This is a genomic window from Neobacillus sp. plas4 (assembly GCF_057221695.1).
In genome coordinates this window covers 4,008,144-4,064,846 of sequence record NZ_CM170152.1, presented here as the reverse complement: position 1 = coordinate 4,064,846, position 56,703 = coordinate 4,008,144, and the positions used below count along the sequence as shown (strand labels likewise).

63 protein-coding genes and 2 other annotated features (2 of these 65 running past the window's edge) are annotated in these 56,703 nt (G+C 37.3%); of the genes, 37 read left to right on the top strand and 26 right to left on the bottom strand.

What is annotated here, in order from left to right:
• Positions 1-12, top strand: partial view of a CobW family GTP-binding protein gene (locus AC2TFD_RS20380; protein WP_335515413.1) — the 3' portion only. The gene continues 918 nt to the left of window position 1, outside the view; the window shows 12 of its 930 coding nt (coding positions 919-930); its start codon lies off the left edge, out of view; the stop codon is at positions 10-12.
• 75 nt (positions 13-87) lie between these two features.
• Positions 88-906 (top strand): hypothetical protein, encoded by an 819-nt coding sequence (locus tag AC2TFD_RS20375; protein WP_335515416.1) that lies wholly within the window; start codon positions 88-90, stop codon positions 904-906.
• 37 nt (positions 907-943) lie between these two features.
• Here the strand turns inward: AC2TFD_RS20375 and AC2TFD_RS20370 are convergent, their stop codons facing one another.
• Complete coding sequence (locus AC2TFD_RS20370) at positions 944-1,186, bottom strand: DNA alkylation repair protein (RefSeq protein WP_335515418.1); 243 nt, start codon at positions 1,184-1,186, stop codon at positions 944-946.
• An 87-nt stretch (positions 1,187-1,273) separates the two neighbouring features.
• On the opposite strand from AC2TFD_RS20370, the gene AC2TFD_RS20365 reads away from it, so the two are divergent.
• Positions 1,274-1,741, top strand: coding sequence for a FixH family protein (locus AC2TFD_RS20365; protein ID WP_335515421.1), 468 nt, complete (start codon positions 1,274-1,276; stop codon positions 1,739-1,741).
• 33 nt (positions 1,742-1,774) lie between these two features.
• On the opposite strand, the gene AC2TFD_RS20360 is transcribed toward AC2TFD_RS20365, so the two are convergent.
• Positions 1,775-2,239, bottom strand: a complete 465-nt coding sequence (locus tag AC2TFD_RS20360; protein ID WP_335515424.1) for an Hsp20/alpha crystallin family protein — start codon at positions 2,237-2,239, stop codon at positions 1,775-1,777.
• A gap of 160 nt (positions 2,240-2,399) precedes the next feature.
• On the opposite strand from AC2TFD_RS20360, the gene AC2TFD_RS20355 reads away from it, so the two are divergent.
• Positions 2,400-3,200 (top strand): SDR family oxidoreductase, encoded by an 801-nt coding sequence (locus AC2TFD_RS20355; RefSeq protein WP_335569742.1) that lies wholly within the window; start codon positions 2,400-2,402, stop codon positions 3,198-3,200.
• Between the two features lie 101 nt (positions 3,201-3,301).
• Positions 3,302-3,460: a hypothetical protein gene (locus tag AC2TFD_RS20350; protein ID WP_484673844.1), complete on the top strand. Its 159-nt coding sequence runs from the start codon at positions 3,302-3,304 to the stop codon at positions 3,458-3,460.
• 49 nt (positions 3,461-3,509) lie between these two features.
• On the opposite strand, the gene AC2TFD_RS20345 is transcribed toward AC2TFD_RS20350, so the two are convergent.
• Both AC2TFD_RS20345 and AC2TFD_RS20340 read right to left on the bottom strand, forming a co-directional pair.
• Entirely contained in the window at positions 3,510-4,070 is a 561-nt protein-coding gene (locus AC2TFD_RS20345) for a GNAT family N-acetyltransferase (protein WP_335515433.1), read from the bottom strand.
• A gap of 307 nt (positions 4,071-4,377) precedes the next feature.
• On the bottom strand, positions 4,378-5,505 hold the full coding sequence (locus AC2TFD_RS20340; RefSeq protein WP_335515436.1) for an amidohydrolase: 1,128 nt from the start codon (positions 5,503-5,505) through the stop codon (positions 4,378-4,380).
• Positions 5,506-5,675: 170 nt separating this feature from the next.
• Here AC2TFD_RS20340 and AC2TFD_RS20335 point away from each other — a divergent pair, with 170 nt between their 5' ends.
• From AC2TFD_RS20335 to dapF, 6 genes are all read left to right on the top strand, one after another.
• The gene (locus AC2TFD_RS20335; protein WP_484673843.1) at positions 5,676-5,999 is read left to right on the top strand and encodes a DUF4870 domain-containing protein; all 324 of its coding nucleotides are present in this window, start codon (positions 5,676-5,678) and stop codon (positions 5,997-5,999) included.
• 107 nt (positions 6,000-6,106) lie between these two features.
• Positions 6,107-6,307 carry a PLD nuclease N-terminal domain-containing protein gene (locus AC2TFD_RS20330; RefSeq protein ID WP_335514892.1) on the top strand — a complete coding sequence of 67 codons (201 nt, stop codon included), beginning with the start codon at positions 6,107-6,109 and terminating at the stop codon, positions 6,305-6,307.
• A complete protein-coding gene (locus tag AC2TFD_RS20325; RefSeq protein ID WP_484673842.1) occupies positions 6,307-7,215 on the top strand; it encodes an ABC transporter ATP-binding protein in 909 nt (302 codons plus the stop codon). The genes AC2TFD_RS20330 and AC2TFD_RS20325 overlap by 1 nt, the downstream gene beginning before the upstream one ends.
• Positions 7,212-7,991: an ABC transporter permease gene (locus AC2TFD_RS20320; RefSeq protein WP_335569744.1), complete on the top strand. Its 780-nt coding sequence runs from the start codon at positions 7,212-7,214 to the stop codon at positions 7,989-7,991. The genes AC2TFD_RS20325 and AC2TFD_RS20320 overlap by 4 nt, the downstream gene beginning before the upstream one ends.
• A 133-nt stretch (positions 7,992-8,124) precedes the next feature.
• Positions 8,125-8,910 (top strand): hypothetical protein, encoded by a 786-nt coding sequence (locus AC2TFD_RS20315; protein ID WP_484673841.1) that lies wholly within the window; start codon positions 8,125-8,127, stop codon positions 8,908-8,910.
• A 75-nt stretch (positions 8,911-8,985) separates the two neighbouring features.
• Positions 8,986-9,966, top strand: a complete 981-nt coding sequence (dapF, locus tag AC2TFD_RS20310; RefSeq protein ID WP_484673840.1) for a diaminopimelate epimerase — start codon at positions 8,986-8,988, stop codon at positions 9,964-9,966.
• A 111-nt stretch (positions 9,967-10,077) separates the two neighbouring features.
• On the opposite strand, the gene AC2TFD_RS20305 is transcribed toward dapF, so the two are convergent.
• Positions 10,078-11,910, bottom strand: a complete 1,833-nt coding sequence (locus tag AC2TFD_RS20305) for a DNA ligase D (RefSeq protein WP_484673839.1) — start codon at positions 11,908-11,910, stop codon at positions 10,078-10,080.
• A gap of 108 nt (positions 11,911-12,018) precedes the next feature.
• Here AC2TFD_RS20305 and ku point away from each other — a divergent pair, with 108 nt between their 5' ends.
• From ku to AC2TFD_RS20285, 4 genes are all read left to right on the top strand, one after another.
• Entirely contained in the window at positions 12,019-12,918 is a 900-nt protein-coding gene (ku, locus tag AC2TFD_RS20300; RefSeq protein ID WP_484673838.1) for a non-homologous end joining protein Ku, read from the top strand.
• A gap of 130 nt (positions 12,919-13,048) precedes the next feature.
• Positions 13,049-14,011, top strand: coding sequence for a nucleoside hydrolase (locus AC2TFD_RS20295; RefSeq protein ID WP_484673837.1), 963 nt, complete (start codon positions 13,049-13,051; stop codon positions 14,009-14,011).
• A 238-nt stretch (positions 14,012-14,249) separates the two neighbouring features.
• Positions 14,250-14,450 (top strand): cold-shock protein CspD, encoded by a 201-nt coding sequence (gene cspD / locus AC2TFD_RS20290; RefSeq protein ID WP_283861127.1) that lies wholly within the window; start codon positions 14,250-14,252, stop codon positions 14,448-14,450.
• 168 nt (positions 14,451-14,618) lie between these two features.
• On the top strand, positions 14,619-14,822 hold the full coding sequence (locus AC2TFD_RS20285; RefSeq protein ID WP_335514865.1) for a cold-shock protein: 204 nt from the start codon (positions 14,619-14,621) through the stop codon (positions 14,820-14,822).
• 36 nt (positions 14,823-14,858) lie between these two features.
• On the opposite strand, the gene AC2TFD_RS20280 is transcribed toward AC2TFD_RS20285, so the two are convergent.
• Positions 14,859-15,152, bottom strand: a complete 294-nt coding sequence (locus AC2TFD_RS20280; RefSeq protein WP_335514894.1) for a DUF6509 family protein — start codon at positions 15,150-15,152, stop codon at positions 14,859-14,861.
• A 331-nt stretch (positions 15,153-15,483) separates the two neighbouring features.
• On the opposite strand from AC2TFD_RS20280, the gene AC2TFD_RS20275 reads away from it, so the two are divergent.
• From AC2TFD_RS20275 to AC2TFD_RS20260, 4 genes are all read left to right on the top strand, one after another.
• Positions 15,484-17,877 carry a DMSO/selenate family reductase complex A subunit gene (locus AC2TFD_RS20275; protein WP_484673836.1) on the top strand — a complete coding sequence of 798 codons (2,394 nt, stop codon included), beginning with the start codon at positions 15,484-15,486 and terminating at the stop codon, positions 17,875-17,877.
• Between the two features lie 12 nt (positions 17,878-17,889).
• Complete coding sequence (locus AC2TFD_RS20270) at positions 17,890-18,471, top strand: DMSO/selenate family reductase complex B subunit (protein WP_335569747.1); 582 nt, start codon at positions 17,890-17,892, stop codon at positions 18,469-18,471.
• Between the two features lie 28 nt (positions 18,472-18,499).
• Positions 18,500-19,402: a 4Fe-4S binding protein gene (locus AC2TFD_RS20265; protein WP_335569748.1), complete on the top strand. Its 903-nt coding sequence runs from the start codon at positions 18,500-18,502 to the stop codon at positions 19,400-19,402.
• 67 nt (positions 19,403-19,469) lie between these two features.
• On the top strand, positions 19,470-19,595 hold the full coding sequence (locus tag AC2TFD_RS20260) for a hypothetical protein (protein WP_335515848.1): 126 nt from the start codon (positions 19,470-19,472) through the stop codon (positions 19,593-19,595).
• Between the two features lie 45 nt (positions 19,596-19,640).
• On the opposite strand, the gene bcbE is transcribed toward AC2TFD_RS20260, so the two are convergent.
• Positions 19,641-20,924 carry a bacillibactin exporter BcbE gene (gene bcbE, locus AC2TFD_RS20255; RefSeq protein WP_335569749.1) on the bottom strand — a complete coding sequence of 428 codons (1,284 nt, stop codon included), beginning with the start codon at positions 20,922-20,924 and terminating at the stop codon, positions 19,641-19,643.
• A gap of 179 nt (positions 20,925-21,103) precedes the next feature.
• Positions 21,104-21,353 (top strand) — a binding site (T-box leader).
• Positions 21,354-21,388: 35 nt separating this feature from the next.
• Positions 21,389-21,634 (top strand) — a binding site (T-box leader).
• Between the two features lie 67 nt (positions 21,635-21,701).
• Between bcbE and trpE the strand changes: the two genes are divergently transcribed.
• From trpE to mnmH, 8 genes are all read left to right on the top strand, one after another.
• Positions 21,702-23,072, top strand: a complete 1,371-nt coding sequence (gene trpE / locus AC2TFD_RS20250; protein WP_484673835.1) for an anthranilate synthase component I — start codon at positions 21,702-21,704, stop codon at positions 23,070-23,072.
• Positions 23,072-23,683, top strand: a complete 612-nt coding sequence (locus AC2TFD_RS20245; protein ID WP_335569751.1) for an anthranilate synthase component II — start codon at positions 23,072-23,074, stop codon at positions 23,681-23,683. The genes trpE and AC2TFD_RS20245 overlap by 1 nt, the downstream gene beginning before the upstream one ends.
• Positions 23,655-24,680 carry an anthranilate phosphoribosyltransferase gene (gene trpD / locus AC2TFD_RS20240; protein WP_335569752.1) on the top strand — a complete coding sequence of 342 codons (1,026 nt, stop codon included), beginning with the start codon at positions 23,655-23,657 and terminating at the stop codon, positions 24,678-24,680. The genes AC2TFD_RS20245 and trpD overlap by 29 nt, the downstream gene beginning before the upstream one ends.
• Entirely contained in the window at positions 24,681-25,466 is a 786-nt protein-coding gene (trpC, locus tag AC2TFD_RS20235) for an indole-3-glycerol phosphate synthase TrpC (protein WP_335569753.1), read from the top strand.
• Entirely contained in the window at positions 25,466-26,113 is a 648-nt protein-coding gene (locus AC2TFD_RS20230; protein WP_484673834.1) for a phosphoribosylanthranilate isomerase, read from the top strand. The genes trpC and AC2TFD_RS20230 overlap by 1 nt, the downstream gene beginning before the upstream one ends.
• Positions 26,088-27,290 (top strand): tryptophan synthase subunit beta, encoded by a 1,203-nt coding sequence (trpB, locus tag AC2TFD_RS20225; RefSeq protein WP_484673833.1) that lies wholly within the window; start codon positions 26,088-26,090, stop codon positions 27,288-27,290. The genes AC2TFD_RS20230 and trpB overlap by 26 nt, the downstream gene beginning before the upstream one ends.
• On the top strand, positions 27,290-28,075 hold the full coding sequence (gene trpA / locus AC2TFD_RS20220) for a tryptophan synthase subunit alpha (RefSeq protein WP_484673832.1): 786 nt from the start codon (positions 27,290-27,292) through the stop codon (positions 28,073-28,075). Before trpB ends, trpA begins: the two co-directional genes overlap by 1 nt.
• Positions 28,076-28,321: 246 nt before the next feature.
• Positions 28,322-29,401 carry a tRNA 2-selenouridine(34) synthase MnmH gene (gene mnmH / locus AC2TFD_RS20215; RefSeq protein WP_335569757.1) on the top strand — a complete coding sequence of 360 codons (1,080 nt, stop codon included), beginning with the start codon at positions 28,322-28,324 and terminating at the stop codon, positions 29,399-29,401.
• A gap of 466 nt (positions 29,402-29,867) precedes the next feature.
• Here mnmH and sda read toward each other — a convergent pair whose 3' ends face one another.
• Entirely contained in the window at positions 29,868-29,993 is a 126-nt protein-coding gene (gene sda / locus AC2TFD_RS20210) for a sporulation histidine kinase inhibitor Sda (RefSeq protein WP_420489045.1), read from the bottom strand.
• A 217-nt stretch (positions 29,994-30,210) separates the two neighbouring features.
• On the opposite strand from sda, the gene AC2TFD_RS20205 reads away from it, so the two are divergent.
• The gene (locus AC2TFD_RS20205) at positions 30,211-30,417 is read left to right on the top strand and encodes a DUF6501 family protein (protein WP_335512343.1); all 207 of its coding nucleotides are present in this window, start codon (positions 30,211-30,213) and stop codon (positions 30,415-30,417) included.
• Positions 30,418-30,470: 53 nt separating this feature from the next.
• Complete coding sequence (locus AC2TFD_RS20200; protein ID WP_335569758.1) at positions 30,471-31,061, top strand: GNAT family N-acetyltransferase; 591 nt, start codon at positions 30,471-30,473, stop codon at positions 31,059-31,061.
• 35 nt (positions 31,062-31,096) lie between these two features.
• Here AC2TFD_RS20200 and yidC read toward each other — a convergent pair whose 3' ends face one another.
• From yidC to AC2TFD_RS20175, 5 genes are all read right to left on the bottom strand, one after another.
• Entirely contained in the window at positions 31,097-31,882 is a 786-nt protein-coding gene (yidC, locus tag AC2TFD_RS20195) for a membrane protein insertase YidC (protein ID WP_335569759.1), read from the bottom strand.
• Positions 31,883-31,900: 18 nt separating this feature from the next.
• Positions 31,901-32,089: a hypothetical protein gene (locus AC2TFD_RS20190; RefSeq protein ID WP_335512346.1), complete on the bottom strand. Its 189-nt coding sequence runs from the start codon at positions 32,087-32,089 to the stop codon at positions 31,901-31,903.
• A gap of 259 nt (positions 32,090-32,348) precedes the next feature.
• A complete protein-coding gene (gene pflA / locus AC2TFD_RS20185; RefSeq protein WP_335569760.1) occupies positions 32,349-33,101 on the bottom strand; it encodes a pyruvate formate-lyase-activating protein in 753 nt (250 codons plus the stop codon).
• A 61-nt stretch (positions 33,102-33,162) separates the two neighbouring features.
• The gene (pflB, locus tag AC2TFD_RS20180; RefSeq protein ID WP_484673831.1) at positions 33,163-35,388 is read right to left on the bottom strand and encodes a formate C-acetyltransferase; all 2,226 of its coding nucleotides are present in this window, start codon (positions 35,386-35,388) and stop codon (positions 33,163-33,165) included.
• Between the two features lie 327 nt (positions 35,389-35,715).
• A complete protein-coding gene (locus AC2TFD_RS20175) occupies positions 35,716-36,168 on the bottom strand; it encodes a cupredoxin domain-containing protein (protein ID WP_335518896.1) in 453 nt (150 codons plus the stop codon).
• Positions 36,169-36,328: 160 nt separating this feature from the next.
• Between AC2TFD_RS20175 and AC2TFD_RS20170 the strand changes: the two genes are divergently transcribed.
• Positions 36,329-37,252: a lysylphosphatidylglycerol synthase domain-containing protein gene (locus AC2TFD_RS20170; RefSeq protein WP_335518892.1), complete on the top strand. Its 924-nt coding sequence runs from the start codon at positions 36,329-36,331 to the stop codon at positions 37,250-37,252.
• A gap of 97 nt (positions 37,253-37,349) precedes the next feature.
• The gene (locus AC2TFD_RS20165) at positions 37,350-38,492 is read left to right on the top strand and encodes a D-alanyl-D-alanine carboxypeptidase family protein (protein WP_484673830.1); all 1,143 of its coding nucleotides are present in this window, start codon (positions 37,350-37,352) and stop codon (positions 38,490-38,492) included.
• 26 nt (positions 38,493-38,518) lie between these two features.
• Here AC2TFD_RS20165 and modB read toward each other — a convergent pair whose 3' ends face one another.
• The 3 genes from modB to AC2TFD_RS20150 all read right to left on the bottom strand — a co-directional run bounded on the left by modB (position 38,519) and on the right by AC2TFD_RS20150 (position 40,359).
• Positions 38,519-39,187, bottom strand: a complete 669-nt coding sequence (gene modB, locus AC2TFD_RS20160) for a molybdate ABC transporter permease subunit (protein WP_484673829.1) — start codon at positions 39,185-39,187, stop codon at positions 38,519-38,521.
• 2 nt (positions 39,188-39,189) lie between these two features.
• Positions 39,190-39,975 carry a molybdate ABC transporter substrate-binding protein gene (modA, locus tag AC2TFD_RS20155; protein WP_484673828.1) on the bottom strand — a complete coding sequence of 262 codons (786 nt, stop codon included), beginning with the start codon at positions 39,973-39,975 and terminating at the stop codon, positions 39,190-39,192.
• Between the two features lie 141 nt (positions 39,976-40,116).
• Positions 40,117-40,359 carry a YkuS family protein gene (locus AC2TFD_RS20150; protein WP_335518882.1) on the bottom strand — a complete coding sequence of 81 codons (243 nt, stop codon included), beginning with the start codon at positions 40,357-40,359 and terminating at the stop codon, positions 40,117-40,119.
• 99 nt (positions 40,360-40,458) lie between these two features.
• Between AC2TFD_RS20150 and AC2TFD_RS20145 the strand changes: the two genes are divergently transcribed.
• Complete coding sequence (locus AC2TFD_RS20145) at positions 40,459-40,590, top strand: YuzL family protein (RefSeq protein WP_335569764.1); 132 nt, start codon at positions 40,459-40,461, stop codon at positions 40,588-40,590.
• 34 nt (positions 40,591-40,624) lie between these two features.
• Here the strand turns inward: AC2TFD_RS20145 and AC2TFD_RS20140 are convergent, their stop codons facing one another.
• From AC2TFD_RS20140 to AC2TFD_RS20130, 3 genes are all read right to left on the bottom strand, one after another.
• The gene (locus tag AC2TFD_RS20140; protein WP_335569765.1) at positions 40,625-42,247 is read right to left on the bottom strand and encodes an ABC-F family ATP-binding cassette domain-containing protein; all 1,623 of its coding nucleotides are present in this window, start codon (positions 42,245-42,247) and stop codon (positions 40,625-40,627) included.
• Positions 42,248-42,651: 404 nt separating this feature from the next.
• Complete coding sequence (locus tag AC2TFD_RS20135; RefSeq protein WP_335519853.1) at positions 42,652-43,251, bottom strand: SCO family protein; 600 nt, start codon at positions 43,249-43,251, stop codon at positions 42,652-42,654.
• 89 nt (positions 43,252-43,340) lie between these two features.
• Positions 43,341-44,042: a Crp/Fnr family transcriptional regulator gene (locus AC2TFD_RS20130; protein WP_484673827.1), complete on the bottom strand. Its 702-nt coding sequence runs from the start codon at positions 44,040-44,042 to the stop codon at positions 43,341-43,343.
• A gap of 474 nt (positions 44,043-44,516) precedes the next feature.
• On the opposite strand from AC2TFD_RS20130, the gene AC2TFD_RS20125 reads away from it, so the two are divergent.
• A complete protein-coding gene (locus AC2TFD_RS20125) occupies positions 44,517-46,445 on the top strand; it encodes an endonuclease MutS2 (RefSeq protein ID WP_484673826.1) in 1,929 nt (642 codons plus the stop codon).
• A gap of 25 nt (positions 46,446-46,470) precedes the next feature.
• On the opposite strand, the gene AC2TFD_RS20120 is transcribed toward AC2TFD_RS20125, so the two are convergent.
• A complete protein-coding gene (locus AC2TFD_RS20120) occupies positions 46,471-46,605 on the bottom strand; it encodes a hypothetical protein (RefSeq protein WP_335519862.1) in 135 nt (44 codons plus the stop codon).
• A 99-nt stretch (positions 46,606-46,704) separates the two neighbouring features.
• On the opposite strand from AC2TFD_RS20120, the gene AC2TFD_RS20115 reads away from it, so the two are divergent.
• Positions 46,705-46,890 (top strand): cold-inducible protein YdjO-related protein, encoded by a 186-nt coding sequence (locus tag AC2TFD_RS20115; RefSeq protein ID WP_335519871.1) that lies wholly within the window; start codon positions 46,705-46,707, stop codon positions 46,888-46,890.
• Between the two features lie 43 nt (positions 46,891-46,933).
• Here AC2TFD_RS20115 and AC2TFD_RS20110 read toward each other — a convergent pair whose 3' ends face one another.
• From AC2TFD_RS20110 to yhfH (AC2TFD_RS20095), 4 genes are all read right to left on the bottom strand, one after another.
• Complete coding sequence (locus AC2TFD_RS20110; RefSeq protein WP_335519873.1) at positions 46,934-47,185, bottom strand: transcriptional regulator SplA domain-containing protein; 252 nt, start codon at positions 47,183-47,185, stop codon at positions 46,934-46,936.
• 19 nt (positions 47,186-47,204) lie between these two features.
• Positions 47,205-47,375 carry a hypothetical protein gene (locus AC2TFD_RS20105; RefSeq protein WP_335519865.1) on the bottom strand — a complete coding sequence of 57 codons (171 nt, stop codon included), beginning with the start codon at positions 47,373-47,375 and terminating at the stop codon, positions 47,205-47,207.
• A 142-nt stretch (positions 47,376-47,517) separates the two neighbouring features.
• On the bottom strand, positions 47,518-47,652 hold the full coding sequence (gene yhfH / locus AC2TFD_RS20100) for a protein YhfH (protein ID WP_335569769.1): 135 nt from the start codon (positions 47,650-47,652) through the stop codon (positions 47,518-47,520).
• A 79-nt stretch (positions 47,653-47,731) separates the two neighbouring features.
• Positions 47,732-47,866, bottom strand: a complete 135-nt coding sequence (gene yhfH, locus AC2TFD_RS20095; RefSeq protein WP_335569770.1) for a protein YhfH — start codon at positions 47,864-47,866, stop codon at positions 47,732-47,734.
• A gap of 294 nt (positions 47,867-48,160) precedes the next feature.
• On the opposite strand from yhfH (AC2TFD_RS20095), the gene AC2TFD_RS20090 reads away from it, so the two are divergent.
• Together AC2TFD_RS20090 and fdhF are read left to right on the top strand one after the other, a co-directional pair.
• Positions 48,161-50,317, top strand: a complete 2,157-nt coding sequence (locus AC2TFD_RS20090) for a PAS domain S-box protein (protein WP_335569771.1) — start codon at positions 48,161-48,163, stop codon at positions 50,315-50,317.
• Between the two features lie 138 nt (positions 50,318-50,455).
• The gene (gene fdhF / locus AC2TFD_RS20085; RefSeq protein ID WP_484673825.1) at positions 50,456-52,513 is read left to right on the top strand and encodes a formate dehydrogenase subunit alpha; all 2,058 of its coding nucleotides are present in this window, start codon (positions 50,456-50,458) and stop codon (positions 52,511-52,513) included.
• Positions 52,514-53,217: 704 nt separating this feature from the next.
• Here the strand turns inward: fdhF and AC2TFD_RS20080 are convergent.
• Together AC2TFD_RS20080 and AC2TFD_RS20075 are read right to left on the bottom strand one after the other, a co-directional pair.
• Positions 53,218-54,519, bottom strand: coding sequence for an MFS transporter (locus AC2TFD_RS20080; RefSeq protein WP_335512893.1), 1,302 nt, complete (start codon positions 54,517-54,519; stop codon positions 53,218-53,220).
• Between the two features lie 212 nt (positions 54,520-54,731).
• Positions 54,732-56,234, bottom strand: coding sequence for a nitrate/nitrite transporter (locus AC2TFD_RS20075; protein ID WP_484673824.1), 1,503 nt, complete (start codon positions 56,232-56,234; stop codon positions 54,732-54,734).
• 275 nt (positions 56,235-56,509) lie between these two features.
• Between AC2TFD_RS20075 and AC2TFD_RS20070 the strand changes: the two genes are divergently transcribed.
• Positions 56,510-56,703: the 5' end (the start) of an acyl-CoA dehydrogenase family protein gene (locus AC2TFD_RS20070; RefSeq protein WP_335569773.1), read on the top strand. 955 nt of this gene lie beyond the right edge of the window; only the first 194 of its 1,149 coding nucleotides appear in the window; it begins with the start codon at positions 56,510-56,512; the stop codon falls past the right edge of the window.

Here is a 56,703-nt window from a genome sequence, read left to right as displayed (position 1 = left end):
TTCAAAAATTAAAAAGAAAATGAATGAACATTTCTTCTTCAGGTAACTCTTTAAATGTAGTTATTTTACATGTTAAAGGGGGATTAGATGAAGAAGAAAGCAGTTTTATTCATGGTTATTCTATTCCTCCTAATAGGACAGAGGATTCAAGCTGCAGCCAATATTAGCTACAAAATTGTAATGATGCCATGGGAAGAAGTAAATACTGTTTTGCCCAAGTATTCAAAGTTTACGGTACTTGATATTGAAACTGGGAAAAGGTTCAAAGTCCAAAGGCGTGCGGGCAGTCATCATGCTGATGTACAGCCACTGACGACAAAAGATACCAAAATTATGAAAAAAATCTACGGTGATAAGTGGAGCTGGAAACGAAGAGCCATTGTCGTAATTAATAAAGACCAATGGATTGCCGCCTCGATGCACGGTATGCCGCATGGAGGAGGGGCATTAAAGAATAATTTTCCTGGACATTTTTGTATCCATTTTTACGGAAGCACTACCCATCGAACAAATTCTATGGACCTTTCCCATATGCTCATGATTTATAAGGCTTCAGGAAGGCTGGAAGAATATCTGAGCAAAACATCTCCCTATGAAACAGTAGAAGCCTATATTGCTGGTTTAAAGCAGCAGGATGCCTATATTTCATCAAACATATCCTTACAAAAGAAAAACTGGAAACCAATCTTAGGGAAAATTGAAAATGTAAGAATTACCCGGATGCCGATTTTACCAGCTGAAGATTTAACCGAGGAAATAAGTATAGAGGTGCCCATTGAGATTGATTGGTTTATTAAAAATAGAGGGCGACAAAGTTATAGGGGGAAAATCCATTTAGTCCGTTTTTCTACTATGGATGCGTGGAAGGTTGACTCTGACTTGTTTTTAAAAGAAAATGACCTTTAAAAAGGAAAAAACACCTTAACGAAAAGGTGTTTTTCTTCTATGCCTGTTCTCCAAATTTAATAAAGGTTCTTTCATCTTCAATCAAACCGCAAACACCACATTGAATACGATAATCTGGTCCATTATATGGCATATGAAACGGTTCTAAGTCAGTTTCGCCATATTCTTTAACCACTTCACCTGATTGTGGATCAAGTTTTACTGATTGGGAAACTTGTTGAATGACATTAAAACGGCTTCGATTTGTTTTGCAATTTGGGCATTTATATGGGGTTGTCATAGGTTACTCCTTTCAAGGTAGTGTTAAAATCTATTTTTTGCAATAATGTTGGAAAGTATGTAACAATGCAAGTGAGGAGGGTCGAACATGAAAAAGTTCATATTCGTAAGTTTATCTATTTTATTATTATTGGTGCTCAGTGCCTGCAATAATAATAGCAAGAACAATGACAACAAGGGGGACGAATTACCTGAGTTTGTGGAGGTAGAATTGAGGATAAGCCCTGAGACGGGACAAGTCAATGAACCCATTAGTATTGAAGCGAAGGTAACACAAGGGGAAGAAAATGTAGAAGATGCAGATAAGGTAACCTTTGAAATTTGGCGTTCCAAGGACGAAAAACATGAAAAAATCGATGTTAGCCACGTCGAAAACGGAATCTATCGTTTAGAGAAGTCATTTCAGCAAGAGGGTACTTACTATATTATCGCTCATGTAACTGCAAGAGACATGCACAACATGCCTAAAAAAGAATTCATCGTGGGTACCGCAAGTGAACCAGAGGATCCAAAGGACGCGAAGGATTCAATGGAAATGGACATGGAAGGGCATTAAACAAAATGGACAGCCAGGTGAGTCGGCTGTCTTTTATTGTTCTGTCACATCGATTTGAGAATATTGGACGTCATATGATTTTATTAATTTGATTTCAAGGACGCCATCTTTATATTTGGCAGATGACCCCTTCTTTTTGACTATAGCTGGCAGGGTGATAGAATGCTTATTATCTTGCTCCGGAATATGTTCGATCAACAACTGATTCGCTGTATGATAAATCCGAAGTTCCTTAAGCATTGCCTCATCTTTAATTGGTATTCTAACAAATACCGTATCATGTGTTTCAAAGGCAGTTGCATTCAATGAATTTGCCTGCTGAGTAGGTTGGGAGCGAGAATTCATTAAGTCTTGAGGAATTATGCTGCCTAGTCCTGATTGCGATGACATTACATTTCCCATTATGTCTTTAATATATTTGTCAATTTCTTCAGGATTTATATGTTGCAGCTTATTCTTCATATCTTTATTAAAAGGGAATAAATTCCACGGGAACATAACTTCTCCACCTTTCAGCAAACTCTCTGGGCATTTATACCACATTCTATGCAAAAATGGTTCGAAACGTTATAAATAACCAAAAAACTAATACAATTACATATATAGCCAAGCATTTCTAACATATAGTAAAGAAAACCTTATAGAGAGGTAATGACCCTTGAAGAAAAAAACGGCTTTCATTACTGGAGGAGCAACTGGATTAGGGAGAAAAACTGCTTATCAGCTTGCAGAAAAAGGTTTTCAGCTGGCGATTAACTATCGAAATAGCAGCACCGAGGCGATTCTTTTATCGAAAGAGCTTGAAGAAAAATTTGGAAATAAAATAATTTGTATACAAGGAGATGTGGCAAATGCGATTGATTGTTCACACATTGTGGAAAAAGTAATTTCTGAATTTACCTCCATTGATGTGGTGATTCATAATGCAGGACCCTATGTACATGAAAGAAAAAAATTAACCGACTATACGCTAGAGGAATGGAATTATTTAATCAATGGGAATCTGAATGCAGTCTTTTATTTATCGAAAGCAATTATTCCTCTAATGCGAAAAAAACAATGGGGCAGGATTATAACAATGGGTTTTGAACGAGTGGAAACCGCACCTGGCTGGATTTATCGTTCTGCCTTTGCTGCAGCGAAAACAGGGCTGGCCTCATTGACGAGAACCATTGCAATGGAAGAAGCTGTAAATGGAATTACCGCAAATATGGTTTGTCCTGGAGATATCATATCTCACTGGAAAGAGAAAGGAATTGAGGAAGCCATCCTTAATGACAATGTGCCAGTTGGCAGACAGGGTACAGGAGAGGATATTTCCAGGGTCATTTCGTTTTTAATTGATGGAAAATCGGACTTTATTACCGGCAGTATCATTCCTGTTACTGGGGGTGCGGATGTTCTTGGTAAGGCACTCCTTCAAGAAAGGCTGTCTCAGCGAGCGGAGGATAGAAGATAAACGTACCTTTTATAATTTTTCGAACTATTTGATTTCGAAGAATGAATTATGTTCCTTTTGTGGATAATAGTTGTAACACATCTATGAAAGGAGCAAAGAAGATGAGTTTTAATATGAACCGAATTAATCCAAACCAAACTCAAGTATTTTTTCATGATGGTCGTTTTGAAACATTAACAAATGAGGAACTAGATGAATTTTTGCTCCATATGGGTATAAATGAGGTTAATTCAGCAATGGAACAAGATATAACGGATTAATACTATTTTCTTTAAAACAAAAAAGCAAGCGGCTTTAAGCCGCTTGCTTTTATGCTTCTAAAAGATGAGAAGGTTCTTCTTGCGGAGCACCGTTTCTCAAGAGATAGAAGGAGTATTGGTCTTTAGGTATTTCATATAAATCATACACTTCGCCATTTGCATTCAACTGCTCGTAAAGTGATTTTCTAGTTTCATTAGCCTTCACAACATAAGGAAGTTTTTCCGCAGCTTTTATGGAACGAATATTTACTTTACGAATCCTCATAAAGATTGTTTCGATTCCCATATTGTAGAATACTTCTTGAAAAAATGCATCTTTAGCAGGGCTGTTGTAGCCTTTTCCATGATATGGCTTTCCTAGCCATGTACCTAAAAATCCCGCATTATCTTCAATATCAAAAAGGTTAATTGTTCCGATTGGGGCACCCCATTCATCGAGAATCGTCCGTGAAATACATTCACCACGCTCTTCGGCTTCAATCGTTTGTTTCGTCATAAATATGAATTCTTCATAGGAAGTACATTTTTGACGCACAAAAGGGAAGACATCTGGGTGCGACATTAATTCAAATAATACTTGGCTGTCATGAAGATCTCGTTTCTTAAGCATTGAATTTCCCTCCATTGGGCAATCCGATCCCATGTTTAAAGAAGCGGCCCACCCTCGAAATTTTTTATTCAGATAAACTAAAAAATTTCGGGGTGGGAATCGAACCCACTAGAACCAGGTATAACTGGTGGCGCACCATTTGCCTTCCCTATATCATTTTGTCTGTTGCGAATGAATGTGATTTACCCCCCAGATTTTTAGGCCAATTTCGGTTTCACTTAGAGTATCATACAAGAAAATATCCAAAAAATAAATAGGTTTTTTACCGTTTTTTTTTGATTATTTATTTCCAAATTTCAACAAATTTCTACTCTTCTGAGAAAACGATTTCTCCGCCAATCATTGTCCATTTTGGTTTTGCTAAATAATGAAAAGGATGGTGGCTCCATAGCACTAAATCAGCCTCTTTCCCTGGTTCAATGCTTCCGATTTTGTGTTCTAGTTTAAGGTTCCTAGCAGGTAGAATAGTGATTCCTTCTAGTGCTTTTTTCTCCGATAAACCTTCGCGGACAGCTATACCCGCACATATATTCAAATATTGAATAGGGGTATATGGATGATCGGTTGTAATCGAAACTTCGACACCGTGATTTGTGAGCTCTTGATACGTTTTCCACGTTTTATTTTTTAATTCAATTTTTGACCTTCTAGTTAAAGTCGGGCCAACGGATACCTTTAAATTCTTACCAGCTAATTCGCTGGCAATTAAATGTCCTTCTGTACAGTGTTCAATTCTTAAATCAAGATTAAATTCTTCTGCAAGCCGTAAGGCAGTAATAATATCGTCAGCTCGGTGAGCGTGAATTCTGACTGGAATTTCTCTTCTTAAAGCCATTACAAGTGGAGCAACCCTAAGATCCTCAGGAGTATCTGTATGAAAGGCTTTATAAAATGCTTCCCTCAGCATTCCCATAATCCCCATTCTTGTAATCGAGTCATTATTGCCCTGACTGTGAATTCTTTTCGGATTTTCCCCTAACGCAACCTTCAAGCCGGCAATTTCCTGGATAATCATTTTTTTTACATTTTTACCCGTTGTTTTAATAACGGAAGTGGTTCCGCCAATTACATTCGCACTTCCAGGCATTACATGTGCGGTTGTAATTCCGCTTTTAATCGCATCAGAAAAAGCAGGGTCTAGTGGATAAACACCATCAATGGCTCTGATATGCGGTGTCATGGCTTCGGCTGTCTCATTGGCATCATTCCCAGCCCATCCAGTCCCTTCGTCATAAAGTCCTAGGTGTGTATGGACATCTATAAATCCCGGTAAAAGATATTGATTGTTACAGTCGATAATTTTGACAGTTGTGTCGACCTCAAGATTTTTTCCTATATTTATTATTTTCCCATTTTCAATTATGACCTCACCGTTTTGAATAGGTCCTGATGTGATGGGATAAACAATGGCGTTTTTTAAAAGTATTTTCATGATAATTAAACCTTTCTGCACACTTAAAATAGTATTTTTACTATTTTATCAATTGAATAGTTGATGTGACAGTGGAAAATAAATGTTTTATAAAAAATGATGAAACCTTTTAACCTTGTCGGCGTAAGTATTAGGGGGAGACAGAAAAAATTTTTCCTATGGGGGAATAGTAAATGATAAAAAGTGAAGAAAGAATGCTTGCGGCCATTCTCTATGTGGTTAGTCTTTTTTTTCCAATCATTGGACCACTTGTTATTTGGTTATTAAAGAAGGATGAGTCATCATTTATCAATTATCATGGAAAAGAATATTTTAACTTTTTCATTTCTTACACAGTATATTCTGTAATAAGCGGTATCTTAGTCTTCCTTATTGTAGGTATTTTCCTATTATGGATTTTGGGTATTATGGCCTTAGTATTTACAATCATCGCAGCAGTTAAGGCATATGAAGGAAATGAATATCGATTTCCATTAGTTTTTAGAGTCATTAAATAAATAGTTCGGCCATTTGACCCAGCAAAAAAGTTTTTGCTGGGTTTTTGAACGTTTTTATCGTTCAAACGTCATATCATTGTATAAAGTGAAAACAAGGGGGAATTAGAATGGAATTCTTAGAAGGAATTAACTGGGGATTGATAGCGCCTTTATTAATTATCCAACTTATCTTACTGATTGTATCACTCGTAGATTTATCCCGAATTGAAAAGACCAATGGTCCGAAGCTGCTTTGGGTATTTATCATTATTTTTGTAAATATTGTTGGACCCATCCTTTATTTTGTAATCGGAAGGAGAAATAATTAATGTCTCTCATCCAAATTCAAGGATTAAAAAAGAGTTTTCAAGGTACAGAAGTGATAAAGGGGTTAGACTTTAAACTGGAAAAGGGCAAATGTATTGCCCTTTTAGGGCCAAATGGTGCGGGAAAGACGACAACACTGCGCATGCTTTCAGGTTTAATGAAACCCACTAAAGGATCGATCGTGTTTAAGGAGGCTAAAAAAGACGGAGATATTCGCCATTTAATTGGCTATCTTCCGCAATTTCCTGTTTTTTATGACTGGATGTCTGGTTATGAATTTCTCCAATATGTTGGACATCTTGCTGGTTTATCTAGAAAGGAGGCAAAGGAACGATCTTTAGAGCTACTGGAGCTTGTGGGTATTAGCGATGCTAAAAATCGCAGAGTTGGTAAATACTCAGGAGGTATGAAACAAAGACTCGGAATTGCACAGGCAATTATTCACCGTCCGCAGCTCGTTATGCTTGATGAACCGGTCTCTGCATTAGACCCATTTGGCAGAAGGGAGGTACTCGAACTTCTAGAGGGACTGAAAAAGGAGACCACCATTCTTTTTTCCACTCATATTCTCAATGATGCAGAAGAAGTGTGTGATGAAATATTATTTTTACATAATGGCCAAATAGTTGAATCCGGAACCATGGCAGACTTGCGTGAACGGCACCAACAAGCAAAGATAGACTTGGTTTTTCGTAAGAAATCAGAGGAGATGGAGAACGTACTTAAAAATCATTACTTAACACAATCTGTATTAGCAGACGGAAATAAAATTAGTGTGTTTGTTAAGGATGTTGAGGGTGCAAGAAGAGAATTTTTGAAGTTAGTTTCCGATAAGGATTGGAACCTCGATAAGTTTGAAATTAGCAGTATGACCCTAGAAGATGTATTTATGAAGGTGGTGGGGAAATGAGGCAATGGTCAACGCTTTTTCAAAAAGAGATGCTTGAAATGTGGAGGAATTTTAAATGGATTTGGGTTCCTATCACCTTCATTCTATTGGGGGTATCAGAGCCATTAACAAATTATTATATGGAGCCCCTTCTTAATGCCTTAGGCGGACTTCCGGAAGGAGCAGTCTTTGATATTCCGACCCCAAGCGCCGGTGCAGTGTTAGCCTCAGGGTTAAGCCAATACTCGACAATTGGCGTTCTAATTATTGTCCTAAGCACTATGGGAGTCATCGCTGGAGAAAGGAAAAGTGGAGTTGCCGCGATGATTCTAGTGAAACCTGTCTCCTATCTTTCTTATATAACAGCAAAATGGGCAGGGGGTATTTTATTAGTATGGATATCATTATTTATCGGTTATCTAGCAACTTGGTATTATACTGGTCAATTATTCGATTGGATCCCTTTCGGTGAGTTTTTCCAATCCTATCTTTTGTACGCTATATGGCTGTCCGTTGTGTTAACGGTTACGGTTTTCTTTAGCGCGTCGCTTATGGCACCAGGGATGGCGGGCTTTATATCGCTGGCACTTGCCCTCGTGGTCAGTATCATTAGCGGTGCACTTGTTCATTTGTTGGAATGGAGTCCATCGCAGTTAACTGGTTACGCCAGCGCTTTATTGACAGCGGGAGAACTTCCAGATGATACACTTCCAGCAAGTTTAGTGGGAATTTTGATAATAGCTATTCTCTTATGGTTAAGTGTCTTAATTTTTAAGAAAAAAGAGCTCGCCTCTTGATGTGCTTTTGAATATAGAAAAGTGAAGAAGTCATGAGAATGGCTTCTTTTTTTTACTAGAAAAAACTCCTATCATTTTTTTAGACCTCGTTTAATAGAATTAAAACAAGAGGAGCAGATAAGGAGTTTTCAAAATGAAAATAAATGAATTTTACCGTGGTACAGCCAATATTAATCTGAATGGAAGCATTGTCGCACTCGTTCCCGCCATGCTATTAGCTGTAGGGAATTTATATTATTTTCAGAACAAACAAATCATGTTCTTGACGATACCTTTTGTTGTTTACAGCTTTATTAGTTTTCAACTCTATCTTTTTAGAATGAAACAATCTATTTCAATCGGGTACAATATGTCGAAAACTCATTGTTATCATCAAAATATATTTGATGCTAGACACCTCCTAGTTGTTTTCATGAACCACCAAGATCCGAGCCTACACCTCTTCTTTCCGGATGGACACCAAGCAGGAATGATAAAGAAATATCGAAGTAAGGGATTTCATTTATTAAAAAGACCTAGAGTTTATGCATTCTATGATAGCCATGGTCAAGCTTTTGGATATTATAATATAAAACAGCAAAAATCCTTAAAGATTGAGGTCTATGATCGAACTAAAAGATATGTTGGTTATTATGAAATTGATAAGGCAGCATGGTTGAAAAAAAAGAAAGAAATCATTGACGAGACCGGTCATTACCTTGGTTCAGTTGAAGGTTCAACTATCTTTATGGATGAACGTGTCATGAATCAGTCACAGGAGCAGGTCGCACGTCTGAGAAGGGGATGGATGCCCATAGAATGGAGCGGGAGATTTCCGGAGCCAAATACACCAGTCCTTTCGCTTTCCAAAAGCTTATCGGAAAAGGACAAGCTTTTGAGGATGTCTTTTTTGATCAATGAATATTTTATCGAGAGGTAACCAAAGTGTCATTCTCATTTATTATTTGATAGAATAAATAAAATATATTTTTATTTATTCCGGGGGTATTCGTAGATGCGAATTGATTTAATAAAAGGTCATGGTTCAGGAAATGATTTTCTCTTAATAGATGAAATAACCAATGCTTATTCTTTTTCAGAAAGTGAAAGGGCAGAGCTTGCTCGACTGTTATGTGATCGAAATTCAGACTTAGGTGCAGATGGTATTCTATTCATTATGGAAAGTGATCAAGCTGTTGGGAGAATGAGGATATTTAATGCAGATGGTTCTGAGGCGTCAATGTGCGGCAACGGTCTTCGCCTAGTGGCAAGATATGTTTGTGAAATGCGAGGAATCCAGGAAGCTATTATCGAAACCATGAAGGCTGATTTAAAGGTAAGCAAACAAGACGATATTTTTCCTACCGTGACAACTTATCAAGTGGAAATTTCACCTGTATCGTTTCATTTGGAAGACTTGCCATTGAATCTAAATCAACCGAACTTATTAAATGAAAAAATTCCAGAGCTTTCACAGGAATTAAAATTCTCTGCTCTAGCGGTACCGAATCCACATTTAATTTCAATTGTGGAAGCAGAACATTTGAAGTCTGATATTCAAAAACAGATTAGTGAAAAAGTAAATAATCAGAATGACTTACTGCCGGACGGTGTAAACGTCAGCTTTGTGAAAGCTTTGAATCCTGGCAGCATTTATGTCAATACATTTGAACGCGGTGTAGGCTTCACAAATGCTTGTGGAACGGCGATGTCGGCATCTTCCTTAGTAACATGTCTCCAAGGATTAAATGACGTGGATGACATCATCAATGTTTATAATAACGGAGGTAAGGTTCAATGTGTGGTTCATGAAAGCGAAGAAAATTACTCCATCGACTTGATTGGAAACGCTACTTACTTGTACCAAGCACAGGTTGACGTTGACCTTAAGAGTGGACATTTCACAGTGAGTTTAAAAGAAGACATGTCTGAACAAGAGACCTACGAAAAATTACAGGCAGAGGCCCAAGCTTTTCTAAGGAAAGCCGGATTGTAAATGTTTACGGTCACTCTACAATTGTATAGTGACCGTAATTGGCACGGAAAAAGGATACCATCACTATAGAAAAAGTTTTCGAAATTATATCCAAGTTACTAAGGCGAATAATTATTTATTCGCCTTTAACACGTCCAAGACTGGTACAAAGTTTTGAATCGATTTGGTTTGAAAGTAATTTTTAAAAGGATCCCCTTGTTTCCGAATCCGGCTTAGGGCATTTTCCATAGTAAAATCTATCGGATTTAGTTTCTCATCCACTTCTTCCCAATAAAGTGGGGTGGCAACCCCGGCATGGTCATTTCCCCTCATTGAATACGGTGCGACAATTGTTTTTCCTTCACTATGCTGGACATAGTCAACATATAGTCTATTTCCACGGTTTTTCTTCATTCGCTCAATGGTAAATGAATCAGGATCCTTCGAAATTAAATAATCAGCAATAAAGCTGGTAAATAAACGTGTATCATCAAATGAAAATGTGTCTTCAGGCAAAGGCAGATAAATTTGCAATCCCTTATTACCGGATGTCTTGATAAATCCAATCAGATTTAATTGGTCAAGAACCTCTTTGATTAACAATGCTGCTTTTACCGCCATTTGAAACGCGTCTTTAGAGGGGGGGTCTAAATCAAAGACAATTTCACTTGCACCCTTACTCTGAATGGTTTGAAATGGTATATGGTATTCAATGGCCAGCTGATTGCCGAGCCATATCAAGGTTTTTAAATTGTTACAAACAATATAATCAATTCCTTCGGATTGGAAAGTATTCACAAAATCAGGTGCATAATCTGGGCAGTTTTTTTGATAAAAAGGTTCGCCAAACATCCCATGCGGATATCGAATCACGGTTAAGATACGGTTTTCTAAAAATGGCAGCATATAGGGAGAGATTTCCCTTAAGTACAGAATAAAATCAGCTTTTTGGATATCACGGTTTTTCCAAAGCGGCTTATCGGGATGGGTAATATCCAAGTCCTCAGGTAAGTTTTTTTGCTTAAAAATGAATTGATCATATGTACATTCATCCGGTTTACTATCAAAGCGGAAACGGTGAAAATGAGGTTCCCGCAGCTGATTATCATATAGCTCTAAATATTTTACTTCAATACAAATAGCAGGCTCAACATAAATGAATTGATTGTCTTCACTCACCATATTTTGCTGAATGGTACTTTGAAGTGCCTGCTTTTCATCCGGTTTAAAGCCAAACAGCACTTGTCCAATCCCATATATTTTCCCTTCTCTATAGACACCTAAATAAAAGTATCCATTTGATTTTTCGTACGCAGTAATAAAACAGCTGACATATTTCCAGTTTTTATATTTTAACCACTGTAACGATCGCTTTCCTTCCTCCCAAAGGCTGCTTTTATGCTTAGCGATAATACCCTCACCATCATGTAAAACAACATTTTCCCATATTTCTGAAAAATTTTGATAAGCCTTTACTGGTTGAAGCAGATAATTATTATAAGGGTCTGCTTCAATGGGCAGACCAATATCGGTAAATAGTTTAAGCAACATTTCTTTTCGTTTTTCAAAGGATTTAGAAAGCAGGGATTTCCCCTCCAAAACCAGGAGATCAAAGACCATTAGTCTGCAAGGAGATTTTACTGCTTGTTCGGTAATTTTCTTTGCGGCCTTAAGTCTGCCGCGTACCTGAATACTTGAAAAGTTCGCTTTATAGGGATTCTCCAGCCAAACTAATTCGCCATCAAGTTGGAGAGGAAGAAAGGGTTGAAATTGTTCCTCAAAAGAACTTAGAAATTCAGCTATTTCAGGGAACTGTGGCAGCAAAGGCTTATCATTTCTACTGGTTAACGTAATCCCGTTGTGATCCCAATTTAAAATTGCTCGAAAACCATCGTATTTAACCTCGTACAGCCAATCAGGATTCGGTGTCAGATCAAACGTTAGCGTTGGCAGCATCGGCTTCATTTTTTTGTTTCCTTTCTTTTTCTTTATATTGTCCTTTACCAAATGTTTTTAGGAATGTAATTGAAAAAGAAAGCAAAAATAATAACAAAAAGATTGGAGAATACCCAAATGCATACGATGTGGAAAGGCAGTATTAGTTTTGGATTGGTAAATATCCCGATAAAGCTTCATACTGCTACAGAAGACAAAGACATAAAACTACGGACCTTGCATAATAAATGTCATGCACCGATTAAATACGAAAAAATATGCACAGCATGTGAACAGGAAGTTAAACCAGAGGACATTGTCAAGGCGTATGAATATACAAAAGGAAAATTTGTTGTCCTCGATCATGAAGATTTGGAAAAGTTAAGGAAAGAAAACGAAGAGAAGGCAGTAGAAATCATTGATTTCGTCAAAATAGAGGAAATCGATCCCATTTATTTTGACCGCAGTTATTATATGTCGCCAAATGAAGGCGGAGGTAAAGCATATTCCCTGCTGAGAAAGGCATTACAGGAGTCTCAGAAGGTTGGGATTGCAAAAATTATTATTCGATCAAAAGAGCAAATGGCCGTTATCCGTGTTTATGAAAATACATTGGTGATGGAAACCATTCATTTCCCTGACGAGGTTCGCCGTGCTGGGGATGTACCCAATGTCCCAGCAGATGATAAGGTAACTGAGAAAGAATTATCTACGGCTATTATGCTGATTGATCAGTTAACATCTGAATTTGAACCTGAAAAATATACCGATGAATATCGAACTGCATTATTAGAGTTAATTGAATCCAAACGACAAGGCCAAGAAACTGTTACACCTGTTGCAAGAGAGACACCATCGAATGTTACTGATTTAATGGCCGCCCTTCAGGCATCTATTGACCGTACAAAGCCAAGTATGGAAACAACGGTAAAAAAAGGAACTGCTTTAAGGAAAGAACCTGCATTAAAAACAACAACAGCAAAAAAACCTGCAGCACCAAGAAAAAAAGCTGCACCAAGAGTGAAAAAAGAAGCATAACTAACAACAACCGATTCGATTTAATCGAGTCGGTTTATTTGAGTATTAAGCATCGATAGTACTTACAAACTAATCCTTAGCATAAAATTATGGGAGAATACAAAATTTGTAAAGGTACGGGGGAGAGACAATGGCTTATCATGTGCTTTTGTTTGCGGATCCTGGAATAGATGATTCCTTTGCTATTATGTATGCATTAATGAACCCAGATATTGATCTTGTTGGTATTGTAAGTGGATACGGAAACACACCGAGAGAGAAATCTGTAAAAAATACTGCCTACTTATTAAGCCTAGCAGGGAGAGAGGATATTCCAATCATAGCAGGAGCTGCTGGCCCCTTATCAGGTGAACCTGTTCAGTATTATCCGGAAATTCATGGACCAGAGGGATTGGGTCCAATTAAGCCGCCAGATACATTGCAAAATGTAAAGGTACATGATTTTACGAAAATATTAGAAATCGTTAATGAATATGCAGGCAGACTTATTATTGTGAATATTGGCAGATTAACAGAACTGGCACTCGTGTTTATCGTATTTGGGGATGACGCTTTAAAAGATGTCACTGCTTTTTATATTATGGGTGGCGCTTTTTTAGTTCCAGGTAATATTTCAGCAGAGGCTGAAGCGAACTTCTTTTCCGATCCAATTGCAGCCAAAATCGTCATGGAGAAAGCTTACAATGTTTTTTTATATCCATTAAATATTACGAATAAAGCCATTATCACGTCGGAAGTGATGAATTATCTTGGTGAAAATAGTCCGACCCCCTTTAGGCCATTATTGAAACCTGCCTTTGATTATTATTTTAAGGCCTACCAAAAAAATATCCCGGGGCTTCAGGGTGCGCCATTACATGATGTTGTTCCTTTAATGGCTATTACGAATCCTGAATTGTTTAAGTATATTCCTAAAAGAGTAAGAGTGGAGGAGTTTGGAAATTCCAAAGGAAAAAGTATTGCAGATTTTCGCCCGAAGCCAGCTGAAGAACCTTCGGAAACCTTAGATTTTATTGGGATGGAAGCAGATTTTCAGAAATTTGTTTCCAATTTCATGGAAATTTTTTTACAAGGTAATTTTGAAAAAAAATAATGTAATAATATATATAGTTGACTGCTAGTATGCTATACTGTAAATTTAATTGACTTTTAGAGAAATAAAGGTTATGATTAAGGTACGCTTTTAAGTTCGTTTAAAATAGGTTTTAAGTTTAAGTAGTCGTAACTGCACATAACGTTGGTGATGTCTATTACCTGGAAGTGCATTGCGGCTTTTTGATTTTTTAAATGGTTATAAACTTAAAGTGAACAAATCTTTGGGGGTACTACTCATGAATAACGGTAAAGTAAAATGGTTTAATGCAGAAAAAGGTTTTGGATTTATCGAAGCTGAAGGCGGTCAAGATGTATTCGTACACTTCTCTGCTATCCAATCAGAAGGTTTCAAATCTTTAGAAGAAGGTCAATCTGTTTCTTTCGAAATCGTTGAAGGCGCTCGTGGACCACAAGCTGCTAACGTTGTTAAAGCTTAATTTGAAAAATAAAATGGTGGTGCAAGGAAAAGGCATCACCTTTTTATCTTTATAAATGGCTGTTTTCGTAATTTAAGAAAAGAGCTTAATAAAAAGATGATTTTTTTCCTCACATCTTGATCAAGGTGTCAAGAAACAGTTTTGCAAATCGTACAAGGGGTGATCATTTTGGCGTTTGGTAGAAGAAATGATGAAGAAATTAAGCTAGAAGAAACTAAAATTTGGAAATGTAATTCAGAAAGCTGTAAATGCTGGATTCGTGACAATTTTAAGAGCACTGAAGTGCCCCTCTGTCCAATATGCAAAAGTGAAATGAGTCTTACCACAAAAGAATTAGCGGTAATTCATAATCATAGTAAAAACTTTATGTAATAAATAAGAAAAGCAGGGGGATTCCCCTGCTTTTTCTTATATATCAATGTTTTCATTACAATAATTAAACACTAACAATTCTTCATCTTCTTCCAGTTCAAAGTCTAAGACCTTGTCGGTTCCTCTTTCATAAAGATGATAGTTAGAAATTTTTGAACCATTATCATCCACTACAAAAAGTACCCTTATACCAATTCCTTTATCAGTATAGAGTTCATCCTCTTCGTCTACCTCAATGTCTATAAAAAATTCAAAGCGGTCACCGCTTAATAAACCAAATGGATCTACAAGTTTTTCAACTGTATGGCCAGTAATGTTCAATGAAATCATCCTCTTCAAAATATTTTCCTTTTATATTATATACATATTTCGAGCATTACTAGAAATAAATGACACGATTCAGCTATAAATGTTATCAAATTATGGATAATACATATGAAATAAATGTGAACGATCTGAAATTTAATATTTATTTAAGAACTTTACATTAAAATTGAATTATAAGAGCGGAAGGAAATGAAGAAGTGGACCAAAGAATAATTATGTGAAATTATTCACAATGGTAGAAGGGTATATATGTATGTAAAACTACATAAGAGCTGTTCCATACTGAGTTCCAATCGTTTTTACAAACTAAAGCAGGAAACGGAGGCATTAAGATATGTCTGAGGGCAGTCCTTTAAAAAATGTATTGAAAAATAAAATGCAGCGCAGGACCTTTTTAAAATGGTCTGGGGCAATTGGTGTTCCGGTTATCGCCGGCGGTGTAGGGACCAAATTATTGATAGATAAGCAAAAGGTTGAGAAAGCGGCTAGTGCAAGTGATTGGGATAGGGTTGTTTCTACCTGTAGTGTTAATAACTGTGGTGGTCGTTGTGTCATAAAGGCTTATGTAAAAGACGGAGTTGTAGTACGAGTGGCGACAGATACACAGGATAGCAGTGATCCATCGATTCCCCCACTCAGAGCATGTGTACGTGGCAGGAACTATCGAAATCTTCTCTATCATCCGGATCGCCTTAAGTATCCTATGAAACGTGTCGGAAAACGAGGTGAAGGAAAGTTTAAAAGAATTTCATGGGAAGAGGCTGTAGAAACTATCGCTTCTGAGGTGAAACGGATCGGGGATAAATATGGCCCTGAATCAAGATATGATAACTACTCATCAGGTCAGTGCTGGGGGCTGCATGGCGGCAGTACAGCAGTAAGAAAGTTGTTATCCGTCACCGGTGGTTTCCTCAACTTTCGAAATGATTACAGTTCCGGGGCAGGAAACGTTGCGACACCATACACCTATGGAACCAATAATTCTGGCAGCAGTTTCGATTCCTTGCTTCATTCAAAATACATTATTTTATGGGGGCAAAATCCATCCGAAATGATCTTCTCAACCCCCTATCGTGAATATTTACTGCAAGCAAAGAAAAATGGAGCAAAAATAGTCGTTATTGACCCTAGATATACGGATACAGCAATAACTTATGCAGATGAATGGATACCGATAAAACCGACAACGGATAATGCAATGATGGATGCGCTGGGTTATGTAATCGTCACAGAAAACTTACATGATCAAGCTTTTCTTGACAAGTACTGTGTAGGGTTTGACGGTGAACATATGCCTGAAGGAGTAGCAAAGGAAGAGTGCTTGAAAAGCTACCTATTAGGTGAGAAAGATGGGGTGGCTAAAACACCGGAGTGGGCAGAAAAAATTTGCGGAGTTCCTGCAGAAAAAATACGCGAAATTGCAAGAAATTATGCAGCCATTAAACCAGCTGCACTAATACAAGGCTGGGCAGCACAACGCCAGGCATACGGTGAGCAATTCATGCGCGGTGGTGCTCAGCTGGCTTGTTTAACAGGTAATGTTGGAAAGTTAGGCGGCTGGGCTGCAGGAACAGGTTATTGGAACCGTTCGAACATTGTTTATCCTATATCTTATGAAAACCCAGTAAAGGCTTCAATCCCTTGTTTCCTCTGGACAAAAGCAGTAGAACACGGAACAGAAATGACAGCAGCGGATGGGCTGCAAGGAACCGAAAAATTATCAACGAATATAAAGCTGATTTTTAATATGGCTGGAAATATGCTTATTAATCAGCATGCAGATATTAATAAAACGAAACAGCTTTTGGAGGATGAGAGTAAAGTAGAATTTGTTGTTGTCAGTGATCTCTTTATGACTCCGAGTGCGAAATATGCAGATATCATCCTTCCCGGAACAACTTTCTTTGAACGATATGATATCGGTGTACCGTGGTGTTTTGGAGATTACGTAGTTTTTGGTGATAAAACCATAGATCCCCTCTATGAATGCAGAGACGAATATGATGTGTTTGCAGAAGTGGCTGAAAAACTAGGTGTTAAGGAGCAATATACTGAGGGCAGAACCATTCTCGATTTGGTAAAAGAAAGTGTAGAAAGAACAAGAAAAGAACTAGATCCTGCCTTTCCAACTTTTGAGGAATTTCGAAAAAAAGGGGTTCACCATTTTACATATGATGAGCCGCTAGTCGGCTTTAAGGCCCAAATAGATGACATTGAGAACAATCCTTTTGAGACACCTTCAGGCAAAATTGAACTGTTCTCAAAGAAATTATGGGACATGAACCAACATGAAGAAATTCCAGCTATCGCAAAATATATTCCTTCCTGGGAAGGACCAGAGGATCCATTAATTGAGAAATACCCATTGCAGCTAATTAGTTGGCATTATAAGCGCAGATGTCATTCTACCTATGATAATATGCCGTGGCTTGAGGAAGCTGCCAAGCAAGAAATGTGGTTAAATCCTAAAGATGCTGAGAAGCGTGGGATAAAGGATGGAGATAGAGTTAATGTATTTAATGAGAGAGGCAGTTTGTTTATCGATGTGAAGGTTACTGCACGTATCACTCCAGGAGTGGCAGGTATCCCTCAGGGGGCTTGGTATACACCTGATAAGTCAGGTGCTGACCAAAGGGGATCGGTAAACGTGTTAACCTCGCAGAGACCAACACCACTTGCAAAATCAAATCCACAATTAACAAACCTTGTTGAAGTGAAAAAAGCGTAGGGAGTGACAATCTTGGTCCAAATAGGATTTTATATCAATCAGAGCATTTGCCAAGGATGTAAGGCATGCAGTGTAGCATGTAAAGATAAAAACAATACAAAAGTTGGAATCAACTATCGCAGGGTTTACACGAAAGAGGAAGGGACCTATATGCAGCAGCCAACTGGAGGGATTGTTCATAATGTAATGTCGTTTTATTTTTCCATTTCATGCAATCATTGTGAGCAGCCAGTCTGCGTTCTAAGCTGTCCAACAGGTGCGATTACTAAGAGGGATGAAAATGGGGTTGTTACGATTGATAAGGAAATTTGTGTTGGAACACAGTTATGTGTGAAGGCTTGCCCTTATGGTGCTCCTCAATATAACAAAGAGACTTTTAAATCGAATAAATGTAACTTTTGTATCGATCTCCAGGAAAAAGGTGAAGACCCTGTATGTGTTGCAACTTGCCCGTTGGGAGCAATTGAATATGGTTCAATAGAAGAGCTTCGAAAGAAATATGGAAACATTAGCCAAATTAAAGGAATGCCAAGTGCAACAATTACGAAGCCAAACCTTGTAATTACACCGCACAGGGATGCAAAATTAGTTTAAGATTTCAAGTTAATGAGTTGGTGATATCATGTCGATCCTCGTGAAATGGCTGGAAAGCATGCATGAAGAAATGAATGTTTCCACTAAATGTTCCAGAGTACAAAATCGAAAATCAACTTGCAGTTTTTGTATAGAAAGATGTGAGCAAAACGCCTTTGAGATAAAAGACCATCTACTCGTCTTAGATACAAAGAAGTGTACGATGTGTGGTGAATGCATTATTGCCTGTCCATTATCAGCTCTTGAAGGATTGGTCAGTAACCGGGTTTTTCATAACCGAAGCTTAGTTTATGACCCGAACTATACACCTGAGATAAAAGAACTGCTCATTTATAAAAAAAGAGGAATGACATCGATTCAAGTTAGTAAGCAGCCATTGAGCACGGCATGGGAAACTGTATTATGTGATACAAATGAACAATTACAATTACTTGATGAATGTCCTATTATTGTTGTGGAAAAGGTAAGGGATGAGGTGTTATCCAGAAGATCCTTCTTTGGTTCTTTTCAGAAAGAAGGGAAACAACTGGCTAAAAAGATGGCTCCAGCCTCCTGGAAGATGGAGAAGGATGACTGGAAGCTGACAAAATATTATCCAGATTTTCAATTTTTCTCTGTAGAGTTGGACAAAGATAAATGCACACTGTGCCAGGCTTGCTTTTCACTCTGTAAGGAAGAAGTATTTCAACTTAAGGATGGCACCCTTCAGATTGAAAACAATAAATGTGTAGGATGCCTCTCTTGTGCGGAAGTTTGTCCGGAAAATGCGATTGAGATTTTAGCAGGTATAAGTGGAAAAAGTGAACGAGTAGAGAACGTTTATCAAAAGAATTGTCATGATTGCGGGCATAGTTTTTACTCCTTTTATGCAGAAACAACAAAGTGCCATGTATGTCTGAATAGAGATCCCGATTGGTTGAGTCCGTATTAGTATTTTTCGCATGATTTTGTTCCATTTGGTTAAATTATAGCCATCTTGATATTGGGTGGTGAGAATATTGACGAAACGGAATATTAAAACAAAATCTGGTTTACAAAGTGCCAAAAGCCTTTTGAGCGAAGAATTTGCAAATGAAATGACTCCACAAAACAAAAAAGCTAAAAAATCGAAACCAAACACATAGTTTTCAAATGAACATAAAGCGCTGGGAAAGTGCCCAGCGCTCGTTTTAATGTGCTTTTTTCTCACTGGGCTTGATTGCGAATATTGCCACAAATGCTGCTATAATACTTAGGCCGCTGAGCGTAATGAAAATCCAATAATTATCCTGTTTCATTAACAACGCAATAATCGGAGGGCCGGCTGCAACTCCGATAAATCTCATCGAGCTATATATAGAGGAAATTGTTCCTCGCTCCTCTTTCTCGATTCCTGCCGTAATTAAGGCATCTAGACACGGCAGACCAATCCCGATACCGATCCCGGCTATAAGAAACATACTTAGCATAAACCAAAGTTTAATTGAAAACCAAAGTGCCGCTATAGCTAGGGCTGCCGCAACAATACCTCCGAAAGTCAGCCATTTCATTAGTACCTTGTTATCCTTGATAACTTTTCCTGCAATAAACGATGATAAACAAAGCGCTCCAAGTGGCAGTGCAAGTAACAATCCTTTTTTTAGATCTTTTATCCCATATTCAGTTTCAAAGATTTCAGAAAGGTAAAATAATATGCCAAAAAGAACTAACATTAAAATACCGCCAATAAAAAAAATCGCATATAACCATTTTCCTTTTTCCGTAAATGTTTGTTTAATATTTGTAAAAAATTCCTTAAATGGAATAGCTTTTGCTTTTGACTTTGGACTTTTAACCAACAACATTACCATTATGACCGATATTGTACAAAAGACTGGAAATGAAAAGAACGGTAAAAACCAAAAAAAACCTGCTAGTAAGGAGCCCAAAATCGGGCTTAGAACTTTGCCGAAAGTATTCGAGGTTTCAATTAATCCTAGACAACTGCTGACATCATCTTCATTTTTAAACATATCGCCAACCAAAGGGAGTACAATTGGCATAGCTCCAGCTGCTCCCACACCTTGGAGCGCACGTCCGGCTAATATTACCCAATAGGCGTTTTCCAACTTCCAAGCGGCCCATCCAGAAATTAAACCGCCAATTCCAGCTATAATTAGACTGGGGATAATAACCTTTTTCCTTCCAATATGATCTGATAAATACCCTGCAACTGGGATTAAGAAAATGGCAACGATGGAATAAACCGTTATAATCATGCTCGTTTGGAAGGCAGTGATGGATAATTCTTTTTCCATTGAAGGCAGTACTGGTATTAACATCGAATTGCCAAGTGTCATAACTAATGGAATAGATGAAAGCGAGAGAATCGCCCACTTTTGTTTAGATAACTCACCTGTTTTTTTCTTTTTTCCAGCTGAGGAAGATTTGTTTCTCACCTCTGAATCCGGGAATAATCGTTCTGTAAAATCCATGATCTTCTTTCCCCGCCTTCATAATGATGTGCTAACGTTAATATTGACATCTTTATTTTAAAATAACTATCTAATAACAATCCTTTAAATGGAATAAAAAAAAGCTCACCTAAATTGAATTTTCTAATAATTAGTGTTGACAATAAGATTCAAAATGGTTTAATATAAAAATCAATAAGTGAAGGGCATTGATGAAGAGTAGTAACTTATACGGATTCTTTAGAGAGCTGATGGTTGGTGCAAATCAGTGTAGACGTATTAGTGAATGGACTTCGGAGCCTCCAAACCGAACCTCCTATAGGGTCAGTAGGCTTTGGCGAAGATCTCATCGTTAAAAGAGACAGATATTCAAGCAAATGCTTCGATATCGGTAAAGTGAGCTGATTTATTAGCTAATTAAGGTGGCACCACGGGTCTTCCGTCCTTTTAGGATGGAGGGCCCTTTTTGTTTTTATAAAAAAATAATTAAATCTGTGAGCAAGAGTAGTACACTTATTACATTCTTTTCAGAGAGTCGGGGAAGGTGAGAGCCCGGTAAGAATGGATTTGTCGAATGGACTTGCGAGAGGCTTCCTGAATTTACAGTAGGGCAGCACGGACTTCCACCGTTAAAAGGATAGGATATCGAGTGATAGCTCTGTATCTAAAAGAGAAAGCTGACATTCAGCTTCAAAGGGAGGTGGCACCACGGTCTAAGAATCGTCCTCTATATGCATAAAGTTTTTTATGCGTATAGAGGACGATTTTTTTATTTATTTACGAAAGGATGAATGGTACATGAAAACAAAAAGCGGACTTTTCATAAAAGAATTAAAAGGGGATACATTCACTCCTATTTCCATACTACAGAAAATTAGCGGAGATAAAAAATTTTTATTGGAAAGTTCACATAAATACCACGACTCTGGCCGGTATTCCATAATTGGATCTGACCCGGCATTTGAACTCATATCTTCGGGTGATTCCAATGAAATCTTATATCGAAATGGAGATAAAAATGTTTTAATAGGAAATCCACTTGAACTGATTAAAACATTGCTCCCAAAAATAGATGAAGCACCTTTCCCGTTCATTGGCGGGGCAGTAGGGTACGTAGGTTATGACATAATCCGTCAATTTGAAGTCATTGGTGAAGAATTTCCGAACGGTCTGCAAATGCCCGATGTCCATTTGATGTTTTATGAGGTTGTTATCGTTTTTGATCACCTTGAAGAAAAAATAACAATTTGTGGTCTTCCTTTAACAGATGATAGTGAAATTGAAAAAAGGATCGATCAAATAATTGTAGAACTGAAACAACCAGTAATTTATCAAGATGATTCTCCATTCGAATTTACAGGCTTTCAGTCAGAAACATCGAAAGAAGATTTTATAAAAAATGTAGAAATTGCGAAGGAGCACATCAAAGCTGGCGATATTTTTCAGGTGGTTCTCTCTAGACGGATGAAATCACCGTATCATGGCACACCGTTATCACTTTATCGCAAGCACCGTGCTCACAATCCAACGCCTTATATGTTTTATATTGATTTCGCTGGTTACACGGTAATAGGTTCATCACCTGAAAGCCTTATAAAAACTCAGGGATCACAGGTTTTCTCAAATCCAATCGCAGGTACAAAAAGAAGAGGAAAAACAACTGAGGAAGACCAGCTAATTGCAAAAGAATTGAAGAGTGACGAAAAAGAATTAGCGGAACATAAAATGCTCGTTGATCTCGGACGTAATGACTTAGGAAGAGTTTGTGAATTTGGCTCTGTAACTGTTGATAAGTATATGGAGGTTGAAAAGTTTCGGCATGTCATCCATCTCGTATCAGAAGTTAGCGGTACGTTAAAAGGAGAACATAGCAGTCTTAATGCTTTGGCAGCATGTCTCCCCGCAGGCACTGTATCAGGGGCACCGAAAATCAGGGCGATGGAGATTATTAATAAATTGGAGAAATCAAAACGAGGTCTTTATTCCGGTGCAATTGGTTATCTATCTGCTAATGGAAATATGGATTTTGCCCTGGCGATTCGAACGATGATACTAAAAGACAACACTGCTTATATACAGGCAGGTGCAGGAATTGTCCATGACTCCAACCCTGAATCTGAGTATGAAGAAACCATAAATAAATTAAAAGCCTTTTTGGAGGGTGAATAATGATTTTACTTATCGATAATTTTGACTCCTTTACGTTTAACCTTTATCAATATTTAGGTGAATTAGGTGAGGAAGTAACTGTTATTAGAAACAACCAGGTTACAATCCAACAGATAAAGGATATGAATCCGAAAGCCATTATTTTGTCACCGGGTCCTGGAAAACCAGAAGATGCAGGAATTTGTATTGAGGTGATTCAGAGTTTATATCAAGAAATTCCTATATTAGGAATTTGTTTAGGTCATCAAGCTATAGGAGCAGCATTTGGCAGTGAAATAAAAAGAGCTGAATATATAAAACATGGAAAAACATCGCAAATCACCCATATTGGCAGTGGAGTTTTTACGTATTTAACTTCCCCATTAGAAGTAATGCGCTACCATTCCTTGGTAATAGCTAAGGATAGTCTATCACCCGATTTGGAATGTGTCGCACATTCACTAGATGACCAAGAAATAATGGCAATCAAGCACCGTTACTACCCAGTATTCGGTTTGCAATTCCATCCTGAATCGATTGGTACACCAAATGGAAAGCAAATGTTGCAAAACTTTTTAACTGAAATAGAAGGGAAGAAGAGAAATGAAAAACTTTTTACTCCAATTAGCTGAAGGTGAATCTTTCTCAGAACCACAAATGAAAGAGGCAATGGACTTAATATTAGGGGAAGAGGTATCTGAAAGTGAAATTGCAGCCTTTTTAATGGGCTTAAAATCAAAAGGTGAAACAGTAGAAGAAATTACTGGAATCGTCAAGGGTCTTAAGGAGAATACACTCCCATTTCGTGAGAAGTTTCCGGATGTTTTAGATAACTGTGGCACCGGCGGAGATGGTTCTTCGAGCTTTAATATAAGCACTACATCAGCATTTGTAATTGCTGGAGCTGGTATTCCTGTGGCAAAGCATGGAAACCGCAGCATTTCAAGTAAAACAGGCAGTGCAGATGTACTGGAATATCTAGGCATTAATTTAAATTTACCTGTTGAGCGTACAGAAGAAATTCTCCATGAACTAGGAATTGCCTTCTTATTTGCGCCGCATGTACATCCAAAATTAAAGAAGATTATGACGGTTAGAAGACAATTAAGAATCCCTACGGTATTCAACTTTATTGGTCCACTTACCAATCCTATGGATTTGGACTACCAAGTACTTGGTGTTTATCGAAAAGACTTATTACCTGTATTTGCAGAAGTTCTGCAAAACCTAGGACGTAAACGTGCAGTAGTCATTAACGGAGCAGGATCAATGGATGAGGCGTCCCTGCAGGGTGAGAACTATCTGACTTTATTAGAGAATGGAGTTATTTCCACTCAAACCTTTGTACCAGAAGAAGTAGGACTTCCTCAATATGATAACAGCACGATTAAAGGCGGAGATTCTAAGGAAAATGCGGAGATTCTTAAAAAGGTTCTTTCAGGCGAAAAAGGAGCATGCCTTGACACTGTGTTATTAAATGCAGGAATCGGCATTTATACAAGCGGAAGGGCAGAAAGCATAAAGGATGGTATTAACATTGCTAGAGATGTAATTGATTCAGGTGCTGCCTATGAAAAGTTACACCAATTAATTGAATTGACAGCGAAAGCGGAAAGAGAGGCGATATAAGTGGAAACGATATTAGATCGGATAATTAAGGAAAAACAAAAAGAGGTCCTAAAACTTCGCGAAGGAGATTTGATAAAAGTAGAAGCGAAGCCAAAACGATCCTTTATCCAAAAATTACAGAATGCAGATGAAATTGCAATCATCTCCGAATTCAAACGTGCTTCTCCATCTAAAGGAATGATTAACAATGGAGTGGAACCTGCAGATCAAGCAACACACTACGAAAAGGCAGGTGCATCGGCTATATCCGTACTGACAGATACCACCTTTTTTAAAGGTTCATTTGCGGATTTAAAAGCGGTGAGGGCCGCAGTTGATCTGCCCATCCTTTGTAAGGATTTCATAATTGATTCTATTCAGATTGATCAGGCGCAAGCATTTGGTGCAGATATCATTCTTTTAATTGTTGCAGCACTGGATGAGAATACGCTGTCAAAACTGTATCAATATGCAAGAAGCTTGGATTTAGAGGTGTTAGTGGAGGTCCATAATCAAGAGGAATTAGAAAAAGCACTTAACCTTGGTGCCCAGCTGATTGGCGTTAATAATCGTGATTTAAAGACCTTTAACGTATCGCTTGACGTAACAGAGTCGCTTGCAAAATCAATAAAGGATATGGGTGCCTTCCTAATCAGCGAAAGTGGAATCCACCACAAGGAAGATGTGGAACGGGTACGCAATGCGGGAGCAAATGGAATTTTGGTCGGGGAAGCATTAATGAAGAGTCCAGATCTTGCTCAATCCTTCAGAGATTTCAGATTGCCGCTAAATGGAATGTTGAAATAATGAAAGTGAAAATTTGTGGAATTAAGGATCTTACTACCGCTTTGGCTGCGATCGATTATGGTGCTGATGCAATTGGTTTTGTTTTTGCAGAAAGCAAACGAAAGATCAGCGCCTCAAAAGCAAAAGACATCATAACTCATTTACCAAAAGAGGTGTTAAAGGTAGGGGTGTTTGTTAACGAGACAAAAGACAAGATAGAGGAAATTGCTGCAGCTGCAGGACTCACACATGTTCAATTACATGGGGATGAAACACCTGCTTTTAGCGAATCTCTATCGTTACCGGTCATCAAGGCAGTAAGTATTGAGAAAGATCTAAATTTAAAGGAAATAGAAGATTATCCTTGTGAATACTTGTTGGTGGACGGTCCGAAAGGGAAATACAGAGGGGGAAATGGCTTTGCCTTTGATTGGAACAGTATTACTGCAAAGGATCTTAAGGGAAAAAAAGTCATTCTAGCCGGAGGATTGCATGCAGAAAATGTCAAAGAAGCCATTAAGCTAATCCAACCATACATGGTCGATGTCAGCAGCGGTGTTGAAAGTGACGGAAAAAAGGATCTGGATAAAATCCAGACATTCATTAATAAGGCTAAAGGGAGCCAAACAGGAGGAACAAGGAATGAATTCATATACACTACCGAATGAAAAAGGGCAATTTGGTATTTATGGCGGAAGGTTTGTACCAGAAACGTTGATGAAAGCAGTTCTAGAGTTGGATGAAGCTTATAAAATTGCAAAAGATGACCCAAGCTTCCAAGCAGAAATAAATGGATACTTATCGGAATATGTCGGGAGAGAGACACCGCTTTATTTCGCAAAAAATCTTACAAAATATGCTGGCGGTGCTCAAATTTATCTTAAGCGAGAGGATCTGAATCATACAGGTGCTCATAAAATTAACAATGCCATTGGTCAGGCACTTTTAGCGATTAGAATGGGTAAAAGAAAAATTGTTGCTGAAACGGGTGCAGGTCAGCATGGTGTGGCGACCGCAACAGTATGTGCATTGTTGAATCTTGAATGTATTATTTTTATGGGAGAAGAAGACATCAAACGACAAGCGTTAAATGTCTTCCGTATGGAGCTTCTTGGAGCAAAGGTTGTTAGTGTTACCTCCGGAAGCGCCACCTTAAAAGACGCAGTTAATGAAGCGTTACGCTACTGGGTTGAGCATGTGGATGATACTCACTATCTTCTAGGGTCAGTTATGGGACCACATCCATTTCCGGTTATGGTAAGAGATTTTCAGAGTGTAATTGGCAAGGAAACAAAACAGCAGTTTTTTGCACAAGAAGGAAGGCTTCCAGAAGCAGTCGTTGCCTGTATCGGCGGGGGCAGTAATGCTGCTGGAATGTTCCATCCGTTTATTGAGGACAAAGAAGTACGTCTAATTGGAGTGGAGGCAGCAGGACAAGGGGTAGACACTGCTTTCCATGCCGCATCACTGACAAAAGGAAAACCAGGAGTACTGCACGGGGCATTAATGTACTTACTGCAAGATGAGGAAGGCCAAATTATAGAGGCACATTCTGTTTCGGCGGGGCTTGATTATCCAGGAGTTGGACCTGAACATAGTTACTTAAAAGACAATGGAAGAGCAGAATATCATTCCATTACAGATAAAGAAGCTTTAGACGCATTTCAGCTTCTCTCAAAACTAGAAGGAATCATCCCAGCACTTGAAAGTGCTCATGCCATCGCATTTGCGGTTAAACTTGCTGCTGAAATGAAGGAAACAGAGAATATCGTAGTATGCTTATCCGGTCGGGGGGATAAGGACGTAATGGCCGTTAAAGAAAGGTTAGAAAGGGAGAGAGTATAATGAATAGAATTGAACAATCATTCAAGATGTTAAAAGATCAGGAGCGGAAGGCTTTTATCCCCTATATTATGGCTGGAGATGGCGGGCTAAGCAACCTGACAGAGCGTCTTATTACGTTAGAAAAATTCGGTGCTACACTCATCGAAATTGGCGTTCCTTTTTCTGATCCAGTTGCAGACGGTCCGACCATTCAACAAGCGGGCATAAGAGCGCTCCAAAATGGAACAACACTAAGAGGAATCATTAAAGAACTTGCAATGGCAAGGGATGTGGTGTCAATTCCTATCGTCCTTATGACATATTTAAATCCTATCTATGCCTATGGGATATCCGCATTTGCACAAGATATAGCGAACGCTGGGATAGACGGCTGTATCATTCCTGATCTTCCGATTGAAGAGGAGGACCTAATTGCAGATGAATTTGAAGACCTAGGAATTGAATTGATTAGACTTGTTACGTTGACCTCTCCAAAAGAAAGAATCAAAGAAATTTCAAGTCGAGGCAATGGATTTTTATATACAGTTACCGTTAAAGGGATCACGGGAACGAGAAACGAATTTGATCAAGAAGTAATAGAATTTTTAAAGACTGTGAAAGAAATTAGTCCAATTCCGGTAGTTGCTGGGTTTGGAATATCAACTGAAAAACAAATCCACGAGCTAACAGCCCATTGTGATGGAGTGATTGTCGGAAGTAAAATCGTCGATTTATTATATAAGGATGATTTAACTGAGTTGGAGAGCTTTATGTCTGTTCTTAAACCTGAAAAAAACGTCCGGTAATTTTTTTCAAGTCTGCCCCATTGTGGGTGGACTTTTTTAATTGGCAAAAAGCAAAATGTAATAGCATGTATATCAATTGGCAGGATTGTATTCTTGATACCATCGTATATCTCTTATATAATTAGACTATACTTTTAATGAACTTCTAGCATTTATGTATTAGGGATATCCCTTTCTGTTTTGATTTTAAACTTCCATTTTTGGAAGTTTTGTTTGTTTTATAGAAAATTTGAGGAGTTAATATAAATGAAGGATATTACAGTTGAGGAACTACTAACGAGGAAGAATACAATCATCATTGATATTCGTTCACCTATTGAGTTTAAGGATGGTGCAATTCCTGGGGCAATTAATATTCCTTTATTTACGGATGAAGAGCGAGAGGTTATTGGTACCATCTATAAACACGAAGGACAGGCAGCAGCAAAATGGCGGGCAATGGAGTTTGTTTCACCTAAAATTCCTAGTCTTCTGAAACAAATTAAAGAAGCGATGTCAGACGGGGAAGAATTAGTGGTCCATTGTTGGCGCGGGGGAATGCGCAGCAAGGCAGTTGTTACCTTTTTAGAGTTTGCAGGTATCTATGCTATGAAATTAGAAGGCGGTTATAAAGCTTACCGTCAATTTATTCTAAAAGAAATCCCGACTATGTTTCCAGAAACAGCAGTTGTATTACATGGTTTAACAGGTGTAGGTAAAACGGAGGTCTTGAAAAAATTGAAGTCACTGTGTTACCCGACACTAGATCTTGAGGAAATGGCTGCACATCGAGGCTCTATTTTTGGAACGATTGGGATCGGGGAAGGTAATAATCAAAAGATATTTGATTCACTTTTATACAAGGAACTCCAAGAAATAAAAGGTTCTGCTTATTTTGTCATGGAAGCAGAAAGCAAACGAATTGGGAAAGCCGCTCAGCCAGAAGAGCTTATGAATAAAAAAATGAAGGGTATCAATATATACATCCACACACCTTTAGAACAAAGAGTTAAGCAATTAGTGAATGAATATGTCTTGCCCTATCAGAATGAACCTTGGTATCACAGTCAAATCTCGATTGGAATTGAAAAAATTCTAAGACGGATAAAAGATAATGACATAAAAAAAGCATTAATTCATTCATTAGAAAATAAGGAATATCAAGGGATGATTGGTATTTTGCTCGAACATTATTACGATCCGCGCTATGATTATGCAACCCACGAATATGATGGGAAATTCATCGATATCCATGCAGATGATTCGGACGATGCCAGCATGAAAGTGATAGCGGAATTAGATAAGCTAATGGTAAAAAAGAACAAGGAAATTAAAGGGAGAATCTGAGCCTGTATTGGGAAAATTTCATATTTATTTCATGGAATTGTAACGAATGAGCGAAAATTCTAAATTCTTCCACAGCTATTTTTCCTTATTAGATATTATAATAGAAGTATAATCTCTAATAGAAAGGAAGCTTGCTTAAAATGAGGGCGTCAAAATTTCACCACCACCGCTTGGTTGATTGTCAGGAACATGTTGCCTATACAACGGAAGATGGTATTAATATGTTCAGTAGAAGTACCATAATTCAAACTTGCCTAAATTGTGGACATACGGAATTACCTAGCGAGGTAAAAGAATTAATCGACTCATCTCAGAGCGAAAAAAGGAAGAACCCTTTATTCCCAACTAAACTGTTTGAATTAACAAAAGGATTTTTATAACTGTTTTAAGGCCGGATTACCGGCATTTTATTTTTGTATGAAAAAGCCGCCGATTGCTCGGCGGCTCTTAAGTATGAAAGTATCATTTATTGATTTTTAAATGGCCTCAATCCACGACGTTTGATTTCATCTTTTAATATCCTTATCCATTCTTTTTCCTTTCCAGATTTTAAAGCATCCCGATACGTTACCACCAACAGCTCGTTACTCATTATTTTCAATTTGACAAGCCCTCCTCGGAATAGTGGATTGAATATTCAGTTTTTAATATTGTAATCGTTTTCTTAACATTTGAGAACCTTTTTCACAAATTTGTCATATTAAAAACATTAAAATATTTATTATGACACCAATGAAATATAGTTGCACTACACTGTTCCATTTGATTATACTTAGGAATAGTTATCAACGGAAAGGAACGGTGCAAGCATGATTCATTTAACATGGCGTGAGCGTGAGACCGTAAAAAAAGTAAAATGTGTCCATACAGATGCAAAAAAATATATTGTAAATAATGCCCTAACGGCTGGAAAAACCTATGAGGTTAAAAATGAAACCGAAGAGTTTTATTATATTATCGACAATACCGGAAAAGTAGGCGGATTTTACAAAGAATATTTTCAAAATCTTGACTGATGGCTCACGCCTACAGTCTATTTTTTTACAAAGAAACGGGAGGATATGGAGAAATGGAGTTGTGGAATGAGCTTTTTGAGTTAAAAGGGGAAATGGTACGATTAGTTCCAATCAGCCTCGAGCATCTCGAAGGATTGTGGGAAGCAGCTAAACACGACAAAATATGGACCTATATGGCTACTACGATAAGAAGTAAAGATGAAATGGAGAAGATGATTGTTTCAGCTATGCTGAATCGGGAAAAAGGGATTGATTACACTTTTACAGTTGTGAATCAAGAGGACCGCATTATTGGCAGTACCCGATATCTTGATATTTTACCAGAACATAGTAGTGTAGAAATCGGCTCTACTTGGTATCGTCCGGAATTTTGGAGAACAAGAGTAAATACAGAATGTAAATACCTGCTTTTACGACATGCATTTGAAGTCTGGGAACTAAGGCGTGTTCAACTTAAAACAGATTCCAGAAACCTCCGTTCACAAGGTGCAATTGAACGAATAGGTGCAGTAAAAGAAGGAACACTCCGGAAGGATCGGAAAATTTCTGGTGGATATGTTCGTGATACTGTCTTCTATAGCATTCTTCAAGAGGAGTGGGGAACTGTAAAGCAGGAATTAGCAAGGAAACTTAGTGTACAGTAAAAAGAAGCATTGAGCTCCAATGCTTCTTTTTACTATTACGAATTTGTACTAGCATTCATTTCTGTATTTTTTACTTTCCGATATAGTTTTCTGCTTAACCAGGTTTGTAGAATTAAAAACGTACCGCCTACTGCCCAATATAGCGGTAGCGCTGCCGGTGAACTAAATGAAAACATGACGATCATGAGTGGAGACAACAGCCCCATAAATTTCATTTGCTGTTGCTGAGCAGCTGGCATACTAGACTGAGAAACTTTAAATTGGAAATAATAAATCACACCCGCAAGCAGGGTAATGATGATATCAGGGTCTCCAAGGCTAAACCATAGGAAACGGTGACTTGCAATCTCTTCAGAACCACGAATCGCATAATAAAATCCTGTAAGAATTGGCATTTGAATCAAAAGGGGTAAACAGCCCATATTTAAAGGATTGACACCGTGCTTTTGATATAGACCCATCAGTTCCTGCTGCAACTCTTGTTTCTTTTTTGAATCTTTTTCCGCTTTTAGCTTGGCTTGAATAGCTTCCATTTCTGGTTTCAGACCATCCATTTTTTCTTTCATATCCATTTGGCTTCTATATTGCTTAAGCATAAACGGCATTAATACAAGTCTAATAAGTAGAGTAATGAGAATAATAGATAATCCATAGTTTCCATTGAACAGCTCCGCTAAATAGTGAATAGAAACAATAAACGGTTCAACAAAATACGAATGGAAAAATCCGGTGTTTTTGCCGTCTGCTGCTGAACAGGCTGAAAGAAAGAAAGTCATTAATGTTATCAGTAGTATTGTCAGTAAAGAACGCTTTTTTATCATATTTCCTCCTAGGGTTGTTTAAGTTGTTTTTACTTGGTATAGGAAGGAGGAAATAGGTTCATCTGTATCATCCTGTGAACTTTCTTTTCTACGAATGTATTTAAAAATTCGAATAAGAATAATATTGCTATTTACAGAGCCATTCTTTTTATAGGTTAATAATGGGTGATTTATTTTTGTATGTGCAGGCTCGCTTATGGAACCCATAAAGCAATACTCCACATTCCACGCCCAAAGTAATTTAATAATTACCCCAAAATATAAACTCAGATAAATGGTTTCTAATGCGTTAGTATCAGTAAAATCAATGAGCAGCTGGTACAAAAATAATCACCTCGCTTTTTGCTGTTAATGTTATGAGTATAATGGAGATGAAGTAAAGAAGCAATTGAATTCTACTGGGAAAAACATTGTAGAAATATTCATTCAAAATAAGAAAAATGCTGCCTTCTAAGCAGCATTTTTCTTATTTTGTCATTAATGGTTTGTTCCAGTGGGTAGTAATCATTTTGTAGGCGAAATCTACGTTTTCCTCTGATGGTGGCTCAACATGATGTAATGGATATTCAAGTCCAAGTGCCTCCCATTTATAAACTCCAAGCTTATGGTAGGGAAGAATTTCGATCTTTTGTACATTTTCCAGTGTACCAATAAATTCTCCAAGCTTTTGAAGATCCTGAGGATCATCGGAAACGGTAGGAACCAGAACATGGCGAACCCAAACGGGTACTTTATGGTCAGATAAAAACTTGGCAAATTCAAGAATATGGTCATTAGCCATCCCGGTTAATTGAATATGTTTTTTGCGGTTGATATGTTTTAAATCCAGTAAAATCAGGTCTGTATACTGTAATAACTCTTCAAGCTGTTCAATAAATAATTTAGAATGCGAGAAACAGCCTCCAGAAGAGTCGATTGTAGTATGAATCCCTTTCTTTTTACATTCTTTAAACAATTCTATGAGAAATGGCAGTTGTAATAGTGGTTCCCCGCCACTAACCGTGATTCCTCCACCAGAGGACTGAATGAAGGGAAGGTAGGACATAAGATCATCCATGATTTCGGAAACAGACATCTGCTTGCCGCTGCCGATTTCCCATGTATCAGCATTATGGCAAAACTGACAGCGTAAAAGGCAGCCTTGTGTAAAGACAACATATCGTATACCTGGTCCGTCGACAGTTCCTAATGTTTCGATAGAATGAATATTTCCGTTCATGATGATGATCCCCCTTTATTTTTAAAGCAGGAGCCCTTTTAAAAGAGCTCCGTATTACGAATTAAAGTGATTCGTGGAAAGTACGATTGATTACATCTAATTGCTGTTCTTTTGTTAATTTGATGAAGTTAACCGCATATCCAGAAACACGAATAGTTAATTGTGGATATAATTCTGGATGTTCCATGGCATCCATTAATGTTTCCTTATTAAATACGTTGACATTTAGATGGTGACCGGTTTTAATGGCATATCCGTCTAAGATAGAAACTAAGTTGCGAACCTGACTTTCTTCTTCTTTTCCTAATGCTTTCGGAACGATAGAAAAAGTATTAGAAATTCCGTCCATTGCTGAGCTGTATGGCAGTTTAGCAACGGAAGATAGAGAAGCAAGTGTACCTTTGGTATCACGGCCATGCATTGGGTTTGCACCTGGTGCAAATGGTTCGCCAGTACGACGGCCATCCGGTGTATTTCCAGTCTTCTTACCATATACAACGTTTGAAGTAATCGTCAAGATTGACATAGTATGAACGGAATCACGGTAGGTTTGGTGCTTACGCAGCTTTTTCATAAATGTTTCTACGATCTCCACCGCAATGCTGTCAACCCGATCATCGTTGTTTCCGTATTTAGGGTAATCGCCAGTTATTTCAAAATCAATCGCAAGACCGTTTTCATCGCGAATGACTTTTACTTCACCATATTTGATGGCACTTAAGGAGTCAGCTACAACACTTAAACCGGCAATACCTGTTGCCATAGTACGTAAGATTTGAGTATCGTGTAATGCCATTTCAATTCTTTCGTAGCTGTACTTATCGTGCATATAGTGAATGACATTTAGGGTGTTGATATAAAGACCTGCAAGCCATTCCATCATTAGGTCAAACTTTTGCATTACTTCCTCATAGTTCAATACTTCAGAAGTGATTGGCTGATATTGTGGACCAACTTGGATTTTTAGTTTTTCATCTACACCGCCGTTAATGGAGTAGAGCAGGGCTTTTGCAAGGTTTGCACGAGCGCCGAAGAATTGCATTTGTTTGCCGATTTCCATAGCGGAAACACAGCAAGCAATACCATAATCATCGCCATATTCAGGACGCATAATATCATCATTTTCATATTGGATAGAGCTTGTTTTAATTGACATTTTTGCACAATACTTTTTAAAGTTTTCAGGCAGCTGTGGTGACCATAAAACAGTTAAGTTTGGTTCTGGAGCTGGACCTAAATTATCTAATGTGTGCAGGAAACGGAAAGAGTTCTTTGTTACAAGTGAACGACCATCTTGAGCCATACCGCCAATTGATTCAGTTACCCAAGTTGGGTCACCGCTGAATAATTCATTATAATCAGGAGTACGAGCAAACTTCACTAAACGTAGCTTCATAACAAAATGGTCAACCAGCTCCTGTGCTTCTACCTCTGTTAAAGTGCCATTTTCTAAGTCTCTCTCTACATAAATGTCTAAGAAAGTTGATACACGGCCAAGACTCATTGCGGCACCGTTTTGCTCTTTAATAGCGGCTAAGTAACCAAAGTATAACCATTGGAATGCTTCTGCAGCTGTTGTTGCTGGCTGAGAAATATCAAAGCCATGACTGCTGGCCATTTCTTTTAATTCATTTAATGCACGAATTTGCTCAGCGATTTCTTCACGAAGACGCATATTGTCTTCTGTCATAACTTTGCTTGTATTTTTTTTATCTATTTGTTTTTCGTTGATTAAGAAATCAACACCATATAATGCAACACGACGATAGTCACCGATAATTCGTCCGCGGCCATAAGCATCAGGAAGTCCTGTTATAATCGCAGCTTTACGAGCAAGTGTCATTTCGTCTGTGTATGCATCAAAAACACCTTGGTTGTGAGTTTTACGGAACTCAGTAAAGAATCTTTCGATTTCTGGGTTTAACTCATAACCATAAGATTCTAATGCAGCTTTAGCCATGCGGATTCCGCCGAAAGGCTGCATTGAACGATTAAATGGCTTGTCAGTTTGTACACCAACCACTTTTTCAAGTTCCTCATTAAGGTAACCAGGAGTATGAGAAGTAATAGTAGATACTGTTTCAGAATCCATGTCAAGGACTCCGCCTTTTTCACGTTCCTGTTTTGTTAATTCCATTACTTGTTCCCAAAGCTTGTTTGTTGCGTCAGTTGCACCTGCAAGGAAACTGTCGTCACCTTCGTATTGATTATAGTTTTTAAGTATGAAATCACGTACGTTAACTTCTTTTGTCCAAGTACCTTTTGTGAAACCTTTCCATTGTTCCATGTTTATTCACCTCGTAAGTTTATATAAAAAGTTACTATTACAGTGTTTCTTTCTATTTCTTAACTAGAGTGTAACAGATTTTTTGTGAATGCAATCGCACATATTGTTAACAAATTGTGAAGTCATGTTTATAAGGGTTTTTTCGTGGCTTGTTTTGAACTTTTTATGAACGAATTCTGAAAAGGGGAAATCTGTACTATAATTATTTTGATATCTGTTTAATCTGTTATATAAGACAAACACAATGATATCAACACGTTCATAGTGGAAACCTATGAAACAGATATCAACTTGCAATGAAAAAACAGGAGATTGAATCTCCTGTTTTTAATCGACAATAATATCCGCAATCATAGGACCATTATGGTCTCTGTCACTATGGATTTCACAAATCAATCGATAAGTCCCTTCTTTATCAATTTGCAGAGGGATCATAGTTTCTTCCCCTTTTTTAACAGTTCCTTTAATGTCAGTCCCTTCAATATAAAATGGATGTTCTTCTCCATTAATTCCGTTGATGTACAAGTTTACCTTTTCTCCCGTTTCAACATTAATAGTCCCTGGATCCCAGCGGTATACCTCAATTTCCTTACCATCTTTCATTTTAGATTTATACTCAACCGTCACCATATGAATTTCTCTAGTATTTTCGTTAGAAATTTGATTGAAGACTGCGGTATCGCCGGCTTTTAACATAAACCATGCAGAAATGATTACTAGTAAAAATGCCGTAGCTAAAATAAACACAAGTGTATCTTTCTTTAAAACTAAGAATTTCATCTTAAACCTCCTCAATAATTTGTCCTATATCATGTTTATGCAGACAAGGGAGGGAAACTTGTCTCTTTTTTATAATTTTTTTCTAGTGCTCATACATATACATATAAAAGAAGCGTTTTTTCGAATAGACAGCATTGAAAAAATAGGTGGTATTCTGAGAATGAAAAAAGAAAAATGGTTTACATTTGTAAAATTTATCTTCCCGCTTCTATTATTAATAATTGTAATCCTAGAATTAAAAAAGTTTATCGGGAATTTAGATGTTGGTTTACTACAAAATGAAATTGGACAACTGCAATTTAGTGCTTTGCTTCTAATATTTAGTGTTATGTTTGCTGCTGTTTTACCAATGCTGTTTTATGATTTTATGTTAATAAAGATTCTGGGGTTACGAGCAAGAACAAAAACAGTCATAAAACAGGCACTTATCGTGAACACCTACTCAAATCTGTTTGGTTTTGGCGGTCTAATTGGTGCAATGTTAAGAACCTACTTTTATCATAAACTAGAAAATGATAAGCGAAGGCTAGTGGGGGGAATTGCAGTAATTACCTTCTTTTATATGACAGGGATGGCGCTCTTAGCCTTACTAGTAGTAGTGGGTTTCCGAGATCATCCCATTTTTGTACAAACGAAGTGGCTTTTTTTAGCTGTTTTGAGTGTGTCTTGCTATTTACCTCTTTTTTGGGGATTAAATGTTGTTAATAAAAGCAGGAACAAGCAAACTTTCATAACTTCAGGAGAAGCTGTAAAATTATTTTGTATTTCTTTGTTTGAGTGGACAGCAGTATTTGGCGGTATTTGGTTTTTAACCTTGATGATGAACATACCTCTTAACTTTGAACAGCTGTTTCCTGTTTATGTGGTAGCGGCGTGTGCAGGTATTATTAGCATGATTCCAGGCGGTCTGGGATCCTTCGATTTGGTGTTTATCTGGGGCATGCAATACTTATATGTACCGGAGGAAAAGGTACTTGCTGTCCTTTTATTCTACCGGTTAGGATATTATTTGGTACCATTTTTGTTCAGTACAGTCCTTATGGTAAAGCCTTTTATTATTACGATTATTTCAAGTAAACGCTGAATTTTTTTCGTTTTAATAACAAATTTCCTATATATATTTACATGCTTTTATAATTTGATAAAATCAGGTGATAAAGAAAAGGTAAGGATGTTGTAACTTGGCTAAATTTGTATCGTTCATTGCATTACTATTTCTCATTTTATCAAACCAATTGATCACATATGCAGAAGAAAAACAGGCTCTAGAGATAAAAAGTGAAGCAGCTGTTCTGATGGATTCAGAAACAGGTGCAATTTTATATGATAAAAACAGTGAGGAAAAATTATATCCTGCGAGTTTGACGAAAATAGCGAGTGCTATTTATGCGATTGAAAATGCAAACCTTGAGGATGTTGTAACTGTAAGCTCTAGGGCGGTAAATGAAGATGGGACGAAGGTATATTTAGAAGAAGGAGAGAAGGTTCCTTTAAAAAAGTTGATCCAGGGAATGTTGATAAACTCAGGAAATGACGCAGCTGTAGCAATCGCTGAACATGTAGATGGATCAGTAGAGCAGTTTGCAAAAAATATGAATGCCTATCTAAAAGAGAAAGTTGGTGTTCGTGATACTCATTTCACCAACCCGAATGGATTATTTGATGAAAACCATTATACAACGGCGTTAGACCTAGCCTTGATCACAAACTACGCAAAAAAAAATCCTGTATTTTCGGAGATTTTTAGAACAAAAGAGCTTGATTGGATTGGAAAGTCATGGCAAACAACCATATTGACACACCATCGTCTACTAAAAGGAGAAATCCCCTTTGAAGGTATTACAGGCGGGAAGACGGGGTTTGTAAATGAATCCAAACATACGTTAGCAACAACGGCTGAAAATGATAAAATAAAGCTTACTGCGATTGTTCTAAAAGCGGATAGTAGTAATGAATCGTATGACGATACTGAAAATCTTATTGAATATGGGTTAAAAAACTTTCATCATCGAGTGGTAAAACAAAACGAGCTTTTTACAGTGGAAGAAAAGATATATCATCCTAAAACAAATACTTTGGTAACGGAACATATCAATGGCTCTGAACAGGATATCACCAAAAATGGGGTCCTGGAAGTAATGAACGATGGACAAGTCATTCAATCTTTACAGCTTGAAGTAAAAGAACCAAAACATGTAAGTATAAAGGAAGAAAAGGAGTTAGCTAGCGAAAAAAGCAGTTTCAATATCTTTTTGGGGATTATCTTTTTTGCATTTGCGGGTGTCTTTCTTGGAGTTCGAAAAAAGCTGGTAAGAAAACAATAGTATTAGCAAAAGCCATGAAAATTTATTCATGGCTTTTTTTGTACGAAGTTTGAAAGCAGAAGCATGAGGAAGGAGATGACCACCATTGAAAGAACAAATGACCAAGCTAAACTCATGTTTCCAGACTCCATTGCCACGTAAATTGCGGTTGGAGCAGTCTGTGTTTTTCCTGGTATATTCCCTGCAAACATTAAGGTGGCGCCAAATTCACCTAGTGCCCGTGCGAAGCTCATAATAAGACCTGAAATAACCGAAGGAAGAGATAAGGGAAGGGAAACAAATAAAAATACCTTCATTTTATTTCCGCCATCAACGCGTGCCGCATTTTCTATGTCAATATCCACAGCTTGAAAACCTAGTTTTACTGATTGGTACATCAACGGAAAAGCAACCGTGGTGGAAGCAATAATCGCAGCCCAAGGTGTAAACATAATGGAATGTTGAAAGAATTCCTCAATAAAAGCACCAACGGGACTGTGCCTGCCAAAAAAATAAATCAATAAAAATCCTATCACCGTGGGTGGAAGAACAATTGGAAGCATAAGAAAAGTCTCGAGCAGCATTTTTCCTTTAAAACTCTTGTTGTATAATAGTCTCGCAAATACGATTCCAAAAAAACAGACAATAATGACAGAAATGGAAGCAACTTCTAGAGAAAATTTAAGCGGGTGCCAAAAATCATTTGAAAACATCATCATCAATCCAATACTTTAAATCCATATTTTTTAAAAATGGTTTTTGCTGAAGTACTTTGTAAGTAGGTGAGAAACAACTCAGCCTCATTTTTATGAGAAGTAGACTTTATTATACCGGCAGGGTAAACAATAGGATCATGTGTCTCTTCATCTGCAGTTGCAACAACCTTTACTTTATTTGAACTGTTAATATCAGTTGCATAAACAATCCCTGCATCCACATTACCTGTTTCAACATATGTTAAGACCTGACGGACATCCTTTGTTTGTATGAGATTAGGTTCTAATTGCTTCCATATTCCAGCATTTTCAAGAGTTTGTTTTGCATATTTACCAGCTGGAACAGATTCAGGTATTCCAATGGCAATTTTATTAACCTGACTAAGTCCCAGATCTGAAAATCCGTTTAATGAGAACTGATTTTCTTTGTTGGTAATCAAAACAAGTTGGTTTCCTAATAAGTCAATTTGCTTTTCACGATCTATTATGGCTTCCTGAATTAATTCATTAAATTGATCGTGGGAAGCGGAGAGGAATATATCGACAGGAGCTCCCTGAAGGATTTGTTGTTTCAATGCACCCGATCCACCAATATTGTAGAGAAGTTTAATTTGTGGATTCTTTTCTTCAAACTGTTTTTTTATTTCTACAAGTGCTTCATTAAGACTGGCAGCAGCCGAAATCGTTAATTCAATTTTTTTTGTTTGTTGTTGTGATTTTTCAGGGGAACATGCCGACAGGCCAATAAATAAGTAAATGGAGAGACCGACAAAAAAAGATTTTCTCATGAATTACTTCCTCTCATAATCTATCAAAGTTTCCTCTTTCTATTATAACGAAAGAATATACTTCCTTAAAGTAGGGCATAAAAAAACTGCCTGGGCGGCAGTTTTAAGTATAATCGAACATTTTCCTATGTTGTTCTCTTGCTACTGAAGTCTGCTTTCGACTTTTTGGCATACTTCATCTGCAGTCATTCCATGTGCTTCAATGACTGAACCTTTTGTTTGGGTATCCTGCATTCCCATTACATTGGAATCTAAACCAGTAACAACACAGCAATCGCAGTTCTGTGCATCTGATTCCTGTCTCAATTGAACGACATCATGCCCTTTTTCCCTTAAAGCTTGTTGAATATCTGTTAAAGATTCTTCTACTCCAATTTTCGCCATACAAAACACCTCCTCCATTAAATTATCATCCCAAAGTACTCGTTAATTATTCTGTATAAGTCCCGACAAACTTCAAAAACTAAAAAAGGAGGTGTAACTATGGGAAAGCGTAAAAAGGATCCATCTACCATTGGCTTGGCATCACCACAAGTAGAAGGCCAAGGAACAACCACAACAGAAACTGGAAATAGAACAGCATCGTCATCACGCAGGAAACAAAAGAAAGATTAAAAAAAGCGGGCACATCGGGTGCCCGCTTTTTAATTTATTTATTGTACATTTCAGCAACTTGTTTTTGAATTTCACTATTTTCAAGGTATTCATCATATGTCATTTGCTTATCCATTAAACCATTTGGTGTTATTTCGAAAATTCGGTTCGCAATGGTTTGAATAAACTGATGGTCATGTGAGGAGAAAATAAGAGACCCTTTAAAGTTTATTAAACCATTATTTAATGCTGTAATGGATTCCAAGTCAAGATGGTTAGTCGGCTCATCAAGAAGTAAAACGTTTGCCCCATTTAACATCATTTTTGAAAGCATACAACGTACCTTTTCGCCCCCAGAAAGGACACTTGCTTTTTTAAGCACTTCCTCACCAGAAAACAACATTCTTCCTAAGAATCCGCGTAAAAAGCTTTCGCTTTCATCTTTAGGGGAGAACTGGCGAAGCCAATCAACAAGAGTTAAATCACTGTTTTCAAAATACTCGGAGTTATCCTTAGGAAAATAAGCTTGTGAAGTGGTAATACCCCATTTAAAGGTACCGCTGTCAGCTTCCATTTCACCCATTAGTATTTTAAATAGTGTTGTTTTAGCAACTTCATTGGTCCCAACAAGAGCGATTTTATCTTCCTTATTCATAAAGAAGCTAATATTATCAAGAACCTTTACACCATCAATGGTTTTTGTTAATCCTTCAACTCTTAATAAATCATTGCCGATTTCACGTTCAGGAGTAAACCCTACGAACGGATAGCGGCGTGAGGAAGGACGAATGTCATCGAGTGTAATTTTGTCTAATAACTTTTTACGAGAAGTAGCTTGCTTCGACTTAGAAGCATTTGCGCTAAAACGAGCAATAAAAGCCTGAAGCTCTTTTATTTTCTCTTCTTTCTTTTTGTTTGCATCAGAAGTCAGTCTTGTAGCTAATTGACTTGATTCATACCAGAAATCATAGTTCCCTACATAAATTTGAATTTTTCCAAAGTCTAAGTCTGCAATATGTGTACAAACTTTATTTAAGAAATGACGGTCATGGGATACGACAATGACTGTGTTTTCAAAGTTTATTAGGAACTCTTCTAGCCATTGAATTGCATTAATATCCAAGTGGTTCGTCGGCTCATCCAGCAGTAATACATCAGGTCTGCCAAAGAGAGCCTGAGCAAGAAGTACCTTTACTTTTTCTGAACCAGTTAATTCAGCCATTTTTTTATAATGTAAGTCTTCTCCTATGCCTAGACCCTTTAATAAAATCGCTGCTTCAGGCTCGGCTTCCCAACCGTTTAATTCAGCAAATTCACCCTCAAGCTCTGCAGCTTTCATACCATCTTCATCAGTGAAGGGATCTTTCATATAAATGGCATCTTTTTCTTGCATCACTTGATAAAGTCTTGTATGCCCCATGATAACGGTCTTTAATACTTCCTGTTCCTCGTATTCAAAGTGGTTCTGTTTTAAAACAGCCATCCGTTCATTAGGACCTAGTTGAACCGTACCGGTTTGAGATTCGATTTCTCCAGATAATATTTTTAAAAATGTCGATTTTCCAGCGCCATTTGCACCAATCAGACCATAACAATTTCCAGGTGTGAATTTAATGTTTACGTCTTCAAATAACTTTCTGTCACCATATCTTAAACTTACATTACTTACAGTTATCATTTTTAATATCCTCCAACAGCAAAATATCTATTAATTATACCATTAAAAAGGTTTAAGAGCGAATTCTTTGTTGAATGAGAAAAAAACGTTGGAGAAATTTAAACAAATTGAAGAAAAATTTTCTAATTTTTTTTCGTAGTTTTCACACTTTATTCATACTTTTGTTGTAGAATTGGGTAAACAAGTATTGAAGGAATAAAGTGGGTGAGAAGTAGTATGTCGAAAAAGCAACTTACTGAACTCGTTAATAAGTTAAAACAGGCTGGAATAAAAGCAAGTCTCACAAAACCAAAGTCCAACTACCTATTATCTTTGCAACAAATAAAAAAGTATCCTTCATCCGTGAACTAAATAGGTATTAAAAAGCGATTAATCCCAAGGACTAACCGCTTTTTTATTGCAAATTATTTAATTTCATCCAAGATCTCTTCATAGACTTCTTGTTTGTCAAAATCTTCTCCCATTGGAAACTTGGAAATAAATTTATTGTTTCCGTCGATTAAATAGGTAAAAGATGTATGAACAAATTGCCCATTACCAGGGTCTTTATATTGAAATTGTAATGAGTCCGCAATTTCTCTAATCTTTTCATGTTCAGCTTTAATATTTTCCTGATCGCCAGTAAGGAAAATCCAATGATTATTATTTGAGATTTGAAAAGCATTCATATATTTTAGCAGCACTTCTGGTGTGTCTCTGTAAGGATCAATCGTAATGGTAACAAACTCAATATCTTTACCATACACGTTGTTTTTTTCTAAATCGGCCTTTAATTGAACCATTTTTTGAGTAGTGGTAGGGCAGATATCCGGACAATGGGTATAAATAAATTCGATTAGTTTTAGTTTAGAATCTTCGCTGAAATTATAATCCTCACCATTCTGATCGATTAACGTAACATTGGCTGGTACTTTAGCACTTGCATCCCGAATAAGAAAAAACGAGATTCCTGCCGTAATCCCGATGAACAGAGTTAAACTACATATAAGATAGATTTTTTTCATAATTTCTCCCTCCTACTATAAAGGATAATGAAATTTTTATGAAAAAGATGTGGATATTTCGTGAACATTCATATTGCAAATGAACCCATTTAATCAATGGTACATTGGGAGGCTGGGCAATTTTCGCAATCATTTTCTTTTTTGAGATAGTCAAGATTATGAATGATGATTTTTTTATGATCCATTGAGATTACTTTCTTGTTTTTTAATACTGTCAGCATTCGACTAACGATTTCCCTGGCTGTACCGCAGAAGTGTGCTAAATCTTGTGTAGTAATCGGTACATTGATATGAATACCATCCTCTTGAGGGAGGCCGTAGCTGTTAGAGAGGCGAATTAATGTAGAGTAGAGAGCCCCTTTTTTTCCATAGAGCACTAAATCTCGAAATTTAGTCATGGTCCTTCTAATATGATCGTTCATCCATTTAATAAACTGATAGCTGAGATTACTGTTCTGGAATAATGCTTTCTCAAGTAAATCTAGTTGTATACCAGCCACATATCCGTCTTCTATTACTCTCGCATTGAAAATATAACGTGGATCTTCGGTAAAAAGGGTTAATTCTCCAACGATGTCATGAAGAGAGCATAGGCGGAGGTATAATTCTTGGCCTTCAGCATTCATCTTTGAAATTTGGATTCTTCCAGAGAGAATCATAAACATTTCTGAAGCAGCCTGTCCTTCTTGGAACAGAAATGTCCCTTTTTTTATTTCAATTATTCTCCCTGATGAATGTAAGAGTTCTATTAATTCATTGGTTAGAGCATGCTCTGTTTGCGTATCAATCATAAATACCACCTAAAAATATTTGACCTACTCTAATAATACTTGCTGAACAAATCAAGAAACGGTCAATTATGTTACACATTTTTGAAATTTGCATAAAATAGAGTATTCATTTTGACAAAAATTACTCTTTATTGTATCTTGAGAAAGAGTTAATTTTTTCTAAAAAAAGGGAGTATGTTGTATGTTAGGTGTCGTTCTTAACTAATCCAATCAATTGGATATTTTCATTCCATTTGCCTTTTTCAAAATTTACGTTTGGAAGAAGGTCTATTTGAGTTTGTATTTGGAATGAAGTTAAGAACAATGGGCATACCAGGCATACATAATTTCCATGTAACTGTGTACATTCCTGTAGACAGTTTTTTTTATGGGGAAATTTTGTATTCGAAACGAGCAAACAACTCTCGTTTATTTTGTGCAGCCGCAATGACATTGTTCATTGCGGCTATTTTTATTTATTTGGAGGGAAAAAGATTGAATCAACATACATTTAAAGTTTTGGAAGTTCAAGAAATCAAAAAGAGAATAGCTGAATTTGCATTAACAAATGAAGGAAAAGAAAAAATTTATAACCTTACTCCCTCAACAAACGTTAAACAAATTGAAGCATGGTTATCCGAAGTAACAGAAGCGGTAGATATCCTCACGAAAAGTTCAAGCGTACCCGTTCATGGGTTGGGTGGGATGGAGCAGCTTCTATCTAAATTAAACAAAGGTACAGCACTCCGTCCAGAACAATTATCAAAGCTTCATGAGTTCCTAGATTGTTGTGGGAAAATGCGCAAGTTTATGAAAGAAAAAGTGTATTATGCGCCGAGGGTTACCTCATATGTAGAAGTGATTGAGGAATTGCCTGAGCTAGAAAGTGAAATTATACGTTGTATTCGTAATGGCAGGGTTGATGATTATGCCTCAAAAGAATTATTGAAAACCAGAAAGCAAATTGCCATACATGAGGAACGGCTGAAGGAAAAAACGATGCAGTTGATCCGCTCGAATAAGTATAAAACGTATTTACAAGAGAATGTTGTCAGCCAAAGAGATGGAAGATATGTCATTCCGATTAAAAAGGAATTCAGAAGTAAAATTAAAGGGAGTGTTCTAGATACCTCCGCTTCTGGTTCAACATTATTTATTGAACCGGAAGAAATAGTCCAATATCAAGAACAGTTAACATGGCTGCGAGCGGATGAAGACGTTGAAGTCCAAAAGGTGTTGAGCTACTTAACAGGATTAGTGGAAGAAAAAGAACAGCAACTTTGTTTGGCGATTGAAACAATGGTCCATTATGACTTTTTGTTTGCAAAGGCTAAATATAGCAGGTCGATTAATGGAGTGAAAGTTCAAGTGAATAATGATCAACATATTAATTTGATTCATGCAAAGCACCCTCTGCTTGGCGATAAGGCAGTAGCATTATCAGTAGAGATGAACGATTGGCAAAATGCGCTTGTCATCACAGGTCCGAATACAGGCGGGAAAACAGTTACCATTAAAACAGTCGCTCTCTTGACACTAATGGTCCAATACGGCCTGCATATTCCTGCAGATGAAAAGAGTAATCTTAGTATCTTCCAGCGCATTCTCGTTGATATTGGTGACGGTCAAAGTATAACCGAAAATTTAAGTACGTTCAGTTCAAGGATCGTGAATATCATTGAGATTCTTAAAGATACAAATGATCAAACTTTAGTTTTATTAGATGAGCTTGGTTCAGGAACAGATCCAGGAGAAGGAATGGGCTTGGCAACTGCCATTCTAGAGCAGCTCTTTAACAAGGGAGCAACTTTGCTGGCGACTACGCATTATAGTGAAATAAAAGAGTTTGCTGAAGAACATCCGGGATTTATTAATGGGTCCATGGAATTTGATTTAGAAACGTTAAGCCCGACCTATCGCCTTACGATTGGTAAAGGAGGAGAGAGCCAGGCGTTTGCCATTGCCTTAAAACTAGGAATTCATCCAAAGATTATTGAAAGAGCCCATCAAGTTACCTATAAGGAAATAAAAAACTATGATAACCAGGAAACAGATATCTTTAAACAGAGAGAATTAGAAAAACAAATAATTGTTAATAAATATAAAAATCGAAAAAAATCTGCAATGCCTAAAGACAAAATTCCTGTTTTCAATCAAGGTGACAATATAAAAATTTCACCAACAAATGAATTTGGTATTGTGTTTAGTGGACCTGACAAACAAGGTAATTATATCGTTCAGGTGAAAGGTGAAAAAATATCCGTTAATCATAAAAGAATGCAGCTTTATATATCCGCTAAAGAACTTTACCCAGATGATTATGATTTCGATATCATCTTTCAATCAAAAGAAAACCGGAAGAAAAGTAATATACTTTCCAAAAGGCATGATGGTGAAGTCGTCATCGATTATACGGAATCATAAATGAAGAAGCCTTCCAATCGGAAGGCTATCTTTTATTGGCATATTTTTCAGCAAGTAGTTGTTTTACCTGGTTATAACTTAAGCCAGACTGGCTATTTAATCGTTTTACCTCTTCAATATCTGTACCGGCCGCAGTAAACTTTTTACTTGTTGGTTTCATATTAATTATTCCTTCCTGTTTTTGTTTATGGTAAAGATTGTTTTTAAGCGATGAAAAGGACATTTTTGGTACATACTATAAAAAAAGGAGGCGGTTCCCATTTTTTATGGTAAAAGGGCTAAGGATGAAGAACTTGAAGTAATCATGATTGACACCGAAATCTATTCCTGTATGGATAATGCTTGCATTGGCTGGATGAGAAAAGATTTTGTAACAGACGATTTGCTCTGCCCAATGTGTGGAAACGAAATGGCTGCAGAAATAAGAGAGCTTCCGAAAATTTAATTAGGATAATATTCAAAAAGACTGTCAAAAGGATGACAGTCTTTTATTCTTCTCCAAAATCAAAAAAATGACCATCGAATGCTTTTTGTGCAGATTCAGAACTAGGAAACAGAGCGTCATCATCTTCAATGACATGAAAAGTTTCATTCAAGAAAAGTGCAAGGGCATTCGGATCCTTTGGATGAGCGACAATTTCTGCTGCTCGTATATTAGCTACAGTTGGCACATGCGGATTACGATAGATTACAAACACTTCGTCTCCAGGCTTAGCACTCGAAATATCAACCATATCCATATCCATTTACCTTCCTCTATTAAAGATTTTCATTTTGTTGACGAATTTCATCTCCGGTTAACATGATGTTTGCATCCTCAATATCCTTATGTTCATCTACGGATTCACCTGGAACATATTTTTGTGAAGGATAGATCCCACCATGAATGGATGTTTGCTTCTTATTGGATGAAGTAGTTTCCTTTGCCATCACAAACACCTCCTTCACTAAGCATTTGCTTTATAAATAGGGTTTATTCCTTCCTGAATTTTCATAGTAAAAATCATGGATAATTTTCCTATCTTAAATCAAAAAAACTCCCCATTCATTGGGGAGCGTGTAAATCCTATGTCTATTCGTCTTTATTTGCTAAACAGCGGTCACATTCCATTAAGTAGCTTTCTGCTTGTTCTTCCATATGCTGACCACACTCAGGGCATTGCTTTACTGGCAAATTGCGGAAAAATTCAACTGGACTCATTAACATTAAAAACTCCTCCTTTTTTAATACAGTGTATTAGATTTTGTTTTGTTATAGTACACATTGAATAAAAAAATATTTCTTCTTATTCTTCTCTTTTTGCTAAACAGCGGTCACATTCCATTAAGTAGCTTTCAGCCTGTTCTTCCATATGCTGCCCACATTCTGGACATTCCTTTTTCTGTAAAGTGCGGAAAAATTCAACTGGGTTCATTAACATTAAAAATCTCCTCCTTTTTTAATACAGTTTATTTTAATTCGTACTGTTGTAGTACAGTATAATCAAAAAAAATAGATTTGTGTAGTCCTTTTTAAAAAATAATTTATTTTTTTTGAAAAATGAGTCATTTATCACGTTTTTTTAATTTTGTGCAAGTTTGGAACATATTATGTATGAATGCCTTTTAATGGAATATAAATTCGACAATTATGTGAACAAAAACACTTCCTTCTCTATACTGTTTACATTACAATCATAGTAGCTAGATATTTAGAAAAAGGGGGGATGCTGTAAATGGAAACAGTATCTACTGAATTACATCCATTTTTAATTGTCATCGCTGTTGGTTTAACGATCATGGCGTCATATACAGGGTTAGATATGTTCACATTGATAAAAAGTGTTAAAAAAAATAAGAGGATGCTATATCTTGGCGGTGCTTTGTCATTGGGTGTTGGAATATGGGTGATGAATTTTATCGGACTCATAGCAGCCGATATAAATCGATTTTCAAGTTACCAAATTCCTCTAACGATTTTGTCTATCCTAATCGGGATAGCCTTTTCAGGAATGGCGTTCATTCCTTTTTTTGGCAGAGAGGTTAAAACGATTCATTTGTTATTCGGAAGTTTCTTTTTAACAACAGCTGTTTTTGCTATTCATATCATAAGTATTTACGCAATGAACTTATCGATCGCATACAATGTTCCGCTTTTTGTGTTTTCAGGACTACTTCTATTTGGTTCTTTTTTATTTTCCTTATGGATTCTCTTTTCCTCAAAAACGTATTCAAAAGGAAATCAGACTTGGTTGAAACCTCTTAGTGCCCTTATTATATCCGCAGCCATTGCGGAAGGGCATTTTCTATTAAAAAGAGCATCTACGATTCTCTCAGCTAATACTGGAAATAGTTCTATTAATGAAGATACATTCCTAGTTTATTTAGTATTACTTGTGACAGTTTTGATTATCAGCGGATTAATTGCTTCTAGTACTTTAGTTAGTAAGCAGTTAGCAGAATCTGATACAAATTTAAGGGATATCACAGCTGCATTGGATGCATCGACCATTGTTGCTATAACCGACCCACAAGGAAACATTATATTCGTAAATGATAAGTTTGAAGAAATTTCAAAGTATAAAAAAGAGGAAATTATCGGAAAGAACCACAGGATGTTGAATTCTGGATATCACTCGAAAGAGTTTTTTAAAGATTTGTGGACAACAATACAATCCGGTAAGAATTGGCGTGGGGAAATTAGAAATAAAGCAAAGGATGGTTCTTTTTATTGGGTGGATACCACAATTGTCCCTTTCTTGAATAAAAAAGGAAGGCCTTACCAATATGTAGCGATTCGTTCCGATATTTCAGATCGTAAAAGAGCGGAAGAACATTTAAAGGAATCAATAAAAGATAATACAGACATTCGCTTTGCACTTGACCAATCAACGATTGTTGCCTTTACAGACGCAAGAGGAAGGATTACAAGTGTCAATGACAAGTTCTGCGAAATTTCTAAATATAGCCGAGAAGAACTTATTGGGAAGGACCATAATATTTTAAACTCAGGTCATCAAACGAAACTGTTTTTCAAAGATTTATGGAAGACGATTGGAGAAGGTAAGGTTTGGAAAGGTGAAATAAGAAATAAAGCGAAGGATGGAACCTTATATTGGGTGGATACGACCATTGTTCCTTTCCTGCATGAAAATGGGAAGCCATATCAATATGTTGCCATTCGAAATGATATTACAGAGCGTAAGAGAGCAGAAGAAGTTCTCCATCGTCAAGATAAGCTGGCAGCGGTTGGCCAATTAGCGGCAGGTGTGGCGCATGAAATTCGAAATCCACTGACATCTATGAAAGGTTATGCGGAGTTTCTTACATTAGATGAGAAGGACCCTGAACGCTTAGAATTTATGAATATTATTCTTGATGAGATTGAACGGGTCAATACGATTGTTGAGGATTTCATGGTATTGGCAAAACCTAAGATGGTTGAATTAGAAGAAAAGAATGTGGTTCCAGTCATTAAAAACGTCGTATCACTGCTAGAATTTGAAGCAAGAAAGAAGCATGTGAAACTTTCATTTGATTGTCCACATGAGATTATTCAAATTGAATGTGACGAAAATCGTTTGAAACAAGTGTTTTTAAATTTTATTAAAAACGGTATCGAAGCCATGCCAAATGGCGGCGAGTTACATGTGAAAACAATGATTCATGATAACAATGTTCAAATCTCTATTCAGGACACCGGAGTAGGGATTCCAAAAGATAAATTAAAACAGCTGGGTGAACCATTTTATACGACGAAGAAAAATGGGAATGGGCTCGGGTTAATGGTCAGCTTTAAAATTATCGAAAATCATAATGGTAAAGTTTTTGTTGAGAGTGAGCCAAATAAAGGAACTACCTTTAATATTCTTTTACCAGCAAAGCCAGCATGATCAAGACGGAAGATTTCTCTTTCGTCTTTTTTACTGTTCAAAGAATTGACAAATATTTTTGAAAAAATAAAGCTACTTTTCATTTGAATAGATTAATATGTTTATATAAGTATTATGTTTTAAACTGGAGGGGAAAATGTGGGGGAAGCAAATTTAGTCAAAACCATTTGTGGTTATTGCGGTACAGGATGCGGCCTGGTACTCGAAGTAAAAGATAATCGCATAACGAAAATTCGCGGTGACAAGGATGCACCAGTAAACAAAGGTCAAACCTGCGTGAAAGGTGCTTTCGCTTATGAATATGTTCATTCGAACAAACGATTATTTAATCCGCTTATTAGAAAATCAGGCACATTAGTAGAAACAACATGGGATGAGGCTTACAAATTTATAGCAGATAAATTGTCCAACATTCGAGATACATGGGGTCCAAATGCAATTTCGATGTTTGCCTGTGCTAGAACAACCAATGAATCCAATTATATTACACAAAAGTTCATGAGGACTGTAATAGGCAGTAATAATATAGATGGATGTAACCGAACGTGACACGCACCAAGTGTTGCCGGTCTGGCAACTGTATTTGGAAGCGGTTTCCCAACCAATACGTTAGAGGATTTTGATCGAGCAGAAGTATTGCTGCTAATGGGGTCGAACACGACTGAAGCACATCCAATCATCGCAAACAGAATTAAGAAGGCGATTAAGAATGGTCTTAAAGTAATCGTTATTGATCCAAGAAAAATTGACATGGTTAAATTTTCACACCGTCATCTGCAAATTAATGTCGGTACCGATATTGCTCTAATTAATGCATTCCTTCGGGTGATTATTAAGGAAAACTTATATAGCCAAGATTTTATTGAGCAATTTACGATTGATTTTGATTCGTTAAAGAAGCAGGTAGAACTGTACACACCTGAATATGCAGCTGCCATTACGGGGCTGAATCCAGAGGATATTGTCGAGACCGCTAGGGAATATGCGTCTGCAAGTGGTTCTATGATTGCTTACACTCTTGGGATTACAGAGCACCATTGTGGTGTTAATAACGTATTTGATATTGCAAATCTAGCTTTATTGACAGGTAATATCGGCAGGGAAGGCACTGGAATTATGCCGCTGCGCGGGCAAAATAATGTTCAGGGTGCTGGAGATATGGGCTGTCTTCCGAATCAATTGGCAGGAGCAATGAGTGTAGCTAACGATGAGTTCCGTGCCAGGTATGAGAAAGAATGGAATGTGACGCTTAATCCACATGCGGGTGATACACAAACGAGAACATTTGACAGGCTCGAAAATGGTGAGTTAAAAGCTCTCTTTATAATTGGAGAAAATCCATTACTAGCAGATGTTCATATGAACCATACCAAGGAGCTAATGAAAAAGCTTGATTTGCTAATTGTGCAGGATATATTCCTAACAGAAACAGCTCAAATGGCAGATGTGGTTCTTCCAGCTTGTTCTTGGGGAGAGGTGGATGGTACCTACACGAATACGGACAGGAGAATTCAAAGAGTCCGCAAGGCGGTTGAGCCAGGAGTTAACGTTAAAGAGGATTGGGTTATTCTGTGTGAACTTTCAACGATGATGGGTTATCCAATGAACTATTCAAGCAGTGAAGAAATTTGGAATGAGGTACGAAAACTGGCTTGGGAGATGTATGGAGGCATATCTTACGAAAGACTAGAAAAGGAATATAGTATCCATTATCCATGTCCAACGGAGGATCACCCAGGTACATTTATTATGCATGAGAGATTTCATAATAAGCAGTCTGATGTTAAAAAATCACCATTTGTCCCAGTAGATTTTACACCGCCTCTAGAGCTTCCGGATAAGGAATATCCATTTACTTTAACGACTGGAAGACGATATGAGTCCTATAACACACATTCGCAAACTCGTTACTATGCGGCGGGAGTTAAGGTGAAACAAACCGAAGAGACAGTGGATATTCATCCAGACGATGCACTTGCTCTAGGTATTGTAGATGGGGAAATCGTTCAAGTCCGATCTCGTAGGGGAGAATTGACGGTTAAGGCGAAAATCACTGACCAAGTTGTTCCAGGGCTTGTCTTTATGAGTTTCCACTGGAGTGAAACTCCAACAAATGTATTAACCCTAAACGAATATGATCCAATTTCTGGCACAGCAGAATACAAAGCCTGTGCAGTTTCAATCTCTCGGATTTAAAAGGTAGGCGCGGAGTTTGATTCCGCGCTTTTTTTGTGTTGAATCACCTGAGGACAAATCACTTATAGCAGGCAATGGAATTTGTCTTTTATAAGGGGTCTTGAGTACAAATCACTTATAGCAGGCAAAGTGATTTGTCCTCAATAAGGGGTCTTGAGTACAAATCACTTATAGCAGGCAATGGGATTTGTCCTCAATAAGGGGTCTTGGGTACAAATCTCTCGTAGCAGGCAAAGTGATTTGTCCTCAATAAGGGGTCTTGGGTACAAATCTCTCGTAGCAGGCAAAGTGATTTGTCCTCAATAAGGGGTCTTGAGGACAAATCACTTATAGCAGGCAAAGGGATTTGTCTTCAATAAGGGGTCTTGGGTACAAATCTCTCGTAGCAGGCAAAGTGATTTGTCCTCAATAAGGGGTCTTGAGGACAAATCACTTATAGCAGGCAAAGTGATTTGTCCTCAATAAGGGGTCTTGGGTACAAATCTCTCGTAGCAGGCAAAGTGATTTGTCCTCAATAAGGGGTCTTGGGTACAAATCTCTCGTAGCAGGCAAAGTGATTTGTCTTCAATAAGGGGTCTTGGGCACAAATCTCTCGTAGCAGCCAATAGGATTTGTCCTCAATTAATGATTCATATTCAGAGTTTCAACAATAAACAAACCCTAGATATCATTTGTGAAATCTAGGGTTTGAATACAAGCCGGGATTACCCGGCTTGTTTGACCATTTCTTTAACTGCTGTTGTTTTTCTTTGATAGTAGAAATAGTTAAGTGCAAAAGAGATGACGTAAAAGCCAATAAAGAAATAGAATGCTGTTACATAAGAACCAGATGTTTCAACGGACCATCCAAAAAGCTTAGGAATTAAAAATGAACCATATGCTGCAAATGCAGCAGAGAAACCAATAACTGGTGCTGCCTCTTTTGGGATAAAGATAGTTGGAATCATTTGGAAGGTTGACCCAGACCCAATACCAGCCGCAAGGAATAGAACCAAGAAGGTAGCTAAGAAACCAGCAAACTGGTTAAGATTTAAGAAGTAAATAACTCCAAAAGCACCAATTGTCATAATGATAAATACATATGCTGTTACTCTTGCTCCGCCAAACTTATCTGCCATCCAGCCGCCAACAGGTCTAGCAGCAGCCGCTACAAGAGCACCTAGGAATGCTAGTGAAATATGTTCAGGGAACTGTGATTTCAATAAAAGCGGGAATGCAGCTGAATAGCCAATGAAAGAACCAAATGTCGCAATATAAAGTACGGTCATAATCCAAGTATGTTTACGTTTTACAATAACAAACTGGTCTGCAACAGATTGTTTAGCACCTGGGACATTATCCATTTTAAAGTAAGCAAGCAATGTCATGAAAACAATCGGAATGACCCAGATAAATGCTGCATTTTGTATCCATATTTGTTGACCATTTGCTAAGACTTGACCTTTACCGGCAAATGCGAATGCACCAGTTGTAACGATTAATGGTGTAACAAATTGAACCACTGAAACACCCATGTTTCCTAATCCACCGTTAATACCTAAAGCTGTTCCTTTTTCTTTTTTCGGGAAGAAAAAGCTAATATTTGCTGAAGAGGAAGAAAAGTTACCTCCTCCAAGTCCACAAAGTGCAGCTAACAACAACATAATCGAAAATGGAGTATCAGGATTTTGTACCGCAAACCCAATGCCGATAGCAGGAATCGCAAGAACACCCGTTGATATGACCGTCCAGTTTTTACCGCCAATTGATCCGACTGCGAAAGTATAAACAAATCGAAGGGTTGCTCCAACAAGTCCAGGAACCGCAGCTAATGTGAATAATTGTTCATCTGTAAAAGCGAAGCCAATGTCGTTTAATCTTATTGCAACCACAGACCAAATCTGCCAAACAATAAACGCAAGCATTAATGAAGGAACAGAAATCCATAAATTTCGATTTGCGTGTTTCTTTCCTTCTGTTTTCCAAAACTTTTCATCTTCAGGATTCCAATAATTAATCCGCGCCATTTATATCTCTCCCTTAAATCCACTCCATATTTCGAAGTGGATATTGTTTGTGTTTTCACTATAAACCAGATGATAACATGATTTTTGTGACGTACGTCACAAAAAAGGTGAAGGAACTGTGAACTTAGGATAAAAGACAAAAAGTTGTAATATTTGGATCAGATAAACGAATTTTTCAAAAAAAATAGACCTACCGAAGAAGGTCTGACTGCTTATGATTTCCTTTCATCATCGGACTCATGAAACATGGCTACAAAATTCTTTGTTTCCCCGCTGTCATCTTTGATGGCCGAGATGGTTAACCATTCCCGATAGATTTCTTGGTTTTTTCGTTTGTTCCAAATAAAACCTTCCCAGTAGCCAACACTTAATAGGCTATCCCACATTTTTTTATAAAAGGCATTATCATGTTCTCCTGATTGCAGAACACTTGGCGTCTTTCCGACTACTTCCTCCATTGTATACCCTGTAATCTTTGTAAAAGCAGGGTTAACACTTTGTATGATTCCATTTTTGTCTGTAATCGTTATTCCATCCGTAGCATGTTCAACAACCTTTGCTGATATTTCAAGCCTTTCTTGATAGTAAAGCCAAACTACTAATATTGTACTTGCAAGTGAAAATTCTGACAGTGCCATAAAACCAATCGCATAATGTCCGGTCCAATTAAAGAAAATGGTTAAAATGATTGGTGGAAAGAAACCTCCTAACCCTCCCATTGCAGACACAATACCATTAACGATACCTGCTTGCTTTGAAAAATAGAAGGGCACTAATTTAAAGATGGTCCCATTCCCAGTCCCTGCACAAATAGCTACAAATAAACAACCAAAAGAATAAATAGGCAAAGAGGGGGTAAAGGACAACAGGAACCCGGCAAAAGTAAGTCCAGAGAATACACCTACTAAAATAAGAAAAGGATTGAACTTATCCCCGAGCCATCCACCAACCGGTCGAAATACCGTGGCTAAGGCAATAAATCCGGCTGTTCGCAAACCAGCATCCACCTTTTCTAAATCAAAATGGTTAACTAGGAAAGATGGTAAATAAATAGTGAAAGCTACGAAAGAACCAAAGGTAATGAAATAAAATAAACTTAAAAACCATAACTTTTGATTTTTATATACTGCATTAATTTGATCCATTAATGAGACATTAACTCTTTTCTCTGTTTTGTCACCAAAGAAGAAATTTAATAGTGCAAAAACTAACACGACAATAAGAAATATTTGAATAGTTGTTCTCCAGCCAAATGCATTGGCAAGCACCGGGGCAGAGAAAGAAGTAATTGCTGTACCAATATTTCCTGCACCATAAATCCCATTAATAAATCCATGTTTTTCTTTTGGGTAATATTTAGGCAATGAGGTTACACCAATTGAAAAAACAGCACCGCCAATACCGAGCATAAATCCGCCCAAAAGTAACATAAATAAAGAGTTGGCAATGCTTAAGATTCCAATTGGTAGTAACAAGAGGATAAAACTAATTGTAAATAATGAACGAGCACCAAACCGATTTGTCCAATAGCCAATTGGTACTCTTAGTAAAGATCCAAGGATAACCGGTACAGCTGTTGACCAAGAAATTTGAGTCGATGATAGTTTAATATCTGCTTGTATATAAGGCATAAGCGATGAAATAAGTACCCAAACCATAAAACCAGCAATAAGGCTTGTAGTCTGCAGATATAATTGTTTTGCACCTTTAGACATTCCAATCCCCCCTTCATTTCCAACACGTGTAGTATTTCCAGAATAAAATCTAAACAACCGAACATTTTTATTGGCTAGAAAACACCCTTGGTAAATTTTTCTTATTGTAGTATATAACAAATTCCGTCCTCGAACTGTGAGATGAGACACATGACTATAAATATTGTAACATTTCTTAAATAAATGGAAAGATAACCCTTTATCGTGTATGATCATAGTAATTTAATTTACTAATAAAAATTTTAGATTTATTCAAAAGGAAGGAAGAGTTTTCAATGAATTTTCAAGCAATTGAATCATTTGATGAACAGTTGAATTTAATGAACATTCTTTCACAACGATTTTTTTCAAGAGCTCATCAAACTGATATCGAGGGAGGTTTCCCTTTTGAAAATATACAAGAGCTAAAAGATAGAGGTTATACGGCATTAACGGTTCCAAAAAAGTATGGCGGGAGAGAAATTTCCTT

What these genes read in the sequence shown, in the direction of transcription:
- AC2TFD_RS20375 (WP_335515416.1), top strand. Translation starts at nt 88, where the DNA reads ATGAAGAAGAAAGCAGTTTTATTCATGGTTATTCTATTCCTCCTAATA.
- AC2TFD_RS20370 (WP_335515418.1), bottom strand. Translation starts at nt 1,186, where the DNA reads ATGACAACCCCATATAAATGCCCAAATTGCAAAACAAATCGAAGCCGT.
- AC2TFD_RS20365 (WP_335515421.1), top strand. Translation starts at nt 1,274, where the DNA reads ATGAAAAAGTTCATATTCGTAAGTTTATCTATTTTATTATTATTGGTG.
- AC2TFD_RS20360 (WP_335515424.1), bottom strand. Translation starts at nt 2,239, where the DNA reads ATGTTCCCGTGGAATTTATTCCCTTTTAATAAAGATATGAAGAATAAG.
- AC2TFD_RS20350 (WP_484673844.1), top strand. Translation starts at nt 3,302, where the DNA reads ATGAGTTTTAATATGAACCGAATTAATCCAAACCAAACTCAAGTATTT.
- AC2TFD_RS20345 (WP_335515433.1), bottom strand. Translation starts at nt 4,070, where the DNA reads ATGCTTAAGAAACGAGATCTTCATGACAGCCAAGTATTATTTGAATTA.
- AC2TFD_RS20335 (WP_484673843.1), top strand. Translation starts at nt 5,676, where the DNA reads ATGATAAAAAGTGAAGAAAGAATGCTTGCGGCCATTCTCTATGTGGTT.
- AC2TFD_RS20330 (WP_335514892.1), top strand. Translation starts at nt 6,107, where the DNA reads ATGGAATTCTTAGAAGGAATTAACTGGGGATTGATAGCGCCTTTATTA.
- AC2TFD_RS20325 (WP_484673842.1), top strand. Translation starts at nt 6,307, where the DNA reads ATGTCTCTCATCCAAATTCAAGGATTAAAAAAGAGTTTTCAAGGTACA.
- AC2TFD_RS20320 (WP_335569744.1), top strand. Translation starts at nt 7,212, where the DNA reads ATGAGGCAATGGTCAACGCTTTTTCAAAAAGAGATGCTTGAAATGTGG.
- AC2TFD_RS20315 (WP_484673841.1), top strand. Translation starts at nt 8,125, where the DNA reads ATGAAAATAAATGAATTTTACCGTGGTACAGCCAATATTAATCTGAAT.
- dapF (WP_484673840.1), top strand. Translation starts at nt 8,986, where the DNA reads ATGCGAATTGATTTAATAAAAGGTCATGGTTCAGGAAATGATTTTCTC.
- AC2TFD_RS20305 (WP_484673839.1), bottom strand. Translation starts at nt 11,910, where the DNA reads ATGAAGCCGATGCTGCCAACGCTAACGTTTGATCTGACACCGAATCCT.
- ku (WP_484673838.1), top strand. Translation starts at nt 12,019, where the DNA reads ATGCATACGATGTGGAAAGGCAGTATTAGTTTTGGATTGGTAAATATC.
- AC2TFD_RS20295 (WP_484673837.1), top strand. Translation starts at nt 13,049, where the DNA reads ATGGCTTATCATGTGCTTTTGTTTGCGGATCCTGGAATAGATGATTCC.
- cspD (WP_283861127.1), top strand. Translation starts at nt 14,250, where the DNA reads ATGAATAACGGTAAAGTAAAATGGTTTAATGCAGAAAAAGGTTTTGGA.
- AC2TFD_RS20280 (WP_335514894.1), bottom strand. Translation starts at nt 15,152, where the DNA reads ATGATTTCATTGAACATTACTGGCCATACAGTTGAAAAACTTGTAGAT.
- AC2TFD_RS20275 (WP_484673836.1), top strand. Translation starts at nt 15,484, where the DNA reads ATGTCTGAGGGCAGTCCTTTAAAAAATGTATTGAAAAATAAAATGCAG.
- AC2TFD_RS20265 (WP_335569748.1), top strand. Translation starts at nt 18,500, where the DNA reads ATGTCGATCCTCGTGAAATGGCTGGAAAGCATGCATGAAGAAATGAAT.
- bcbE (WP_335569749.1), bottom strand. Translation starts at nt 20,924, where the DNA reads ATGGATTTTACAGAACGATTATTCCCGGATTCAGAGGTGAGAAACAAA.
- trpE (WP_484673835.1), top strand. Translation starts at nt 21,702, where the DNA reads ATGAAAACAAAAAGCGGACTTTTCATAAAAGAATTAAAAGGGGATACA.
- AC2TFD_RS20245 (WP_335569751.1), top strand. Translation starts at nt 23,072, where the DNA reads ATGATTTTACTTATCGATAATTTTGACTCCTTTACGTTTAACCTTTAT.
- trpD (WP_335569752.1), top strand. Translation starts at nt 23,655, where the DNA reads ATGAAAAACTTTTTACTCCAATTAGCTGAAGGTGAATCTTTCTCAGAA.
- AC2TFD_RS20230 (WP_484673834.1), top strand. Translation starts at nt 25,466, where the DNA reads ATGAAAGTGAAAATTTGTGGAATTAAGGATCTTACTACCGCTTTGGCT.
- trpB (WP_484673833.1), top strand. Translation starts at nt 26,088, where the DNA reads ATGAATTCATATACACTACCGAATGAAAAAGGGCAATTTGGTATTTAT.
- trpA (WP_484673832.1), top strand. Translation starts at nt 27,290, where the DNA reads ATGAATAGAATTGAACAATCATTCAAGATGTTAAAAGATCAGGAGCGG.
- mnmH (WP_335569757.1), top strand. Translation starts at nt 28,322, where the DNA reads ATGAAGGATATTACAGTTGAGGAACTACTAACGAGGAAGAATACAATC.
- sda (WP_420489045.1), bottom strand. Translation starts at nt 29,993, where the DNA reads ATGAGTAACGAGCTGTTGGTGGTAACGTATCGGGATGCTTTAAAATCT.
- AC2TFD_RS20205 (WP_335512343.1), top strand. Translation starts at nt 30,211, where the DNA reads ATGATTCATTTAACATGGCGTGAGCGTGAGACCGTAAAAAAAGTAAAA.
- AC2TFD_RS20200 (WP_335569758.1), top strand. Translation starts at nt 30,471, where the DNA reads ATGGAGTTGTGGAATGAGCTTTTTGAGTTAAAAGGGGAAATGGTACGA.
- yidC (WP_335569759.1), bottom strand. Translation starts at nt 31,882, where the DNA reads ATGATAAAAAAGCGTTCTTTACTGACAATACTACTGATAACATTAATG.
- AC2TFD_RS20190 (WP_335512346.1), bottom strand. Translation starts at nt 32,089, where the DNA reads ATGGGTTCCATAAGCGAGCCTGCACATACAAAAATAAATCACCCATTA.
- pflA (WP_335569760.1), bottom strand. Translation starts at nt 33,101, where the DNA reads ATGAACGGAAATATTCATTCTATCGAAACATTAGGAACTGTCGACGGA.
- pflB (WP_484673831.1), bottom strand. Translation starts at nt 35,388, where the DNA reads ATGGAACAATGGAAAGGTTTCACAAAAGGTACTTGGACAAAAGAAGTT.
- AC2TFD_RS20175 (WP_335518896.1), bottom strand. Translation starts at nt 36,168, where the DNA reads ATGAAATTCTTAGTTTTAAAGAAAGATACACTTGTGTTTATTTTAGCT.
- AC2TFD_RS20170 (WP_335518892.1), top strand. Translation starts at nt 36,329, where the DNA reads ATGAAAAAAGAAAAATGGTTTACATTTGTAAAATTTATCTTCCCGCTT.
- modB (WP_484673829.1), bottom strand. Translation starts at nt 39,187, where the DNA reads ATGATGTTTTCAAATGATTTTTGGCACCCGCTTAAATTTTCTCTAGAA.
- modA (WP_484673828.1), bottom strand. Translation starts at nt 39,975, where the DNA reads ATGAGAAAATCTTTTTTTGTCGGTCTCTCCATTTACTTATTTATTGGC.
- AC2TFD_RS20150 (WP_335518882.1), bottom strand. Translation starts at nt 40,359, where the DNA reads ATGGCGAAAATTGGAGTAGAAGAATCTTTAACAGATATTCAACAAGCT.
- AC2TFD_RS20145 (WP_335569764.1), top strand. Translation starts at nt 40,459, where the DNA reads ATGGGAAAGCGTAAAAAGGATCCATCTACCATTGGCTTGGCATCACCA.
- AC2TFD_RS20140 (WP_335569765.1), bottom strand. Translation starts at nt 42,247, where the DNA reads ATGATAACTGTAAGTAATGTAAGTTTAAGATATGGTGACAGAAAGTTA.
- AC2TFD_RS20135 (WP_335519853.1), bottom strand. Translation starts at nt 43,251, where the DNA reads ATGAAAAAAATCTATCTTATATGTAGTTTAACTCTGTTCATCGGGATT.
- AC2TFD_RS20130 (WP_484673827.1), bottom strand. Translation starts at nt 44,042, where the DNA reads ATGATTGATACGCAAACAGAGCATGCTCTAACCAATGAATTAATAGAA.
- AC2TFD_RS20120 (WP_335519862.1), bottom strand. Translation starts at nt 46,605, where the DNA reads ATGAAACCAACAAGTAAAAAGTTTACTGCGGCCGGTACAGATATTGAA.
- AC2TFD_RS20110 (WP_335519873.1), bottom strand. Translation starts at nt 47,185, where the DNA reads ATGGATATGGTTGATATTTCGAGTGCTAAGCCTGGAGACGAAGTGTTT.
- AC2TFD_RS20105 (WP_335519865.1), bottom strand. Translation starts at nt 47,375, where the DNA reads ATGGCAAAGGAAACTACTTCATCCAATAAGAAGCAAACATCCATTCAT.
- yhfH (WP_335569769.1), bottom strand. Translation starts at nt 47,652, where the DNA reads ATGTTAATGAGTCCAGTTGAATTTTTCCGCAATTTGCCAGTAAAGCAA.
- yhfH (WP_335569770.1), bottom strand. Translation starts at nt 47,866, where the DNA reads ATGTTAATGAACCCAGTTGAATTTTTCCGCACTTTACAGAAAAAGGAA.
- AC2TFD_RS20090 (WP_335569771.1), top strand. Translation starts at nt 48,161, where the DNA reads ATGGAAACAGTATCTACTGAATTACATCCATTTTTAATTGTCATCGCT.
- AC2TFD_RS20080 (WP_335512893.1), bottom strand. Translation starts at nt 54,519, where the DNA reads ATGGCGCGGATTAATTATTGGAATCCTGAAGATGAAAAGTTTTGGAAA.
- AC2TFD_RS20075 (WP_484673824.1), bottom strand. Translation starts at nt 56,234, where the DNA reads ATGTCTAAAGGTGCAAAACAATTATATCTGCAGACTACAAGCCTTATT.